The following is a 57,114-nucleotide window of genomic DNA, read 5'->3' as shown; positions in this document are numbered from 1 at the left end:
TCGAGGAGGTGTCATGACCGCCGACCTGTACGGGCGTCCCACGGCCGCCGAACTGGTCGCCGCGGTCGCCGAGTTCCTGGAAACCGAAGTCCGGGAGGCGACCACCGGGTCGGTCAATTTCCACGCACGGGTGGCAGCCAACGCCCTGCGCATGGTCGAACGCCAACTGCTCGAGACCGGAGCGGTCGACATCCGCGCGGCACTGGCCGGGCTGGGATTTGCCGACGAAGCCGCCCTGGCCGCCGCCATCCGGGCCGGCGACCTGGACGCGCCGGACGACGCCGTCGTCCCCGTCCTGCGTGAGCTGGTCCGCCACCGGTTGGCCGTCGCGCATCCCGGATACGAGAACCACGAGGAGCCCGGTTCATGACCGACACCGCGTCCGCAACCATCGTCGAGACGGCCGAGCGGTTGTTCACCGCGATCACCAACGGCGACCACACCGCCGTAGCGAACCTGTGGAGCGACGACATCGCGGTATGGCGGACGGGCGGGCGGCGCGGCCCCACCGCATACGACGACAAGTCCCGGGCGCTGCGGGTGATCAGCTGGTTCCTCTCGATCACCGCCGAGCGCAGCTACGAAGTGCTGGATCGACAGGTCTTCGACGGCGGGTTCGTGCAGCAGCACCTCCTGCATGCCACCGGCCATGCCGGGCAATCCATCGCGATGCGGGTCTGCATAGTCATCAAGGTGGACAGAGCAGGCCTCATCGATCGGATCGAGGAATACTTCGACCCCGGGGACCTCGCACCCTTACTGGATCGGCAGGGGGAATAAGGATGACAACGCTGGAGAGTCTGCTCGCCGACCCGGAGAGCACCGGATCGTGGACTCTGGTGCCGGACCGCTCGTCGGTGGGTTTCCGGATCAGGAACATGTGGGGCGCGCTGCCCGTCAAAGGCAAGTTCACCAAATTCAGCGGCGACGGCCGGCTCGCCGCTGACGGCACCGTTGCGGGACGGTTCACCATCGTGGTCACGTCCCTGCACACCGGCATCGGCCGTCGCGACCGGCACCTGCTGTCCGCTGACTTCTTCGACGCCCAGCGCTTCCCGACAATCACCGTCCTGGTCAACGAACTGCAGCCGGGTCCGGGCAAGAGCGCCGAGCTGCGCACCGATTTCACCATCAAAGGCGTCAGCCAACCGGTGACGCTGCCGGTGACCATCACCGAGCAGGACGACGGTTCGGTGCAGATCCGCGGCGAGACGCAGCTCGACCGGACCCGGTTCAACGTGGACTGGAACAAGATGGGTGTCATGTCCGACACCGTCACCGTGTCAGCAGAAGCCGTCTTCGTGCGATCCTCCGGGACCGCGTGAATTACGATCTGGACCGTGCCTGACTCGAGCAGCCCCCTGAAGATCCTCGTCTACAGCGACAACGTGCAGACCCGCGAGCAGGTGATGCAGGCGCTGGGTAAACGGCTGCACCCGGACCTGCCCGAGTTGAGCTATGTCGAGGTCGCGACCGGCCCGATGGTGATCCGGACGATGGACGAAGGCGGCATCGACCTGGCCATTCTCGACGGCGAAGCGGCACCGACCGGCGGCATGGGCATCGCGAAACAACTCAAGGACGAACTGTCCAGCTGTCCGCCGATCCTGGTCCTGACCGGCCGGCCCGACGATGCATGGCTGGCCAACTGGTCACGCGCCGAGGCCGCAGTGCCTCACCCGCTCGACCCGATCGTGCTGGGCCGCACGGTGCTCAACCTGTTGCGCGCGCCTGCGCACTGATCCGGTACAGCTCAGGCGCCGCGGACCTGAATGCGCTCCGGCTCGGTTGCCCGGGGACGGAACTGGGCCTCCGCCGATTCCGCATCTGCTTCCGGCGCGGCCTCCGATGCCCGGAAAGTCGACACCGGGATGCCGGATCCGCTCGCCGCGGCGGCGCGCGTCGCTTCGCCCGGGGCAGCGGCGACCGCGATACCGGGCGCGGCCGTCGGCAGCACGCTCATCGCCGGAACCTCGGCCTCCGGGGTCACCGACTCCTCCGCCACCGGCGCTTCGTCCTTCTCGGCCTTCTCGGCTTGCTTGTCCTGCTCTGATTCCGCCGACTTCGTCGGAACCGGCACCGACGGCCTGTCGCCGAGCAATCCGGCCATGGCCAACCCGCCGACCGCCATCGGCATCATGGCGAAGCCGCCGAGGCCGGGACTCACCACGCCGGGACTGGCGACGCCGGGGTTGGCGGTCGTGGCGCCTGCGCTGCTCGCCGCGGCAGGCGCGGCCGCCGCACCGCCGTCGCTGTACGCCGACGGGTCACCGGCTGCGGCACCGGCCGACGCCATCCCGGGATCGGTGCCGCCCATGCCACCGGCAGCACCACCGCCGCCCGCCGCGCTGGCAGCGCCGGTGCTGACCGGGCCCGCCCCGCCCTGGGCGCCACCGCCGCCACCGGCGGCCGCACCGTTACCGCTACCCGCACCCGATCCGGCCAGCGCGCTGAGTCCGCCGGCCAAGCCGCCGGTCAGCGCCGGGAAGCTCTCGAGCACGGTCTGCCACGGCACCACCTGCGCGGCGGCCGCCGCGGCACCGGCGTAGTAGCCGGCCATCGCGGTGACGTCCGCGGCCCACATCTCCTCGTAGATGTTCTCGGCCAACGCGATCAATGGCGCATTCTGACCGAACAGGTTCGACATCACGAGCTGGACGAAGGCATTGCGGTTCTGCTCCACAGCTGCTGGATGAACGGTCGCCGCGCGGGCCGCCTCGAACGCGCTCACGACCGCTCTCGCCTGCCCGGCCGCCCCCAAGGACTGAGATGCCGCCGCTGCCAGCCAGCCCGCGTACGGCGCCGCGGCGGCCGCCATCGCCGCCGCCGCCGGGCCCTGCCACGCCTGTCCGGCCAGGTTCGAGATCACCGATCCGAACGATTCGGCAGCCGACCCCAACTCCGCGGCCAGGCCGTCCCACGCGGCGGCCGCCTGCAACATCGGCGCGCTACCCGCGCCGAGGAACATGCGCAAGGAGTTGATCTCCGGCGGTAGTGTGAAAAAGTTCACAGGTCGCGTCCTCCCAGATCGGCCGTCGGCGGCTTTTGCGAACGCCGCAAATCCCGGCAGCAGTCCAGTGGCAAGGGTAACAACAAGCGCTCCGAGACGTCTGCCGGTCGCCGGAATCAACCGCATCTTGCCTGGCTACACGCCTGAATTCGAGCTTTTCGACAGTCCTGTACCACTGGGCGCCGTCCCGGCACGATCCGAGTTGACAGGCAAGGATTTATGACATGTCCAAGAGCTTGACCCCGGACATGTGCCCCGGGCGCCGCGCGACTATGTTGAAGGTCACTGTGACGGTCCACATGCCCGGTCCGTCACACGTGTCATGCGCTGGGCCAGCCCGGATGTCACCGGCGGCCGCTGCGCTGGCGGCCCAAACGACGGATGGCGGAGCGAGTTGAATCCCTACATACCCATTTTCGTGCTCGCGGGCATCGGCGCAGCCTTTGCCATCGGATCGGTATTCCTGGCGAGCATCACCGGTCCGACTCGCTACAACAGGTCGAAGCTGGCAGCCTACGAATGCGGCATCGAGCCCACCGAGACCGGGTTCAGCGGACCGAACGCACCCACCGGTCAGCGCTTCCCGGTGAAGTATTACCTGACCGCGATGTTGTTCATCGTCTTCGACATCGAAATCGTGTTCCTCTATCCGTGGGCGGTCAGTTTCGACTCGCTGGGGACCTTTGCCCTCGTCGAGATGGTCATATTCATGCTCACGGTTTTCGTGGCCTACGCATATGTGTGGCGCCGCGGGGGCCTGACGTGGGATTGAGGTAGGACGTGGGACTCGAAGAACAGCTGCCCGGCGGGATCCTGCTGTCGACGGTCGAGAAGGTCGCGGGCTATGTCCGCAAGAATTCGCTGTGGCCGGCGACGTTCGGATTGGCCTGTTGTGCGATCGAGATGATGGCGACGGCCGGCCCGAGGTTCGACATCGCCCGGTTCGGCATGGAGCGCTTTTCAGCGACGCCGCGCCAAGCCGACCTGATGATCGTCGCGGGCCGGGTCAGCCAGAAGATGGCGCCGGTGCTGCGCCAGATCTACGACCAGATGGCCGAACCCAAGTGGGTCCTGGCGATGGGCGTGTGCGCATCTTCGGGTGGGATGTTCAACAACTACGCCGTGGTGCAGGGCGTGGACCATGTGGTGCCGGTGGACATCTACCTGCCCGGTTGTCCGCCGCGGCCCGAGATGCTGTTGTACGCAATCCTGAAGCTGCACGACAAGATTCAGGAGATGCCGTTGGGCGTCAACCGGGAGCGTGCCATCGCCGAGGCCGAAGAGGCGGCCATGGCGGCCAGGCCCACGATCGAGATGCGCGGAATGCTGCGATGAGCTCACCGGACAAGGATCCGCAGGGCGCAGCGGTCACCCCGGGCGTCCAGGTGCCGGTGGGCGGCGAAGTGATCGACGTCCGCCGCGGCATGTTCGGGGTGTCCGGCACCGGCGACACCTCCGGTTACGGTCGGCTGGTCCGCAAAGTGACACTGCCCGGTGGCAGCCCGCGCCCCTACGGCAGCTACTTCGACGACATCGCCGACCGACTGGGCGAGGCCCTGTCGCGCGACGGCGTCGAGTTCGACGAGGCTATCGAGAAAGTGGTGGTCGACCGCGACGAACTCACGTTGCACGTGCACCGGGACCTGCTGCCGCAGGTGGCTCAGCGCCTGCGCGACGAGCCCGAGCTGCGGTTCGAGCTGTGCCTGGGCGTGAGCGGGGTGCACTACCCCAACGAGACGGGCCGGGAACTGCACGCGGTGTACCCACTCAAATCGATCACGCACAACCGTCGGCTGCGACTGGAAGTGTCTGCGCCAGACAGTGATCCGCACATCCCGTCACTGTTCGGTATCTACCCGACCAACGACTGGCACGAGCGCGAGACCTACGACTTCTTCGGGATCATCTTCGACGGACACCCGTCGCTGACCCGCATCGAGATGCCCGACGACTGGCACGGGCATCCGCAACGCAAGGACTACCCGCTGGGTGGTATCCCGGTCGAGTACAAGGGCGCGCAGATTCCGCCGCCCGACGAGCGCAGGGGTTACAACTGATGAGCACCACGGAAACCCTCGTCGTCGCCGGCGGCCAGGACTGGGACAAGGTCGTCGACGCCGCGCGCAACGCCGATCCCGGGGAGCGCATCGTCGTCAACATGGGCCCCCAGCACCCGTCCACTCACGGCGTGCTGCGGCTGATCCTCGAGATCGAAGGCGAGACGGTGACCGAGGCCCGGTGCGGGATCGGCTACCTGCACACCGGAATCGAGAAGAATCTCGAATACCGGTACTGGACGCAGGGCGTCACCTTTGTGACCCGGATGGATTATCTGGCACCGTTTTTCAACGAGACGGCGTTCTGCCTGGGCGTGGAGAAGCTGCTCGGCATCACCGACGAGATCCCCGAACGGGTCAACGTCATCCGGGTGATGATGATGGAACTGAACCGGATTTCTTCGCACCTGGTCGCGCTGGCCACCGGTGGGATGGAACTGGGCGCCATGACACCGATGTTCGTCGGCTTCCGGGCCCGTGAGATCGTCCTCACCCTGTTCGAGAAGATCACCGGCCTGCGGATGAACAGCGCCTACATCCGGCCGGGCGGACTGGCACAAGACCTGCCGCCCAACGGGATTGACGAGATCGCCGCCGCCCTCAAGGAGCTGCGGGTCCCGCTTCGCCAAATGGGCGAGCTGCTCAACGAGAACGCCATCTGGAAGGCCCGCACCGAGGACATCGGTTACCTGGACCTGACCGGTTGCATGGCACTGGGCATCACGGGTCCGATTCTGCGTGCCACCGGGCTGCCGCACGACTTGCGCAAGAGTGAACCGTATTGCGGATACCAGGACTACGAATTCGACGTCATCACCGAAGACACCTGTGACGCCTACGGGCGCTACATCATCCGCGTCAACGAGATGTGGGAGTCGGTCAAGATCGTCGAGCAGTGTCTGGACAAGCTCAAGCCCGGCCCGACCATGGTCGAGGACCGCAAAATCGCTTGGCCCGCAGACCTTTACGTGGGCCCTGACGGGATGGGCAACTCACCCGAGCACATCGCCAAGATCATGGGCAGCTCGATGGAGGCGCTGATCCATCACTTCAAGCTGGTGACCGAGGGCATCCGGGTGCCAGCCGGCCAGGTGTACGTGGCGGTGGAGTCACCGCGCGGCGAACTCGGCGTGCACATGGTCAGCGACGGCGGTACCCGCCCCTATCGGGTGCACTACCGGGACCCGTCGTTCACCAACCTGCAGTCCGTCGCCGCAATGTGTGAGGGTGGCATGGTCGCCGACCTGATCACCGCCGTCGCCAGCATCGACCCGGTCATGGGCGGAGTGGACCGATGACAGTTCCGAATGTCGGAAGTAACGGTGGCGAAAGGGTTTTCCTCCGGCTCGGACCGCCGCCGGAGGAGCCGAGCCAGTTCGTCGTTGAGGGTGCGCCGCAGTCGTACCCGCCGGAAGTGCACTCGCGCCTGGAGGTCGAGGCCAAGGAGATCATCGCCAAGTACCCGAATAAGCGTTCGGCGTTGCTGCCGTTGCTGCATCTGGTGCAGGGCGAGGACTCCTACCTGACGCCGGCCGGTCTGGAATTCTGTGCGCGGCAACTGGATCTGACCGGTGCCGAGGTTTCGGCGGTGGCCAGCTTCTACACCATGTACCGGCGCGGTCCGACCGGTGACTACCTGGTGGGTGTGTGCACCAACACGCTGTGTGCGGTGATGGGCGGCGACGCGATATTCGACGACCTCAAAGAGCATCTCGGCATCGGCAACGACGAGACCACACCCGACGGCACCGTCACCTTGCAACACATCGAATGCAACGCCGCCTGCGACTTCGCACCGGTGGTGATGGTCAACTGGGAGTTCTACGACAACCAGACTCCGCAGTCCGCGCGCGAACTCGTCGATTCGCTGCGCGCCGGCGAACCGGTCGCGCCCACCCGGGGCGCACCGTTGTGCAAGTTCCGTGAGACGTCACGAATCCTGGCGGGCCTGCCGGATCAGCGTCCGGACGAAGGGCAGGGCGGCGCGGGAGCGGCCACCCTGGCCGGGCTGCGGGTGGCCAAGGAGAACGACATGGAAGCGCCGACCCCTGCGGGAGGCCAGTCATGACCACACCACTGACGCCGGTCATCAGTCGCTACTGGGACGATCCCAAGTCCTGGACCATCGAGACCTACGAACGCCACGACGGATACCGGGCCATGAAGAAGGCCCTGGCCATGGCGCCCGACGACGTGATCGGCGCGGTCAAGGACTCCGGGTTGCGCGGGCGCGGCGGCGCGGGTTTCTCCACCGGGACCAAATGGTCGTTCATCCCGCAGGGCGATTCCGGCGCCGCGGCCAAACCGCACTACCTGGTGGTCAACGCCGACGAGTCCGAACCCGGTACCTGTAAAGACATTCCGCTGATGCTGGCCACCCCGCACGTCCTGGTCGAAGGCGTCATCATCGCCTCGTACGCGATCCGGGCCACCCACGCCTTCATCTACGTGCGCGGCGAAGTGGTGCCGGTGCTCCGACGGCTGCAGAACGCAGTGGCCGAGGCCTACGCCGCCGGCTATCTGGGCCGGGACATCGGCGGCTCGGGATATGACCTGGAGCTGGTGGTGCACGCCGGTGCGGGCGCCTACATCTGCGGCGAGGAAACCGCACTGCTCGACTCGCTGGAAGGGCGCCGCGGCCAGCCTCGGCTGCGTCCGCCGTTCCCGGCTGTGGCGGGTCTCTACGGATGCCCGACCGTGATCAACAATGTCGAGACCATCGCCAGCGTCCCGTCGATCATCCTGAACGGAGTCGAGTGGTTCCGTTCCATGGGTAGCGAGAAATCGCCCGGCTTCACGCTGTATTCGCTGTCCGGACACGTCACCAACCCCGGTCAGTACGAGGCGCCGCTGGGCATCACGCTGCGCGAGTTGCTCGACTACGCCGGCGGGATCCGGGCCGGGCACCGGCTCAAGTTCTGGACCCCGGGTGGGTCGTCGACGCCGCTGCTCACCGACGAACACCTCGACGTGCCGTTGGACTACGAAGGGGTCGGCGCGGCCGGTTCCATGCTCGGCACGAAGGCGCTGGAGATCTTCGACGAAACCACCTGCGTGGTACGGGCGGTGCGGCGCTGGACGGAGTTCTACAAGCACGAATCCTGCGGCAAGTGCACGCCGTGCCGGGAGGGCACCTTCTGGCTGGACAAGATCTACGCCCGCCTGGAAACCGGGCGCGGCACCCGCGAAGACCTGGACAAGCTGCAGGACATCGCGGACGCGATCCTCGGAAAGTCGTTCTGCGCGTTGGGTGACGGCGCCGCCAGTCCGGTGATGTCGTCCCTGAAACTCTTCCGCGACGAATACCTCGCCCACGTCGAGACGGGCGGCTGCCCGTTCGACCCCCGCGATTCGATGCTCACGTTGGATGGAGTAAGCGCGTGACCCAAACTGCCGACACCGAAAACCGCGTCGCTCAGCCGGAGATGGTGTCCCTCACCATCGATGACACCGAAATCAGCGTTCCCAAAGGAACTTTGGTGATCCGGGCGGCCGAGCTGATGGGTATCCAGATTCCCCGGTTCTGTGACCACCCGCTGCTCGACCCGGTCGGTGCCTGCCGGCAGTGCCTGGTCGAGGTGGAGGGTCAGCGCAAACCGCTGGCGTCGTGCACCACCGTGTGCACCGACGACATGGTGGTGCGCACCCAGCTCACCTCGCCGGCGGCCGACAAAGCCCAGCACGGCGTGATGGAACTGCTGCTGATCAACCACCCGCTGGACTGCCCGATGTGCGACAAGGGCGGCGAGTGTCCGCTGCAGAACCAGGCGATGTCCAACGGTCGCGCGGAGTCCCGCTTCACTGACCCCAAGCGCACTTTCGCCAAACCGATCAACATCTCCTCGCAGGTGCTGCTGGACCGCGAGCGCTGCATCCTGTGCGCCCGCTGCACCCGGTTCTCCGAACAGATCGCCGGCGACCCGTTCATCGACATGCAGGAGCGCGGCGCCCTTCAGCAGGTCGGCATCTACGCCAACGAACCGTTCGACTCCTACTTCTCCGGCAACACGGTGCAGATCTGCCCGGTGGGCGCGCTGACCGGGATGTCCTACCGGTTCCGGGCCCGCCCGTTCGACCTGGTGTCCAGCCCGAGCGTCTGCGAGCACTGCGCGGGCGGCTGCGCGACGCGCACCGACCACCGCCGCGGCAAGGTGATGCGTCGACTGGCCGGCGACGACCCGGAAGTCAACGAGGAGTGGGTCTGCGACAAGGGCCGCTGGGCCTTCACGTACGCGACCCAGCCCGACGTGCTGACCACTCCCCTACTGCGGGACGCCGACGGCACCCTGCAACCCGCGTCCTGGTCGCACGCGATCGTGGCCGCGGTCCAGGGACTGACTGCTGCCCGCGGCCGGACCGGAGTGCTGGTCGGCGGCCGGGGCACCTGGGAAGACGCCTACGCGTATGCCAAGTTTGCGCGAATCGTGTTGAACACCAACGACATCGACTTCCGCGCCCGACCGTACTCCGCCGAGGAGGCGGACTTCCTGGTGGCACGGGTGGCGGGCCGGCCGGTCACCGTCAGCTACTCGGATCTGGAGACCGCACCGGTGGTGGTGCTGGTGGGCTTCGAACCCGAGGACGAAGCGCCGGGAGTGTTCCTGCGGTTGCGTAAGGCGGCGCGCAAGAACGGCGTCCCGGTGTACGCGATCGCCCCGTTCGCCACCCGAGCGCTGAAGAAGATGTCGGGTCGGCTGGTGCAGACCGCGCCCGGGGATGAGCCGTCGGCGCTGGACGGTCTGGCCACCGGCGAGGTGGGCGACCTGCTCAGCACCCCCGGCGCAGTGATCCTGGTCGGTGAACGCCTGGCCACCGTGCCTGGCGGGTTCTCCGCCGTGGCGCGGCTGGCCGACTCGACCGGGGCGCGGGTGGCGTGGGTGCCGCGGCGGGCCGGTGAGCGCGGAGCGTTGGAAGCCGGGGCGCTGCCCGGGCTGTTGCCCGGTGGCCGTCCGGTGTCCGACGACGCCGCCCGCGCGCAGGTGGCCGCTGCCTGGCATGTCAACGAATTGCCTGCCGAGACAGGACGTGACGCCGACGGCATTCTGGCCGCCGCGACCGACGGGACGTTGGGTGCGCTGCTCGTCGGCGGGATCGAACCCGGCGACTTCGCCGATCCCGACGCGGTGCTGGCCGCGCTGGACGCGGCGCCGTTCGTAGTCAGCCTGGAACTGCGGCACAGCGCCGTCACCGAACGAGCCGATGTGGTGTTCCCGGTCGCGCCCACCACGCAGAAGTCGGGCGCCTTCGTCAACTGGGAAGGCCGCTACCGCGGTTTCGAACCGGCGTTCCGCGGCACCTCGCTGCAGGCCCGCCAGTCCGACCACCGGGTGCTCGACACGCTGGCCGACGAGTTGGGCATCCACCTGAACTGCTCGACGGTGGAATCGGCTCGCGAGGAACTGTCCGCGCTGGGTACCTGGGACGGCAAGCGCGCGGCCGGCCCGCAGGTCGAGGCCGCGCCGCCCGGTCAGCCCGGCTCGGGTGAAGCGGTGCTGACCGGTTGGCGGTTGCTGCTGGACGCCGGTCGCGGGCAGGACGGCGAACCGCATCTGGCCGGGACCGCACGCAAACCGGCGGTTCGGCTGTCGGCCGGCACCGCTGCCGAAATCGGGGCGGTCGACGGTGCCGACGTCACCGTGAGCACGGACCGCGGCTCAATCACGTTGCCGCTCAACATCACCGACATGCCCGACCGGGTGGCCTGGCTGCCACTCAATTCGCCGGGTTCGGCGGTGCACCAGCAACTGGGCGTGACGACCGGCGCCGTCGTGCAGCTATCAGTGCAGGTTGCGGCGGGCAGCGATGTGCAGGAGCTGAGCGTATGAACGGTCTGACCGCCTTCGGACACGACCCGCTGTGGCTGGTGCTCATCAAGGCCGTCGGGATCTTCGGCTACCTGGTGCTGACGGTCCTGGTGGGAATCCTGGCCGAACGCAAGATCCTGGGTTACATGCAGCTGCGGCCGGGCCCGAACCGCACCGGGCCGTGGGGCACGCTGCAGAGTCTGGCCGACGGCGTCAAGCTGGCATTGAAGGAAAGCATCACCCCCAAGGGCGTCGACTGGTTCGTGTACTTCGCGGCACCGGCCATCTCGGCGATTCCCGCATTCACCGCCTTCGCCTTCATCCCGATGGGCCCGGAGGTGTCGATCTTCGGTCATTGGACGCCGCTGCAGCTGACCGACCTCCCGGTCGCGGTGCTGTTCATCCTGGGTTTGTCGGCCATCGGCGTCTACGGCATCGTGCTCGGCGGCTGGGCGTCGGGGTCCACCTACCCACTGCTGGGTGGGGTGCGCTCGACCGCCCAGGTGATCTCCTACGAGGTCGCGATGGGGTTGTCCTTCGCGGCGGTGTTCCTGTTCGCCGGCTCGATGTCGACATCGCAGATCGTGGCCGCGCAAGACCGCGTCTGGTACATCTTCCTGCTGCTGCCGTCCTTCGTGACCTACCTGATCTCGATGGTCGGCGAGACCAACCGGGCGCCGTTCGACCTGCCCGAGGCCGAAGGCGAGCTGGTCGCCGGTTTCCACACCGAGTACTCGTCACTGAAGTTCGCGATCTTCATGCTTGCCGAATACGTCAACATGACCACCGTTTCGGCGCTGGCGGCGACGATGTTCCTGGGCGGCTGGCACGCGCCGTGGCCGTTGAACCTGTGGGAAGGCGCCAATCACGGCTGGTGGCCGCTGCTGTGGTTCACCGCCAAGGTGTGGACGTTCCTGTTCATCTACTTCTGGCTGCGCGCCACGCTGCCCCGGTTCCGCTACGACCAGTTCATGTCGTTGGGCTGGAAGCTGCTGATCCCAGCTTCGCTGGTGTGGATCATGATCGCGGCCGTCATCCGCACCCTGAAGAACCAGGGCTATCAGCACTGGACCACGGTGCTCGTGATCAGCAGCCTGGTCGTGGCCGGGGTACTGATCGCCACCCTGCGAAAACCGTTCAGTGCGCCCAGCGCACGGGCACGGGCCCGCCAGCGCAGCAAACAACAGCAGGAAGCGGGCAGTGTCGAACCGGCATTCCCCGTCCCGCCGCTGCCCATGAAGAAGCTCGACCAACCCGTCGGCGCGGTAAAGGAGAAGGCGCGTGGCTAAATTCTTGGACGCCCTGGCCGGCTTCGGGGTGACATTCGGGTCGATGTTCAAAAAGAACATCACCGAGGAGTACCCGGAGAAGCCGGGGCCGGTGGCGCCCCGCTACCACGGCCGTCACCAGCTCAACCGCTATCCCGACGGGCTGGAGAAGTGCATCGGCTGCGAGTTGTGCGCCTGGTCCTGCCCGGCCGACGCGATCTACGTCGAAGGCGCGGACAACACCGAGGAGGCACGGTATTCGCCGGGTGAACGGTACGGCCGCGTGTACCAGATCAACTATCTGCGCTGCATCGGCTGCGGTCTGTGCATCGAGGCCTGCCCGACACGGGCGTTGACCATGACCAACGACTACGAGTTGGCCGACGACAATCGCGCCGACCTGATCTACGAGAAGGACCGGTTGCTGGCCCCGTTGCTGCAGGACATGCTGGCACCCCCGCACCCCCGCGCCGAGGGCGCCACCGACAAGGACTACTACCTGGGCAACATCACCCCCACCGGCCTGCGCAAGTCCCAGGAAGCCGGGGATCGGCGATGATTGCCAATCTGGCGGCGGACGTGCTGGTGCGCACCTCCACCGGCGAGGCCGTGATGTTCTGGGTGCTCGGCATCGCGGCGCTGATCGGCGCCCTCGGAGTGGTGCTGGCCGTCAACGCCGTCTACTCGGCGATGTACCTGGCAATGACCATGCTCATTCTCGCGGTCTTCTACATGGCCCAGGACGCGCTCTTCCTGGGTGTCGTCCAGGTGGTGGTCTACACCGGCGCGGTGATGATGCTGTTCCTGTTCGTGCTGATGCTGATCGGCGTCGACTCGGCGGAATCGCTGAAGGAGACGCTGCGCGGTCAGCGCGTCGCCGCTGTCGCCACCGGCATCGGGTTCGGCATCCTGCTGATCGCCGCCATCGGCAACGTAGCGACCGGCGGCTTCTCCGGCCTGAGTGCGGCCAACGGCAACGGGAACGTCGAAGGCCTTGCGGCGCTCATCTTCTCCCGCTACCTGTGGGCCTTCGAACTCACCAGTGCGCTGCTGATCACCGCAGCGGTCGGGGCGATGATCCTGGCGCACCGCGAGCGCTTCGAGCGCCGCAAGACCCAACGCGAGCTCGCCGAGGAACGCTTCCGTCCGGGTGGACACCCCACCCCCCTGCCCAACCCCGGTGTCTACGCGCGGCACAACGCCGTCGACGTGGCCGCGTTGCTCCCCGACGGCTCCTATTCGGAGCTGTCGGTCTCCAGGATCTTGCGCACGCGCGGGGCCGACGGTCTCGAAACCCCGTCCGCGGAAGCGGTTTCGGGTGGCCGCAAAGGGGACCGGTCATGAATCCGGCCAATTACCTGTACCTGTCGGCGCTGCTGTTCACCATCGGGGCCGCCGGAGTGCTGCTGCGGCGCAACGCCATCGTCATGTTCATGTGCGTCGAGCTGATGCTGAACGCGGTCAACCTGGCGTTCGTCACCTTCGCGCGCATGCACGGCAGGCTCGACGGACAGATGATCGCGTTCTTCACCATGGTGGTGGCCGCGTGTGAGGTCGTGATCGGCCTGGCCATCATCATGACCATTTTCCGGGCCCGCAAATCGGCGTCGGTCGACGACGCAAATCTACTCAAGGGTTAACGACGCCAACATGATTCACTACACCTGGCTGCTGGTGGCACTGCCTCTGGCGGGTGCCGCAATCCTGTTGTTCGGCGGCAGGCGCACCGACGCGTGGGGGCACTGGCTAGGCACCCTGGCCGCGCTCTCGGCATTCGGCGTGGGTGCGACGCTGCTCGCCGAGATGCTCGGCAGCGCCGAGGGCGACCGCACCATTCGCCAGACCCTGTTCAGCTGGATCCCGGTCGGCGGGCTGCAGGTCGACTTCGGGTTGCAGATCGACCAGCTGTCCATGTGTTTCGTGCTGCTGATCTCCGGCGTGGGATCGTTGATTCACATCTACTCGATCGCCTACATGGCCGAAGACGAGGACCGCCGCAGGTTTTTCGGGTATCTCAACCTGTTTTTGGCCTCCATGCTGCTGCTGGTGGTCGCTGACAACTACGTGCTGCTCTACGTCGGCTGGGAAGGCGTGGGCCTGGCGTCCTACCTGCTGATCGGCTTCTGGTACCACAAACCCACGGCGGCGACGGCGGCCAAGAAGGCGTTCGTGATGAACCGGGTCGGGGACGCCGGGCTGGCGCTGGCCATGTTCTTGATGTTCGCCACCTTCGGCACCGTCTCCTACAGCGGCGTCTTCGCCGGTGCGCCCGCCGCCAGCACCGGCGTGCTGAACGCGATAGGCCTGTTGCTGCTGATGGGGGCATGCGCCAAGTCGGCCCAGGTTCCGCTGCAAGCCTGGCTGGGCGACGCCATGGAGGGCCCGACCCCGGTGTCGGCGCTGATCCACGCCGCGACCATGGTGACCGCCGGTGTGTACCTCATCGTGCGGTCCAACCCGGTGTTCAACCTGGCGCCCGACGCGCGCCTGGCCGTCGTCATCGTCGGCGCGGTGACCCTGATGCTGGGGGCCTTCATCGGCTGCGCCAAAGACGACATCAAGCGCGCCCTGGCCGCATCGACAATGAGCCAGATCGGCTACATGGTGCTGGCCGCCGGCCTCGGCCCGGCCGGCTACCCGTTCGCGATCATGCACCTGCTCACCCACGGCTTCTTCAAAGCCGGCCTGTTCCTCGGCTCCGGGTCGATCATCCACGCCATGCACGAAGAACAGGACATGCGCCGCTACGGTGCGCTGCGCAAAGCCCTGCCGATCACGTTCGCCACGTTCGGGCTCGGCTACCTGGCGATCATCGGGGTCTGGCCCTTTGCCGGGTTCTTCTCCAAGGACGCGATCATCGAGGCGGCGCTGGGTTCCGGCGGCATCCGTGGCTACGTGCTGGGCGGGGCCGCGCTGCTGGGTGCGGGAATCACCGCGTTCTACATGACCCGCGTGATGCTGATGACGTTCTTCGGCAAGAAACGCTGGGCGCCCGGCTCGCATCCGCACGAGTCACCCGCGTTGATGACGGCGCCGATGATCCTGCTGGCGTTCGGCTCGGTGTTCTCCGGCTTCCTGTTCACCTATGGCGACTCCCTGCGGCGCTGGCTCGAACCGGTTGTCGGAGTGCACGAGGAGTCCGCGCACGGCATCCCGGCGTGGGCGGTCAGTGCCGCGGCCTTGAGTGTCGTCGTCGTCGGCATCGCGGTCGCCTACCGGATGTACGGCGGCAAGGCCGAGATCCCACGGGTGGCCCCGGCTCGGGTCTCGGTGCTGACCACCGCTGCACGCGCCGACGGTTACGGCGACGCCTTCAACGAGGAGGTCTTCATGCGCCCCGGTGCGCAACTGACACACGCGCTGGTCGAGGTCGACGACGCCGGCGTGGACGGCTCGGTCAACGGGCTCGCCGCGCTGGTGGGCCGGACGTCGAATCGGTTGCGCAGCCTGCAGACCGGCTTCGCCCGCAACTACGCGTTGTCGATGCTGCTCGGTGCCGCCGTGCTGGCCGGTGCGCTGCTGGCGGTGAACCTGTGGTGAACTTCCCCTGGTTGAGCGTGCTGTGGCTGCTGCCGCTGGCCGGCTCGGTGCTCATCATCCTGCTGCCGCCGGGGTTGCGCAGGGTGGCCAAGTGGACCGGCTTGGTGGTCAGCATCCTGACGCTGGCGGTTTCCCTGGTGGTCACGGTCGGATTCAAGGCCGGCGGAGATACCTACCAGTTCGTCGAAAAGCGCACCTGGATACCGGCTTTCGGGGCCGGTTACACGCTGGGCGTGGACGGTATCGCGCTGATCCTGGTGTTGCTGACCACGGTGCTGGTCCCGCTGCTGCTGGTGGCGGGCTGGAACGATGGGAAAGAAAGCAGCCCCCGGGGCGTGCACGCCTACGTCGCCCTGACGCTCGCGATCGAATCGATGGTGCTGATCTCGGTGGTCGCCCTCGACGTGCTGCTGTTCTACGTCTTCTTCGAAGCCATGCTCATCCCGATGTACTTCCTGATCGGCGGCTTCGGCCACGGGGCCGGGCGGTCGAAGGCAGCGGTGAAGTTCTTGCTGTACAACCTGTTCGGCGGGTTGATCATGCTCGCGGCGGTGATCGGGCTGTACGTGGTGACCGCCCAGCACTCGGTAGGTGGTGGGGCCGGCACCTTCGACTTCCGCGAGATCGTGACCGGCGTGCAGTGGGGCCGTTACAGCGACGTCGATCCCGCCGTCTTCAAGGCGCTGTTCCTGGGCTTCATGTTCGCGTTCGCCGTCAAGGCACCGCTGTGGCCGTTCCACCGCTGGCTGCCCGACGCTGCGGTGGAGTCGACCCCGGCCACCGCCGTGTTGATCACCGCGGTGATGGACAAGGTCGGTACCTTCGGCATGCTGCGCTACTGCCTGCAGCTGTTCCCGGACGCCTCAACCTATTTTCGTCCGGTGATCGTGACGCTGGCCATCATCGGGGTGATCTACGGCGCCATTGTGGCAATCGGACAGGCCGACATGATGCGTTTGATCGCCTATACCTCGATCTCGCACTTCGGGTTCATCATCGCGGGCATCTTCGTGATGACCACCCAGGGTCAGAGCGGCTCCACGCTCTACATGCTCAACCACGGCATCTCCACCGCGGCGGTGTTCCTGATCGCCGGTTTCCTGGTCTCCCGGCGCGGCAGCAGGTTGATCGCCGATTACGGCGGGGTGCAGAAGGTGGCCCCGGTCCTGGCCGGCACCTTCCTGGTGTCCTGTATGGCCACCCTGTCGCTGCCCGGGCTGGCACCGTTCGTCAGCGAATTCCTGGTGCTGCTGGGCACTTTCAACCGGTACTGGCTGGCCGCGGCGTTCGGAGTCACCGCGCTGGTGCTGGCGGCCATCTACATGCTGTGGCTGTACCAGCGCGTGATGACCGGACCGGTGGCCGCCGGCAACGACAAGATCCGTGATCTCGCCGGCCGCGAAATGATCGTCGTCGCACCGCTCATCGCATTGCTGCTGGTACTCGGGGTCTACCCGAAACCGATACTGGACGTAGTCAATCCGGCCGTCGCCAACACGATGCGCACGATCGGGCAGCACGATCCCAAGCCCGTCGTGCCGATGAACGGCGTACCCCGTAGAGCCGAAGGACCGCACCGATGAACCTGTCCACCATCAGCGTCGAATACTTCCTGCTGTCGCCGATGTTCATCGTGTTCGGCGTCGCGGTGGTCGGCGTGCTGGTCGAAGCGTTCGTACCGCGCCGGAGTCGCTATGGCGCGCAGGTGATCTTGACTCTCGGCGGCTTCGTCGCCGCGTTCGTCGCGGTCGTACTGGTGGCGCGGTCGGTACCCGCAGATGGTCAGCGCGCGGTGCTCGGCGCGATGGCGGTGGACCGTCCGGCGCTGTTCCTGCAGGGCACCGTGCTGCTGGTGGCGGTACTGGCCACCATCTTCGTCGCCGAGCGCAGCCATGTCGTGACGAAGACGAAGGTCTTCGCGGGCCTGGATTCCTTTACCCCGCAAGCCTCCTCGGTGCCCGGTAGCGACATCGAGCAGGAGGCGCAGCGCGCCGGAGCCGCCCAAACCGAGCTGTTTCCGCTGCTGACGCTGTCGGTCGGCGGCATGCTGGTGTTCCCCGCGTCCAACGACCTGCTGACCATGTTCGTCGCGCTGGAAGTGCTGTCGCTGCCGTTGTATCTGCTGTGCGGACTGGCCCGGCACCGCCGGCTGCTGTCGCAGGAGTCGGCGCTGAAATACTTTCTGTTGGGCGCGTTCTCGTCGGCGTTCTTCCTCTACGGTGTGGCGTTGCTGTACGGGGCGACCGGCACCCTGAACCTGAACGGTATCCGCGATTCGCTTGCGGCCCAGAACGATACGACGATGGCTCTGGCTGGTGTGGCCCTGCTGTCGGTGGGCCTGCTGTTCAAGGTCGGCGCCGTCCCCTTCCATTCCTGGATTCCCGACGTGTATCAGGGCGCACCCACGCCCATCACTGGCTTCATGGCGGCGGCCACCAAGGTTGCGGCCTTCGGGGCGGTGCTGCGGGTGATCTACGTTGCGCTGCCGCCCTTGCATGCTGATTGGCGTCCGGTGCTGTGGGGGGTCGCGATCCTGACCATGGCCGTCGGCACCATCACCGCCATCAACCAGACCGACGTCAAGCGGATGCTGGCCTATTCGTCGGTGGCACACGTCGGCTTCATCTTCACGGGCGTGATCGCCGACAATTCCGCCGGCCTGTCAGCAACGTTGTTCTACCTGGTCGCCTATAGCTTCAGCACGGTGGGCGCGTTCGCGATCGTCGGCCTGATCCGCGACGCCGACGGTGTGGAAGAGGCGTCTTTAGCGCGCTGGGCCGGCCTGGGCCAGCGCTCCCCCATTGTCGGCGTGATGCTGTCGATGTTCCTGTTGGCGTTTGCCGGCATTCCGCTGACGAGCGGCTTCATCAGCAAGTTCGCGGTGTTCCGGGCGGCCGCCCAGGGCGGTGCGGTTCCGCTGGTGATCATCGGTGTGACGTTCAGCGCGATCGCGGCCTACTTCTACGTGCGGGTGATCGTGTCGATGTTCTTCACCGAGCCCACCGAAGACACGCCGCGGGTGGTGGAGCCCGGCGTACTGAGCAAAGCCGCAATTGCGGTGTGCGCGTTGGTGACTGTGGGGTTGGGGATCTTCCCGCAGCCGGTATTGGACCTGGCCGACCAGGCCGGGCAGTTGCTGCATTAAGAGGAGCTAACTCCGGCCGAGTACCCCTCGGAAGAACCCGGCCTGGAAGTCGCCGATAATGAAAAATCCCGAGCTGAACATGCCCAGATTGCCGACGCCGGTGTTGCCGTAGCCAGGGTTGAAAGCGCCGATATTCGCCCCTCCGGTGTTCCAGATTCCGACGGCGCTGCCGCCGGAGTTGAAGAGCCCCGTGGTGAACGGTGCGGTGTTACCCACGCCGGAGCTGGGGCCGTTGAACCACGACGGGTCGGAGTTGCCATAGCCGGACGAATTATGGGTCGAGTTGAAAAACCCGGAGGTATTGGGTGCGGTGTTACCGAAACCCGACGTCGTCGCTCCGACCGGAGTGGTTGAGCTGCCGATCCCCGTGTTCAGGCCGCCCGCGTTGAACAATCCCGTATTGGTACCACCCGAACTGCCCCAACCGGTGTTCCGGTCACCGGCATTCGAGAAGCCGGTGTTGTATTCACCGGTGTTGGCCGACCCGGTGTTGTTGTCGCCGGCGTTGCCGAAGCCGAAGTTCAACAAGCCGGCGTTTCCGGAGCCGAAGTTGAGGCTGCCCGCGTTGCCGATGCCGAAATTGCTGGTACCGAAGTTGCCGATACCGACATTGTCACTTCCTGAGTTCCAGAACCCGGTATTCAAGTTTCCGGAATTGCCGAAGCCGAAGGAGCCGTTACCGGAGTTGAAGAAGCCGACGTTGCCGTCGCCGGAGTTGCCGAACCCGATGTTGCCGTTGCCGGAGTTGCCGAAGCCGATGTTGCCGATCCCGGTGTTCAGCGCACCGATGCCGATCTGATTGTCGCCGGTGAGCCCGAAGCCGATGTTGTTGTTCCCGGTGTTGCCGAACCCGAAGTTCCTGTTCCCGAAGTTGCCGAAACCGACGTTGTCTGAGCCGATGTTGGCGGCACCCAAGTTGGTGGCTCCCCGGTTCGCACTGCCGATGTTGTTACCGAAGTTCCCTTCGGTCGGATGAGAACTGTTGGCGCTGCCGAGGTTTCCGTTGACGTTGTTGCCGATGCCGAAGTTGCCTTGGCCGTGGTTGCCCAAGCCGATATTCAGCTGGCCGTCGTTGCCGAAACCGATATTGATGGCCCCGTAGTTGCCGAACCCGACGTGGTAATCACCCCGGTTTCCGCCGCCGAAGTTCAGGTTTCCCTGGTTGCCACCGCCGAAGTTGCGGCTACCGACGTTGCCGCTGCCCAGGTTCAGGTCCCCGAGATTTCCGCCGCCCAGATTCCAGTTCCCGATGTTTCCCAGGCCGGTGTTGAGGGCGGGAAACGTTTCCAGCATGGCAGTCCAGGGCGACAATGCGGCCGCCGCTGCCGAGGCGCCGCCGTGATAACCGACCATCGCTGCCACATCGGCAGCCCAGAACTCTTCATAAACACTCTCCGCCGCCGCGATCGCGGGCGCGTTCTGCCCGAACACATTGGATAACACCAACTGCACGAACGCGTTTCGGTTAGCTGCCACGGCCACCGGGTGCACAATTGCCGCGCGGGCCGCTTCGAACGCGCTGACAACACCCTGAGCCGAAGCCGACATGCTTGACGCCTGAGTAGCGGCCGCCGAAAGCCAGCTCGCATACGGCGTCGCTGCGGCGACCATCGCCTGCGCCGCCGCACCCTGCCACGCTTGACCCGTCAGATCCGAGACCACGGTCGCGAAAGACTGTGCGGGATCCCGCTAATTCGACGGCCAGCCCGTCCCAGGCCGCGGCCGCGGCCAACATCGGCACCGAACCCGCACCGGCCAGCATTCGCAACGAGTTGACCTCGGGCGGTAGCGTGAAAAAACTCAAGGTGGTATCCCCTTCGAGGGTTCCAGTCGGGCCGTGGTCCGCCCTCTCGGGCCACCCGCGAATCTAGGCGACTTCGCAGCCGGATTCCGGGAAATCACCAGATTGGCTTGTCACCAAACAGAATTCAGATCAACCGGGCATGGGCCCGGTCCGGGTCAGCGGAAGATTCCGGCCACGTCGTCGCTCCGGTTGAACGCGCCCGCACTGCCGTTGCCCCAGTTCGACACGCCACTGCTCTGGCTGCCAACGTTTCCGATGCCGGTGCTGGCGCTTCCGGAGTTCCAGACGCCAACCGAGCCCTCTGCGGCATTGAACCAACCCACCAGTCCTGATCCGTTGTTGCTGATCCCGACGTTGCCGCCACCCACATTGTTGAATCCGGACATGTAGAGGCTCGCCCCGACCTCGGTGTTCTGGAATCCCGACGTGTGGTCGCCGGTGTTGAAGAACCCCGAGGTGCCTATTCCGCTGTTGCCGAATCCCGACCACGTCACGCCCACCGGGGTCGTGGAGCTGCCTATACCGGTGTTCAGATCGCCCGAGTTCATCACGCCGGTATTGGAGTCACCCGAGTTGCCGTAGCCGGTGTTGAAGTAACCCGAGTTGAAGTCACCGGTATTGGCGTTGCCGGCGTTGAAACTGCCGGTATTGGACGAACCGGCGTTACCGAGCCCCATGTTGCCGTAGCCGCCGTTACCGATACCCATGTTGAAGTCGCCCGCATTGCCGACGCCGAAGTTGGCGTAACCCGCATTTCCGACTCCGGTGCCGAACGAGCCTGCGTTCCAAAAGCCGGTGTCCGTATTACCGGCATTACTGAAGCCGAAGTTCCCGTCGCCGGAGTTGAAGAACCCGACGTTTCCGTTGCCGGAGTTGAAGAACCCGATGTTGTTGTTGCCGGAATTCCCGAAACCGAGGTTTCCGATGCCACCGTTCAGAGCACCGATGCCGAATTGGTTGTCGCCGCTGAGTCCGAATCCGATGTTGTTGTTACCGCTGTTGCCGAATCCGAAGTTGTAGCTCCCGTTGTTGCCGAACCCGACGTTGTTCCAGCCATTGTTGCCGCTACCGAGATTGAACCAACCGAGATTGCCGCTGCCGACGTTGCGGTCACCGATGTTGCCACCACCCAGGTTCCCGTCGCCGCTGTTACCCAACCCGAAGTTGCTGTTGCCGAAGTTGCCGCTGCCCAGGTTGAGGCTGCCGATGTTTCCGCTGCCGAGGTTGGTGTGTCCGAGGTTGCCACTGCCCAGGTTGAAGAAGCCCTCGTTTCCGCTGCCGATATTCAGGTTGCCGACGTTGCCGCCACCGAAGTTCACGTTTCCGGCATTGCCGCTGCCCAGGTTCAGGTCGCCGAAGTTGCCGCCGCCGAGGTTCCAGGCACCGATGTTGCCCAGGCCGGTGTTGATATCCGGGAATGTGATTGCCGCTGGCGCAGACACTGTGCCGACGATCGGAGCCAAGGGGCCCAGGTCGAGCAGGAACGCCGGGGTAGCGGCGGGGCCGAAGATGCCGGACTGGTTGTCGCCCTGGTTGAAGAGGCCGGCGCTGAACTGGCCCGCGTTGCCGACTCCCGAACTGTTGTTACCGCTGATGCCGATGCCTGATGCGAACAGCGCGGAATTGAAGAAGCCGACGCCGGAGTCACCCGTATTGCCAATCCCTACGCTGGCAAAGCCCGAGTTGTTGAAACCTGACGTGTAGGCGTTGTTGTTGTTGAAGCCAGACACTTGACCCCACCCCATGATGGGGTCGGAATTGTTGAAGCCGGAGGAGTTATTCGCCGAGTTGTAGAACCCGGAGCTGCCGGTGCCGGTATTGCCGATCCCAGACGAGGTCGCCCCGAGCGGCGTCGTGGAACCACCGATTCCGGTGTTGAAGTCGCCTGAATTGAGCAGACCCGTGTTGGTGTCGCCTGCGTTGCAGATTCCGGTATTGATTGAACCCGAATTCGAGAAGCCCGTGTTGTACTGCCCGGAATTGAAGAATCCGGAGTTGTTGAATCCCGAATTGCCGGACCCGGCATTATCGAAACCGGCATTCGCCGATCCAAAATTGGAGCTACCGGCATTGCCGAAGCCCATGTTGAGGCTGCCCGCGTTGCCGAAGCCGGTGTTCGTGCTTGCCGCGTTCCAGAACTCGGTGTTGGTGCTTCCGCCATTCGAGAACCCAAAGTTTCCGTTTCCGGAGTTGAAGAGGCCGACGTTCCCGTCGCCGGAGTTGAAGAACCCGATGTTGTTGTTACCTGAGTTCCCGAAACCGATGTTCCCGAGGCCGGAGTTCAGCGCGCCGATACCGAACTGATTGTCGCCGGTGAGACCGAAGCCGATATTGTTATTGCCGGAGTTGCCGAAACCGAAGTTGAAATTGCCGTTGTTTCCGAAGCCGACGTTGTGCAAGCCGAGGTTGCCGCTGCCCAGATTGAAGGCGCCAGCGTTGCCACTGCCGAAGTTCGTGCCACCGACGAAGGTGGACGGATGGAAGGTGTTTCCGAAACCCAGATTCCCACTGCCGAGGTTGCCCAGACCGAAGTTGCCGCTACCTCTGTTGCCGAGCCCGATATTCACGTTACCGGAATTGCCGAGTCCCAAATTGGTGGAACCGATGTTCCCAAATCCGAAATTGCTGTAACCGAGATTTCCGAAGCCGAAGTTCGTGGCACCGGTGTTCCCGCTACCGACATTCGCATTCCCGGAGTTACCGCCGCCCAGGTTGAAGTCACCGATATTGCCGCCGCCGAGGTTCCAGGACCCGATATTTCCCAGACCGGTGTTGAACTCCGGGATCGTGGCCGCCGCCGCGCTCGCCGCCACCTGGCCGAGGCCAGTCAATCCAGCCAACGACGAACCCCACGACGCGAGCGCAGACACAGCCGCCGATGCCCCGCTGTAGTAGCCGACCATTGCCGCCACGTCGGCAGCCCAGAACTCCTCGTAGATACTCTCGGCGGCCGCGATAGCCGGCGCATTCTGGCCGAAGATATTCGACATCACCAACTGCACGAACGCATTTCGGTTCGCTGCCACCGCCAGGGGGTGTATGGTCGCGGCCCGCGCCGCCTCGAACGCACTCACCGCCGCCTGCGCCGATCCGGCGGCGCCCACCGCCCGCGCCGCCGCCGCACTCAACCACGCCGCATACGGCGCCGCCGCAGCCGCCATCGCCTCCGCCGCGGCGCCCTGCCACGCTTGAGCCGCCAACCCAGACGTCACCGACGAGAACGACTGCGCCGCCGTCGACAATTCGTCGGCCAAACCATTCCAGGCCGCCGCTGCCTGCAATAGCGGAGCCGGGCCTGCGCCGGAAAGTAGCCGCACGGAGTTGATTTCCGGCGGTAGTCCGAAGAAACTCATCAGACGCTCCCCTTCGTTGAGTCACAGGCCGCAACCGACCCACCGGACACACACTGTATGACTTTTCCTCGTGGCTATCCGGCAAATGCACAAACCTCATGCAATAGCGACTCGCCTGAACGGAACACGCGCTCCGATCAATTCAGAAAGGGCCGGGTGGCCAGTACATAAATGGCCACCACCGCGAACGGGGCCAACAGCGGCAGCCACGGCACCTGCAGCGGGAACGACGTCGCAACCAACCCGACGAAGGTAAACCCCACAGCACCAACAACCGTCGTCCAGGATTGAGCGAGGTGTCGGCTCGTCAGGTAGCCCACCGCGCAGAGCCCGGACAGCGCAGCAAGTACCGGTGAGCTATCCGCGACGACGATCGCCGCGACCGCCGACAACACGGCAACCGTTGCCGCGGCGCGTATGACGAGTCCCGCTCCCACCGCCAGCACCGCGATCGCCGGAAATGCCAACGCAGGCCCGTGCGTGTCGATGGCGGCCAGTCCAACCATCAGCAGCCCAAGAACTGTCGGCATCTCAACGCCTGCCCTGTCCCCGGACCCGACGCCGGCGGTCCGGCAGTCCACCCAGCGAATGTTCCAGTGAGCGATCCCCCGGCCAGGACAGCACATCCACGCCCACCGTCGCCATGTCGCGGTACATGGCAGACCGTTGCAACGTCCACATACGGATGATCAGCGGATCATGCTCGCCTTCGAATGGGGAGTTGTCGAGGACGTCGACAGCTACCACCACATGGCCGCGCCTGCGCAAGTCGATCAGTGCCAGGGCGAATTCGGTGTCGAGCAGGGTGGAGAACGCAAAGACGATCGCACCCGCCGGTACCGCGGCACGGGGTGCCAGCGTGCCGGTGGCATTGTCGAACTGCTCGCCGGCACCCAGCACGGTGTCGAGCACCCGGTAGAACTGACGTTGGCCGATGTCGGCGCCCAGCCAGCGCGGCCGGTTGCCGCCCAGCGCGACGATGCCGGCGCGATCTCCGTTGCGCAACGCGGTTTGTACCACCTGCGCGGCGCCCCGCACTACGCGTTCGGTGGCGGCGGTCGCCGGACCCGCGGGCTGACGGTACGTGTCGATCAGCACCACCACGTCGGCCGCGCGGTCGGTCAGCCGTTGCGTGACGTGCAATCGTCCCCGCCGCGCGCTCACCGCCCAGTTCACCGCGCGCAGTTGGTCGCCGGGGACGTAGGGCCGAATATCGGCATATTCGACACCCGGGCCGATGTGCCGGGTCAGGTGGGCACCCAACCGGTCGAGCAACTCGGTCTGCGGAATGGACGTGGACTGTGGTGGCGTCAAAGGGAATACGATGACGTTGGATACATCGGCGGTCCCCTTGCCCTGCACCAGACCGCCGCGGGCGAGGACGTCGACGCGGGCCGTGATCGGATAGCGGCCCCAACGTTGCGCCACCGCGGTCACCGCTTTTCCCTTACCGGCATCCGCAACCTCGAGTTCCATGCCGGGAAGCGCGGATACCGCCAGCTCGACCGTCGCCTCCACGGAATCCGTTGTTGTCCAGACCTTTATCCGTGCCTCTTCGAGCTCGAAACATCGCTGGGCATCTGGCTCACCATGCACCTGCACGGTCGGGACTGGGTGTTGCCAACCCAGCGAGCACAAGACCCCGAGCAGCGGCGCCGCGAAGGCGATGAGCTGCCAGCGTCCACTGATGACCGCAGCGACCAGCGCGACGCCCGCACAGGTGGCGATTGCCAGCGTCAATGGCGATGCGCGCCAGCGCAACTCGACTTCCCGAGTCTGGATCACGCCGATCCGCCGTTAGCCCGCGGCACAGGCAGGCGTCGCAACAATTCCCCGACCACGTCAGCACCCTGGATCTTGCGCACCCACATCTCGGGTCGCAACGTAATACGGTGTGCGACAGCGGCTGTGGCAAGCGCCTTCACGTCCTCGGGAATCACGAAGTCGCGGCCGAGCAACAGCGCCCGGGCGCGCGCGAGTTGAACGAGGTCGAGTTCCGCACGCGGACTGGCCCCGACCGCAACCTGCGGATGATGCCGGGTGGCGGTGGCCAGCGACACCACATAGTGCAGGACATCCTCGTGCACCGTGACCTGCTCGACCGATTCGCGCATTGTCAGCAGATCGTGCACGTCGACAACCTGGTTCACCGTCGGTTGGGCCGAGCCACGGTCCAGCCGTCGGCGCAGCATCGCCGCCTCGTCCTGCTCGGACAGATAGCGCAGTTCCAGGCGGATCGCGAACCGGTCCAGTTGTGCCTCCGGCAGCGGATAGGTGCCTTCGTACTCGATCGGATTGTCGGTAGCCAGGACGATGAACGGCGTTGGCAGGCGGTGGGTTTGACCGTCGATGCTGACCTGACCCTCGGCCATCGCCTCGAGCAGGGCGGCCTGCGTCTTGGGCGGCGTGCGGTTGATCTCGTCGGCGAGCAGGAGGTTGGTGAAGATCGGTCCGCGCCGGAAATCGAAACGGCCGGACTGCATGTCATAGATCGTCGAACCGAGCAGATCGGCCGGCAGCAGGTCCGGAGTGAATTGCACCCGGGTGAATTCCAGTCCCAGTGCCGAGGCGAACGAACGTGCGATCAGAGTCTTGCCGAGACCGGGCAGGTCTTCGATCAGCACATGGCCGCCCGCGAGGACGGCGGTCAAGATCAGCGTCAGAGCCGAACGCTTCCCGACCACGACGCGTTCGATTTCATCTAGTACTGCTTCACAATTGGCGGTGGTCTTCTCGGCCGGCATCGTCATACCTGTTCCAACTTTCGCAGAATCTCTTCCAGCGCCGCCCGTCCGGGACCCGATTGCCGGTGGCTATCGGTATTCCCGACGTTATTTGGATTAACCCATTCCCATAGCTGAGCTCCGAACAGCATCTCGCCGGTCGCGTTGTAAGCCGCCGGATCCTTCGCCTGCCGTTGGCCGGTGGCCATCTGGTAGCGCCGCGCCAACATCGGGCGCAAGTGACGATCCCAGTCCGCGCGGGTCGATTCCGACCATCGGATCGTGGTCTCGGTCGTGGCCAGCCAACGGCGCAATCCCTCGCCGGGATCGTCGGAGTCCGGTTCGGCGACCGATTCGTTCGGGTGTCCCAGGACACGGCGAACATTGAGCAGCACCAATGCCAGACCCACCCCGGCCGCGGCGAGCACGAACCGCCGGTCCTGCAGGATCAGTGCCAGGGCCTCGGTGCCGAGGATGAGCAAAATGCCAAGCACGATAAGCTTTTTCATGGTCGCGCACCTGACCGCGGTGTGATTTCTTCGAGGACGAGTTCGAGCACACGAACCGCGGTCTCCCGGTGGACCTCGTTCATCACGTGGGGGCTGAACCGCGCTTCCTCGAACAAATTGACCAGCTGGACGGCGTTTTCGGCATGCAGCGCATGGTGTTCGACGGCGCGGGCCAGCACTTCGGTCGGCGTGTCGAAATCCTGGGGGACCGCGCCGGGGACGTTGGCCAGCTCACGTTCCATCGCTGCGTAGCACGCGATGATCGCCTCGCGGGGTTCGCGGCTGAGGTCGGTCATTTCGGCGAGACCGACTTCGGCTGCGCGCACCAGCGTTTCGGACGCGGTCTGGGGCGGCGGCGCATCGCTGTCACCATCGCGGGTGGTTTTCGTGGTCGGCGTGGGTCGTCGACGTCGCGACGCGATGGCACCGCCGATGAACAACATCAGCAGCACAGGCGCACTCGCGAGCAGGATTCCGAGCGTGTCGGTGGAGTCTTTGTGCTGCGGCGGTTGTTTCGGTGGCTGTCCGGTGCCCGAACCGGTTGACGGCGTTGTGGTCGAGTTCTGTTGCGCCGCATCGAGTCCCAGATCAGGTGGGACGAACAGCCGGGAGAGCAGGATTGCGGTCAACAGCCACGCGACGATCACCCCCAGTCCGATCAGGACGACGCGCCAACTAGGTCGAGCACTGCCACGGCCAAGCAATTGGGACAACTCACCGGCACTGGGCGCTGCGGCACGCGGGTCGCGTAGCCGGGCGACGATCGAAAACGCCACCAGCACGAGCGTGCCCGCGAGCGCCGCGGTCAGGAACATCAGTGCCGCCGGACTGCCGCCCGATTCCCGCACGCTGGAACCGTGATGAGCGGGTAGGTAACCGCGCAAAGCCGCGGCGACCACGATCAGCAGGGCGATCATCAGGACAACGCGTGCGGTGGGCTTGTCGACTCGCCCCATAGCCGAAGGCTAGCCGTGGCGGCGTGCCGCGGTCCAGAACGGTGGTGCTCCACAACTCGCGACCGTGCCAGAGCACCGGCCAGCAATACGGGGTATAGTCGAACATATGTTCGAGTCACACGATATTCCCGCTGCTCAACGGGCCATGGAAGCTGAACTGATCGCCCGGATCACCGCCTGCGAACACGCCAAGAGCGTCGCAGCCGCCGAACAGGCCCGCGCCACCGCCGCCCTGGCTGTGGTGCGGTGCAGCGCCGAAGCCGCCACCGGAGTACCCGCCCGCAAACAGGGACGCGGATTGGCCAGCGAGATCGCCCTGGCCCGGCACGATTCCCCCGCCCGCGGCGGCCGCCACCTCGGCTTCGCCAACGCCCTGGTCCACGAAATGCCGCACACCCTGGCCGCACTGGAATCCGGTGCGTTGTCCGAATGGCGCGCCACCCTGATCGTGCGCGAATCAGCCTGCCTGGACCTTCAGGACCGCCAAACGCTGGACCGCGAACTGTGTGCAGATGTCACGGCACTGCACGGGATGGGTGATCAACGGGTGACCGCAGCGGCCAAGGCCATCGCCTACCGTCTCGACCCGCATGCCGTCGTCGAGCGCGCCGGGAAAGCCGAGCATGAGCGCACCGTGACCATCCGGCCCGCTCCCGACACCATGACCTGGGTCAGCGCCCTGCTTCCGGTGGCCAAAGGTGTCGGCGTCTACGCTGCGCTGCGCCGCGCCGCCGACACCACGTTCGACGGCCGCTCCCGCGGCCAAGTCATGGCCGACACCCTGTTCGAATGCATCACCGGCACCCCCGCCGACGTACCTGCCCCTGTCGACGTCAATGTGGTCATCTCCGACGAGACACTGCTCGGCGACGGCAACGAACCAGCCGTACTCGACGGCTACGGACCCATCCCCGCCGCGGTTGCCCGCAATCTGATCGGCAGCGCCCTGGCCGACGCCCGCTCGCGGGCCACCTTGCGCCGCCTCTACACCCACCCCAAAACCGGTGCCCTGCTCGCCATGGAGTCCCGCTCCCGCACCTTCCCCCGCGGGCTGGCCCACTTCATCGGGCTACGCGACCAAACCTGCCGCACCCCCTACTGCGACGCCCCCATCCGCCACCGCGACCACGCCCAACCCCATCACTGCGGCGGACCCACCACCGCGCATAACGGCCTGGGCACCTGCGAACACTGCAACTACGCCAAGGAAGCACCTGGCTGGAGCGTCGAAACCAGCACCAACACCGGTACCCACACCGCCACTTACACCACCCCCACCGGTGCCCGCTACCAATCCACCGCCCCGCCGCCGGTCGGCCGCCCACGAATCGAGCTCAGCGAAATCGAAGCAGCTGTCAAGATCACGCTGATCGACCGACATGCCGCCTGAGTGGATTCAGACTGTGAACGGTGTGAAGCTGCCATCGAGCACCTGGTGGTGACCGATGGTGCGGCCGGTGACCTCGCCGGGGTCGACGTGCGTCAGTTGCACAGCGGCCTGGGCGAATTCCTCGGCGGAACTCACGTCGTCGAAACCGCGCGCGTAATAAGACAGCCCCGGCGTCATGATCGGCTTGGACGGCGCCAGGGCGTTGACCGCAATGTGGTAGTCGGCCAGGTCGAACGCCGCGCACTGGGTCAGGTGTTCGAGGGCGGCTTTGGAGCCGCCATATCCCGGCAGCACCCCGGCGCCACGGTCGGCGTAGGGTCCGTCGCCGGGCAGCCGCGAGGCGATCGAGGTGATGTTGACGATCGATCCGCCGCCAGCCTCGATCATGTCCGGGCAGACCAGTTGCATGAGTTCGTATGCGGCGAAGATCGAGATCTCGAAGTGCCGGCGATAGGCAGCCAGCGGAACGCTGACGAAGCCCGGCCAATCGGGCTTGGGCGCTGTGTTGGCCGCTTTGGCGCGACGCTGCGCTCCCGGCCGGCCGGGAGCGGTGAAGGCGGCGTTATTGATCAGGGTCGTGATGGGCCCCAGGGCGTCCCGCGCCTCGGCGACCACCCGGCCGATGTCGTCACGGTCGGTCAGATCGGCCCGCACCGCCACCGCCCGGCCCCCGGCCGATTCGATCTCGGCCACCGTCTCGCCGATGGTGCCGGGCAGCCGCTCGTCCCAAACCGCCTCGGTGCGCCCGACGACGGCCACCGGGGCGCCGTCGGCGGCCAGCGCCAGCGCGATTGCCCGTCCCAGCCCGCGACTGGCACCCGTGACGATCGCGGTCACCGGTTGACCCCGTGCACGACGATGGCGGTGGTCTGGTCGACCCAGGCGTCGTCCAACTCCGGATACAGCAGCACCCTCAGCATGGTGGCTCCCCCTATCAACTCGATGAGCCGGCCCGGATCGACGTCGGGATGGGCTTCGCCGCGTTCGATGGCCTCGCGCAGTCGCACCCGGACCGCCTCGAAAAGGCCGGCGAACCGGGCCATCACCCGTGCGTTGAGTTCCGGGTCCGCGGTCATGTCCGCCATGAGCCCGGGCAGCGCAGCGCGCACCACGGGTGTGGTGAAGATGTCGCGCGTGGCTTCGAACATCATCCGAATGTCGGCGGCGAAGTCCCCCGCCGGCGTTTCCAGGGCAGTCGGCGCAACCGGAAAGGCAGCCTCGTGAACCAGCTCGGCCTTGCTCGACCACCTTCGGTACAGTGCCGACTTAGTGGTTCCCGCCCGTTCGGCGACCGCGGCCAGGCTCAGATTCGAATACCCGATCTGCACAAGCAGTTCCGAGGTCGCCGACAAGATGGCCGAGTCGATGCGCGGATCGCGCGGCCGCCCGGCGCCCGAGGCCTTGTCAAGGGATGGCAGGTCTGCTTTCATAACGCTACCTACCGTATCGTAATTATCTCACGAAGGAAGCCTCGTGGCCAATGAACCGGCGGTCGAAGATGTCGGCCGCATGCAACGCTCGAGCCGCGACACCACCACCGTCCCGCAACTGATCTCGCAGTGGCTGTCGACCGTGTTGCCGGTGGCACCGGACATCACCGTGGAGAGCGGCGTCGACTCCACCGGCATGTCCTCGGAGACCATCATCTTGACCGCGCGATGGGCGGACCAAGAGCAGAAGCTGGTGGCCCGGGTCGCACCCACCAACCAAGACGTCCCGGTGTTTCCGACCTATCGCCTCGACCACCAATTCGACGTGATCCGCAAAGTCGGCGAACTGACCGACGTCCCGGTTCCGCGGATGCGCTGGATCGAGAACACCGGGGAGGTGTTGGGAGCACCCTTCTTCCTGATGGACTACGTCGAGGGCGAGGTGCCGCCCGACGTCATGCCTTACACGTTCGGCGGCAACTGGTTCGCTGACGCGCCGGCCGAGCAGCAACGCAAACTGCAGGATGCGTCGGTCGGGATTCTGGCAACGCTGCACTCGATCCCGGAGGCGGACAAGACGTTTGGCTTCCTGACGGAGGGTCTCACCGGCGATACCGCTCTGCGCAAACATTTCAGCTGGGTCAGGTCCTGGTATGAGTTCGCTGTCCCCGATATCGGCCGCTCGCCCTTGGTGGAGCGCAGTTTCGAATGGCTGCAAGACAATTGGCCGGAACAGGCCGACACGCGTGAGCCGGTCTTGCTGTGGGGCGACGCCCGGGTGGGCAACGTCTTGTACCGGGACTTCACTCCGGTGGCGGTGCTGGACTGGGAGATGGTGACGCTGGGCCCGCGGGAACTGGATGTCGCCTGGATGATCTTCGCGCACAAGGTTTTCGAGGAACTCGCCGGCCTGGCCACGCTGCCGGGACTACCGCAGGTGATGCGCGAGGAAGACGTCCGCGACACCTATGGTCGGCTCACCGGCGTACACCTCGACGACCTGCACTGGTTCTACGTGTATTCCGGCATCATGTGGGCCTGTGTCTTCATGCGCACCGGAGCCCGGCGCATTCACTTCGGCGAGGCCGAAAGGCCCGATGATGTCGAATCGCTGTTCTACCACGCCGGATTGATGAAACGCCTTATCGGAGAGGACAACTGATGCTCGGCCCGCTCGACGAGTACCCGGTACACCAGATTCCCCAGCCGATCGCCTGGCCGGGCTCCTCGGACCGCAACTTCTACGATCGCTCCTACTTCAACGCCCACGACCGGACCGGTGACATCTTCGTGATCACCGGCATCGGCTACTACCCCAACCTCGGTGTCAAAGACGCGTTCCTGCTCATCCGGCGCGGCGACATCCAGACGGCGGTGCACGTGTCCGACGCCATCGACCAGGACAGGCTGCATCAGCATGTCAACGGCTACCGGGTAGAGGTCGTCGAACCGCTGCGCAAGATCCGGATCGTGCTCGACGAAACCGAAGGCGTCGCAGCCGATCTCACCTGGGAAGGCCTGTTCGACGTCGTACAGGAGCAGCCGCACATTCTGCGGACGGGTAACCGCGTCACGCTCAACGCACAGCGCTTCGCCCAGCTGGGCAGTTGGAGCGGACAGCTGTCGATCGACGGCGACGAGATCACCGTCGACCCCTCGGTGTGGATCGGCAGCCGAGACCGGTCCTGGGGTATCCGGCCGATCGGCGAGGCCGAACCGGCGGGGCGCCCTGCCGACCCGCCGTTCGAAGGCATGTGGTGGCTCTACGTTCCGATCGCGTTCGAGGACTTCGCGATCGTGCTGATCATCCAGGAGGAGCCCAACGGGTTCCGTTCGCTCAACGACTGCACCCGGGTATGGCGCGACGGGCGGGTCGAGCAGCTGGGCTGGCCGCGGGTGAAAATTCACTACCGCTCCGGCACCCGGATCCCGACTGGCGCGTCCATCGACGCGACCGCCCCGGACGGCACCCCGGTCCACGTCGACGTGGAGTCCAAACTCCCGGTACCGATCCACGTCGGCGGCGGCTACGGGGGCGACTCGGACTGGCTGCACGGGACGTGGAAAGGCGAGAAGTTCGTCGAGCGACTGACCTACGACATGACCGACCCCGCCATCATCGCCCGGTCCGGTTTCGGTGTCATCGACCACGTCGGGCGCGCGGTGTGCCGCGACGGTGACGGAGATCCGGTGGAAGGGTGGGGCCTCTACGAGCACGGCGCGCTCGGACGCCATGACCCGTCGGGATTCGCCGACTGGTTGACGGTTGCCCCCTAGCGTGCGGTTCACTGGACAACGTGACAAACCCACCGTGGAATGTCGACGTTGTGGTGGTGGGCGCCGGCTTTGCCGGACTGGCTGCTGCCCGTGACCTGACCCAGCAGGGCCACGATGTGCTGGTATTCGAAGGCAGAGACCGTGTCGGGGGCCGCTCCTTCACCGGCAACGTCGCGGGTCTGCCCGTCGATATGGGCGGCTCGTTCGTCGGCCCCACCCAGGACGCGGTGCTCGGATTGGTCGCCGAACTCGGGCTGCCGACCATCCCGACCTTCCACGAAGGCAAGAACGTCATCCACTGGCGCGGCGCAGCGCGCGCCTACAGCGGCACCATCCCGCGGCTGTCGTTGCTCGGCCTGCTCGACATCGGCCGCCTGCAATGGCAGTTCGGGAGACTTTCCCGTACCGTCCCGGTTTCCCGGCCGTGGGAGGCCAAGCGGGCACGCCAACTGGACAGCGTGTCCCTGGGCCAATGGTTGCGCATGGTGCACGCCACCGAATCTTCGCGCGACCTGATGGCGATCATGTCCCGGGTGACCTGGGGGTGCGAACCCGACGACGTCTCGATGCTGCACGCCACCCGGTACGTGCGGGCCGCCGGCGGACTGAACCGGCTGCTCGACACCGAGAACGGTGCGCAGCAGGACCGGTTTCCCGGCGGCACCCAGCAGGTCGCGGAATTCGCAGCGGCCGAATTGGGCTCGCGCGTCGTCCTGGACGCACCCGTCCGGCGCATCGAACGACACGGGTCGGGGGTCACCGTCACCTCCGATCAGGGCCAGGCCGAGGCCGGTTTCGTCATCGTGGCGATCCCGCCGGCGCACCGCAACCACATCGAATTCACCCCGCCGCTGCCGCCCGACTACGCCGAACTCGCCCAGCACTGGCCGCAGGGCCGCCTGAGCAAGGCTTATGCGGCGTATGAGACGCCATTCTGGCGGGCGCAGGGTTTCTCCGGCTCAGCGCTGCTCGACACGGGTCCGGTGTTCATCACATTCGACGTCAGCCCGCACGAAGACGGACCGGGCATTCTGATGGGTTTCGTCGACGCCCGCGCCTTCGACTCCCTGACCACCGACCAGCGCCGCCGCGACACCCTGCGCTGCTTCGCCTCGCTCTACGGCGACGAAGCGCTCAAGCCGCTGGATTATGCCGACTACCGTTGGGGCACAGAAGAATTCGCGCCAGGCGGTCCTACCGCCGCGGTGCCGCCGGGGTCGTGGACGAAGTACGGCCGGTTGCTGCGGGAACCGGTCGGCCCCATTCACTGGGCCGGTACCGAGACCGCCGACGCATGGACCGGATACTTCGACGGCGCTGTCAGCTCCGGCCAGCGGGCCGCCGCAGCGGTCGCCGCGCTGTTATGAGCTGATCAGTCGAATTCGATCGTGCCGCGCCCGCACCGATTCGGCGAGTCCGCGCAACTGCCGGTTCAACTCGTCGGGCTGTTCGAGCATCGAGCAGTGACCGCCGGGCAGTTCCACGAGACCGACGACATTCGGGGCGGTGGCCGCGAGCAACCGGGACTGGCTGATCGGCGTCAACCGGTCCCGCTTGCTGCCGACGACCAGCGTCGGCACCGTCAGGCCGTCCAGGCTGAGGTGGCGAGAACCCATCTCGTGCATGAGCATTCGCGCGCAGCCGCCGCGACCGGCGGGCGTGGTCTGGGCGAACAGTTCGTAGACCAGCTTGACGATCCCGGGGTCGGCGTCGGCGCCGGTGGCCATCATCGCGACCATGTATTGGCTGGGAATCCGGACCGCATTCGGCAGCGGCAAGCCGCCGATGGCGTTGATCAGCGTCCGGCCGGCGATCACCCGGGCAGGTGAGAGACCCGCAGGCACCGACAGCAACCTGATCTTGGACAACAGATCACCGCTGGCCGTATTGATCAGCGCGACGGCGTCGGCACGCCGGGTGACCTTGTGGCGGTACCGCTGCGACCACGCCTGAATGGTCATACCACCCATCGAGTGCCCGGCGATCAACGCACGCTCGTGCGGAGCCAGGGTTGCTTCCAGCACGCAGTCGAGGTCGGACGCCAGGTGTTTGAGGCTGTACCCGCCGCGGCGGGGCACGCCGCTGCGGCCGTGACCGCGGTGGTCGAAGGCGATCACACGGTATTCGCCCGCCAGGTCGGCGATCTGGTAAGTCCAGGCGCGGATGGCACACACGAATCCGTGCGTCAGCACGATCGGATAGCCGTCCTCGGGCCCGAACACCTCAGCGTGCAACCGGGTTCCGTCTGCCGCGCGGACCGTCAGGGGACGGCCCGGCGGCATCGCATCAGCTACGGACTGGGTGTTCCTTCGAGCACTCATCGCAGCTCCCCCCTTGGCAGCGGCACCGTTGCCGCCCTCCGGTCCTGGCGAGTTTACCTGACCGTAATGTGCGCTCTGTCACATTCGCAGAACACAATCGGGTAACGGCGTGAGACCCTCACAGTCGTGTCCCGGATGTCCCGGCGGGAGTTCTTGGCGGCGACGGCGCTGGTAGCGGCGGGTTGCGCGCCGCATCGGCACCCGACTTCCCCCGACTCCAAGTCAGTGCTGGTCGTCGGCGCCGGGATGGCCGGCCTGGCTGCGGCGCGCACCCTGCAAGACGCCGACTGGCCGGTCCGGGTCATCGAAGCCCGTAACCGGATCGGCGGGCGGGTCAGCACCATTCGCCACTGGAGTGTGCCGCTGGAAATGGGGGCTTCGTGGATCCACGGGACCACCAACAACCCGTTGGTTGAACTGGCCCAGCAGGCCCACGCGCACGTCGTGCCGACCGACTACGACCACGCTTCGAAGCTGACCATCGATCCCCGATTGCCGCCGTTGACGTACGACGCGACGACCTGGCGCACGCTGGTCTCCGACGCCCGCGAGGACGCCGACGGGGGCAGCCTGGGCGCCGCGATCAGCACTGCGGCCCACGGACTCTCCGACGTCGAGCGCGCCGAGTTGGCGTACTACGTCACCACCGACATCGAAGACGAGTACGCCGCCGACGCCGACCAGCTCTCGGCGGCGACGTTCGACCTGGGCAGTTACACACGCGGTCCGCAGTCGGTGATCACCACCGGCTACGACGCCCTGCCCCGGCAACTGGCCGACGGACTCCACATCACCTTGCGGTCGCCAGTGAAATCTGTTACCCGACAGGGTAATTCGGTGACGATACATGCCGCCGGCCAGACGTTCGAGGGGCCGGCCGCAATCGTCACCGTTCCGCTCGGCGTCCTGAAAGCCGGGAGCATCACCTTCGAGCCGCCCCTGCCCGACGGACACGCCCACGCGGTGAGCGCCTTGGGATTCGGCGTCTTGTCCAAGAGCTATTTCCTTTTCTCACAACGCAATTGGGATCAGGAGAACGCCTTCTTTCAGTATCTGGGTTCCGAGCAGGGAATGTGGGCACAGTGGTTCACGCTGCCGGCCAGCGCCGGCCCGGTGGTGTTGGCCTTCAACCCAGGTGAGCGCGGCCGCCGGGTGGAGTCCGCCTCCCCCACCGAGTTGCTGGCCGGAGCAATGCCCATCGGACGCCGGCTGTTCGGCGCCGACGTGACCGAGGTCCGCTGCTCAGGCTGGACGCGTGATCCCTACGCCCTGGGTTCATACTCCTACCACGCACCCGGGTCCGGGCCCGATGACCGCCGCCGACTGCAGGAGCCCGTCAGCGACCGGATCTACCTGGCCGGTGAGGCGATCGGGGTGGACAACCCCGGCACGGTGCACGGGGCGCTGCAAAGCGGGCGCCGGGCGGCCACCGAATTGCTGCGCCGGCTGGGCTGAACACTCAGCTGAAAAGTTCGAACGCATTGTCGTGCAGCACTTTTCGGCACCACTGGTCACCCAGACCCAGCCTGGTGATCGACTCGATGGAGTGGTGGTACGGGTAGGGGATGTTGGGAAAATCGCTACCGAAGAGCACCTTGTCGCCCAGTTCCTCCAGCCGTGGCAGCTCCCGGCGCGGAAACGGGTGCAGCTGCTCGGTGAAGTCGGTGAACACCATCGTCGTGTCGAGATAGACCCCGGAGAACCGCTGGGCAAGGTCAAGGAACTCCCGATATTCGGGCATGCCCAGGTGGGCGATGATCAACCGCAACGACGGGTGGCGCTCCAACACCTCGGCCACCGGGCCCGGACCGGTGAAAGTGCCTGGCGCCGGGCCGGATCCGGCGTGGATCACCGTCGGGATCCCCGCTTGCTCCAACGCCGCCCAGACCGGCGCCAACAGCGGATCGGTCGGCGCATAGTCACCGACCTGCACATGGGCCTTGAACACCCGCGCTCCGTCACCGATCGCGCGTGTCACGTACTCGGCGGCGGTGGGTTCGGGGTAGAAAGTCGCGGTGTGCAGGCAATCCGGTGTGACGGCGGCGAATTGGGCCGACCAGGCGTTGAGCCACGCGGCCATGTCCGGCTTGTGCGGGTACACCAGCGAGGAGAACGCCGCTACCCCGAAGTCCCGCAACGTCGCCACCCGCGCTTGCTCGTCGAGGCGATAGGCGACCGGCCACGGCCGGCCGGTCAACGGGCCGACTCCGTCGAAGTACGCCCACACTTTGTCGAGCACCCGCTTCGGCATGAAATGGGTGTGGACGTCGATGATGGCGTCCAGGCCGACGTCGTCGAGCAACCGGCGCACGACGGCGCGCTCGGTATCCACGGACGCTCAGTACCCTTCCAGCGCGGCGACGCCACGCCAGCTCGGCCAGGTGGTCTCCCAGACCCGGTGGATGCGCCCGTCGAGATAGGCCGCGATCAGCACCACCTCGATGCGGGTCGGCCGCTCGCCCGGACGCGACGTGGTGATCCACACCCGGCCGGCGACCCGGTCGGGCGCTTCCACCCAGGCTTGCTCGTCATACTCGACCGCGTAGCTGATGGCGGTCTGGTAGAGCTGCCGGTGGCTTTCGTGGAACTCGGCGTAACCCTGGGTCATCCCGTCCGAGCACATCACGAAGTCGGGGTGATAGTAGCGCTCGACCAGGTCGGCGTTCTTGGCGACGACCATGCGCTCGAACATCTCACGCAGCGCGGCAACGGACATCGGGGGTCCTCACCAGGCGTCGTGACGCATCGGCATCCGCGGTGACGGCTTGATCCTGTTGACGGCGGCCCACAGGGCACGTTCCCGGGCGTTGTCGGCGATGAACAACAATTCGTCGCCCCCCTCCAGCACGTCGTCAGGACCGGGTGCGATGACCTGATCGCCGCGGACCACGGTGACCAGGGCGGTGTTGTGCGGCAGGTCCAGCTCCTCGACCCGCTGGCCCACGGTGGGGTTGTCGTCAGGCAACGTCAGCTTCGTCAGGGCGGTCCGGCCTTCCCGCAGTCCCATCAGCCGCACCAGGTGTCCGACGTCGATGGCACCCTCGATGCCGGCGACCATGGCGCCCGGCGTCGAGACCGCGACGTCGATCCCCCAGGCCTGGCCGAACAGCCATTCGTTGCGAACGTCGTTGATCCGCGCCACCACCCGGGGCACGCCGAACTCGGACTTGGCCAGCAGGCCCACCACCAGGTTGGCTTTGTCGTCGCCGGTGGCGGCGATCACCACGTCGCACAGGTGCACCCCCGCCTCCTCCAGCGAGGCCATTTCACAGGCGTCGGCGTTCAGCCAGTCCGCATCCGGGACCTTGTGCGGCTCGAAGGCCCGCCGCTGGCGTTCGATCAGCAAGACCTTCTGGCCGGCGTCGAGCAGCTCCTGTGCGACCGAACGGCCGACATTGCCCGCCCCGGCAATACCGATCCGCAGTTTCCGTGTCGTCACGCAATCATCTTTGCGTATGGCGTGAGGGTGAGCACGTCCCGCGGCGAGGTGAGCGACGAACGGCCTCGGACTGATTTACTGACATGACGCCGGAATCGGCATCCTCGTCGTACCAACCGCGGTAAGCGCCGGTCGTGTTGAACGGGAAAGAATGACTCTGGAACAGCTGTACCTGACGGTGTCGGTTGGCGGCCTGGTGCTGCTGGCCAGCATTGTCGGCACCCGGGTGGCCACCGTCGTGGGCTTCCCCAGCCTGCTGCTCTACCTGCTGGTCGGTGTCGCGATCGGCGAGGACGGGTTGGGGCTGGAGTTCGACAACGTGGTGCTGGCCCGCAACGTGGGGACTGCGGCGCTGGCAGTGATCCTGGTCGAAGGCGGTCTGACCACCAGATTCAGCGACATCCGCAAGGTACTGGCGCCGGCGGGCACCCTGGCCAGCCTCGGCGTGGTGATCAGCACGCTGGTGACCGCGGTGGGCGCGCATCTGCTGCTGGACATCGACTGGCAACTGGCGCTGCTGCTCGGCGCCATCGTGTCCTCCACCGACGCCGCGGCGGTGTTCTCCGTACTGCGAGTGCTGCCGCTGCCGCGGCGCATTGCCGGGCTGCTCGAAGCCGAGTCGGGATTCAACGACGCGCCCGGCGTGATCCTGGTGCTGATGTTCAGCGTGGTGCCCTTCGTGTTCGAACCGGAGGGCGCGCTGAGCCACCTGGTCTACGAACTGCTCGGCGGATCGGCGATCGGGGTGGTCGTCGGTTACCTGGGGGCCTTGGGGCTGCGCCGCATCGCGCTGCCCGCATCGGGCCTGTATCCGATCGCGACGTTCGGACTGGGCATGGTCGCATTCGCCGCCGCCGGCGACGCCCACGCCAGCGGATTCATCGCCGCCTACCTGGCCGCCGTGGTGTTGGCGAACTCGGGACTGCCGCACCGCTCGGCGACCCGGTCGTTCGCCGAAGGCGTGGGCTGGCTGGCGCAGATCGGGCTGTTCGTGCTGCTCGGGTTGCTGGTGGACCCCAGTGAACTGGCGGTGGACGTGGTGCCGGCGATCGTCATCGGACTGGTGCTGCTGCTGGTGGCGCGGCCGCTGTCGGTGGTGGGGTCGCTGGTCTGGTTCCGGGTGCCGTGGCGCGACCAGGTTTTCCTGTCCTGGGCGGGGCTGCGCGGCGCCGTGCCGATCGTGCTGGCGACGTTCCCGATCGTGGCCGGGGTCCAGGGCAGTCAGCGCCTACTCAACGTTGTCTTCGTGCTGGTCGTGGTCTTCACCCTGATCCAGGGTCCCAGCTTGCGCCCCATCGCCCGCATCCTGGGTCTGATCTCGCGGGAGGCCACCCGGGAAATCCAGGTCGAGGCCGCCCCGCTGGACATGCTGGACGCCGAGCTGCTGACCATGACCGTGCAGCGGCCCTCGCGGCTGCACAACGTGACCATCCTGGAGCTGCGCCTGCCCGACCCGGCGGTGATCACACTGATCATCCGCAACGGCCACACCTTCGTCCCGGAGCCCGATACCCGGATCGCGGCCGGCGACGAACTGATGATCGTCACCACCAGCAAGACCAGGGCGGCCGCCGAAGCACGGCTGCGCGCGGTCAGCCGCCGCGGCAAACTCGCGCACTGGTTCGACGAGTACGGCGAGATCGACTAGAAGCGTGGCTCGCCGAGGGTGAAGGTGGCGTCGTGGATGTAGACGCCGGCATGCAGACCGGGGCGCAGCCAGGTCGGTAGCGGTCCGGCCGAGGAGACGCCGACCGTCACCAACGCGGGCCGTACCCGGCCGGCGAAGATCAGCTCCGAGTCACCGACCCGGCCGTCGGCGAACTGCTGGCGCGCCGACGCCTTGAGCTTCAGAGGTATCGCCGGACCCTTCACCCGCGGCTTGGCGCTGACCGACCAGGACACCTCGTCGCTGCCCTCGCCGGTGATGAGCTCGCCGTCGGCCAGCTCGCCGTTGAAGCGTGCCAGCGTCTTGGGCATCGCCCAGTTGGTGCGGCCCCCGACCAGGCTGGACTCCGAATCCACCGACATGAAGGCCACGTTGCCCCACGGCCGCAGGCCGGTGCGGGAGGCGACCATGCCGAGCACCTCGTCGTACGCGCCGACGGGGGTGTCGGTGTAACGGACGAAGGCTCCCACCGTGGCCAGCGCCGGGCTACCGGCCATGGCCGGCGGCAGAGCCGCCGCTGCGGCGCGCCCTCCGCGTCCCAGCCACAGCAACGCCGAGCAGCGACACTCCCAGGGGGCCGGCGCCGCGTTGTCCGGCAACGTCGCCACCAGCGCCGCACTGAGCGCGGTCTCCGGCACGCCGCGCAGTCCGGTCAATTCGATACGGCTCATTCCTGCTCCTTCTCCGGTCGCCCTTCGAGTTTTGCCTGGTAGGCCGCCCGTTTTTGGCGATCCAACCCCGAGGTGACCTTGTTGCCGCCGGACAGCCGGAAGGCCGTGTCGACGATGGCGCTGGGCATCGAGGCCGTTCCGCGGGAGACCAGACCGACCAGCTTGGGGACGAACACCGTCCGGGACGCGCCCTTGCGAAGTTCGTCGACCACGGCCGTCGCGACGTCCTCCGGGTCGACCACCAGGAACCGCTCCAGCAATCCCGGGGCGGCCATCCCCGCGATCAGCTCGGTGCGCACGAAGCCCGGGCAGATCGCCGAGATGTTGACCCCGCTGCCACGCCACTCCTGCCGCAGCGCCTCGCTGAAACCGACCACCGCGTACTTGGCCGCGCAATAGGTCGCCGCGTTCGGCGACGCCAGCGTGCCCATCACCGACGCGATGTTGACGATGTGGCCCGATCCGCGCTGCGCGAAGCGGGTACCCGCCAGCCGGGTTCCGGTCAGCACACCAAGGACGTCGATCTCGATGGTTCGCCGGGTGACCCCGGGGCTCTCCTGCAGAAACGGCCCGATCGGCATGATGCCCGCGTTGTTGACCAACACGTCGAGGCCGCCGAGCTGCTCGGTCGCCCGATCCAGAAACGTCTCGAACGCGGCCTCGTCCATCACGTCGAGGTGGTAACCCGTTGCCGCGCTGCCGAGTTCGGTTGCGGTTGCCTGCACGGCGGCCTCCTGCACATCGCCGAGCACCACCCGGGCGCCGGCGGCGATCAGCGCCTCACCGATAGCCCGTCCGATGCCCTGCGCGCCACCGGTGATGGCAACCCGTCGTCCCTGCAGTCGAGCCATGGGGTTCAGCCTGTCATATCGCCGACGGCCGGCACCGCTCACCTCCCGGGCGTGAGCGCTGAATGAACGAGATCGACTGCCCGAGCAGCACTTTGAGCCGCACCCTCCATGGTGGTCGGCCAGTCGTTGTGCGTCCAGTCCCCCGCCAGCGCGAGGTTGGGCAGCGCGGTGCGGTTTCCCGGGCGGATGGTGGACATCCCGACCCGTGAGGAGAAGGTGGCCTTGGGCCACGGCACCACGGTCACGTCCAGCACCCGGGCGTCCCGGGCGGCCGGATAGCTGGCTTTGAGCGCCTCCACCAGGCGGTCAGCCACCTCGCGGTTCTTCAGGGGCATCAGGTCGTAGGCGGCACAGGTGGTCAGCGCGTAGAGGTGGTTGCCGTCTTCGCGCGGACCGTGCATGCGGTCCCGGTCGAAGACCCAGCCGATATCGCTGTCGAGCAACGACTCCCACGGAGCGACGGTTTCCAACGGACGGTCGAGCAGCACGTAGGCGTTCATGATCGGGATCGGCTCGAGTTGCTTGGCCGCCAGTCGGGCATCCTCCGAACCCGGCACCTCGTCCAGCAACGAACGCAGGTTCCAGGAGGGCACGGCGAGCACCACCGCGTCGGCGTCGATCGTCGAACCGTCGGACACCTGCACCCCGTCGGCTCGACCGTCGGTGACGGTGACCGACACCGCCCGGGTGCGCAGCCGCACGTCCACCCCCCGTTCGGCCATCACCCGCCGCGCACCCTCGAGGTACAGCGTCTCCAGATCGACTGTCGGATAACCGATTCGCGCTGCGGCGCTGCCACCCCGACGGACGCGGTCGGCGCCGGTGCGCAGCAGTGCCGCGAACGCGTGCGCGGAGGCCAGCTGCGGCTGTTCGTTCAACAGCCCGATCACCATGGAGTTGAGCATGATTCGCCGTACCGCGGCCGGGAAGCCGAGGCGGTCGAACCACTCCTCGACGGTGATGTCGTCCAGGGCGTCGTCGAACCGGATGACCTCGCGAACCAGTCGGCCCCACGCCGGTGCTGTCTTGAGCAGGGTGGGGATGCCCAGCCCGCGGACCCGGCCGAGCAGCATGCGTCGCGCGTGGGCCGGGCGCAGGCCGAACGTCTCGACATGCCCGCCCGGGTAACGTACGCCGAACTCGTCGGGAAACGTCAAAAACTGCCGGGTGCCAATGGATTCCAGGTAGCGGAAGATGCAGTCGTACGAGCCGGCCAGGACATGCTGGCCGTTTTCGATGGCATCGCCGTGGCCCGACGTCAGACCAATGGTGCGACCACCCAACGAACCGTTGCTCTCCAGCAGCGTCACCGCGTAGCCCAGTTCGGCCAGCCACACCGTCGCCGCCAGGCCGGCCAGACCACCGCCGACGACGACCACGTGTTGGTTCGCGGAATCACCCATCACCGAACCATAACCTGCGCAACTCAGGCTTCCCGCCGGTAGTCAGCGGGCGCCGTCCACACCGGCCGACTCGACGGTCGCGATCTTGCTGAAACCACTGACGGTGAGCACCCGGACGAGCAGCGGATGGACGATCACATGCAGATCGTCGACAGCGTCGGCGTGATCGAAGAGCGCGTTGATGCCGGCGCTGTCCACATACCTGACCGCGCTGAGATCGATCGTGATGGGCCCGCGGGTGCCGCCGTTGGCGGCGGTGAGCGCCCGTTTGAACACCACGATGTTGCTGAGGTCGATCTCACCCGTCGCCACCACCCGGGGCGTCCCGTCTGCGGCACGGTCTGTGTTGAGGCTGAGCGGTGTAGCCATTACGCGATCCTCGAGTACAGGTGAACGGTCGTGCCGGCGTCGGTGGAGTGAATGCTGAAGTCTTCCATCAGGACTCGCATCAGGGAGATTCCGCGACCACGGCTCATCCCTGGGGTGGCCGTCGGAGTTTTCCACACTCCGGTATCGGTGACCGTGACCTGCAGGCGGTCGACCACTGCGCTCGCGCGCAGCGAGACGGTGCCCTCGGGACGGTCGCGGTGACCGTGCTCGATCGCATTCGCGACGGCCTCTCCGGTGGCGGTGAGCACGTCCTGAATCTGGTGCGGGTCGACGCCGACCTGGGTCAGCCAGCCGCGCAGGGCAGCTCGGCTGCCGGCCAGGTGGTTGGCGTTGGCGGTGAATTCCATTGTCAGCGGGGCAGGTTGGCGATAAAGCAGCACCGCCACGTCGTCGGGATAACCACCGGTGGGTTCCAGGCCGGCCATCAGGTGGTCGGCTACCTCGTCGAGCTCCTGCGAGCGACTGTCCTGCACCAGATCGGCAGCGCGGGCCATCCCGTCGTCGAGCGATGCGCCGCGGCGTTCAACCAGCCCGTCGGTGTAGAGCAACAACGTCGCCCGCGGCGGCATCGTGATCTGCGTTTCCGGCCGCAGCCACTGCGGCCGCAGCGCCAGCGGCAGGCCGTGTTCACCGTCCAGCAACACTTTGGTGCCGTCGGCATGCACCAGGATGGGCGGCGGATGACCTGCGTTGGCGTACAACAGTTCTCCGGTGTCGAGCGTGAGTACCGCGCAGAACGCGGTGGTGCACCGGGCGCCGGGCAACTGTGCGGCGAACCTGTCCAGACCCGCGAGAGCCGCACTGGGACTTGATTGTTCGAGCAGCAGCGCGCGACATGCGCTACGCAGCTGGCCCATCACCGTGGCGGCCGCCAACCCGTGCCCGACGCAGTCACCCACAATGAGGGCGACCCGCCCGTCGTCGAGGTCGACGACGTCGTACCAGTCGCCACCGACCTGAAGCGGACGACTCGCGGGGTGGTAGCGCACGGCGATGCCGCCGGGCGGGTGCGCCGGACCGAGCATGGCGTGCTGCAGCGCCACCGCTGTTTCGCGCTGCTCGTCCAATTGGTAGACCCGCTGCAGCCCTTGTCCGAGCCGCCCGGCCAGCACCGTGAGCAACGTGTGGTCGGCGGGGGTGAACTCCCGGTTCTCGGCCAGCTGAATCCAGACGACCAGGATCCCGCGGGGCTGCTGCAGCGCGATACCCGCGCTGCCCGCCTCGTCGCTGACGGTGGTGAGCAGGTCGGCGCCGCGCAGTGACTCGATCAGTTCGCGCCGGGCCGGTGGCAGATCGGTCCACTTGACCGCGTCGCCGGCGCACACGAGCTGGGGGGCACTCCCGCGCGGGGCGTCGCTGGGGAACGTCACCGCCAGCACAGTGCGGGCCTGCCACACCCGGCGCAACTCCTCGGCCGCGCCACGCAGCGCCTCATCCAACGTATCAGCTTGCGCCAGTTGCTGATTGAGCGCAGCGAGCGCCGTCTGCCGTTGCACGAAATAGTGCTCGGCGGTGACGTCACGCATCGTGCCCACCATGACCTGGCGCCCGGTGTCCGGATCGGCGGCATGGTTGAAGCTGACCGCCACCCACACCCGGTGCCCGGCCCGGTGCACGACCGGGATGGTGTAGCCACCCTGGTTCTGGCTCAGTAGCGCCGCGAACGCCTCTCCGGCCAGTCGGTGACCCTCGGGGTCGGCCTCGGCGTCCGGCCACCACGGGTGCAGGGGCTCATATGGCAGGTCCTCGGGGCCGAAGCCGAGAATCTCGGTGAAGGCGCTGTTGATCTCGATGACCGCGCCATGCTCGTCGCAGACGAAGAACGCTTCCTGCAGTGAGTCCACCAGGGCGGTGCGCCACCGGGCGTGATGGGTCCGCAGGCGCGCGAGATCGACGTTGGTACGCACCCGGGCCAGCAGATCCGCGGCGACGAAGGGCTTGACCAGGTAGTCGTCCGCACCGGCCAGCAGACCCTCGACAGAAGCCTCCTCACCGGCGCGCGCGGACAGCAGCAGGACAGGCAGCGCCGCGGTACGTGGATCGTTGCGCAACGCGGCCAGCAGCTGCAGACCATCCAGGCCCGGCATCATCACGTCGCTGATCACCAGATCCGGAAGCTGGGTGCGGATGGCTTCCAGCGCCGTCACGCCGTCACTGAATGTGCTGATCGCATAGCCCGCCGCGCCCAGCAGATTGGCCAGGTATTCACGCATGTCGGCGTTGTCGTCGGCGACCAGGACGCGGGCCCGGGCCCCCGCCACCGGAGCGGCGTCGGGCTGGTCCGGCGGGCCGGGCAGCCAGCGCAACGCTTCCTGCACAAACGGTGCGGCCACCGCGCCGGTGGCCGGGGGCGCGGCGGGTGCCGTGCTCAATTCGTCGGTGCGCAGATGACTCGCGCCGAACGGCAACCGTACGCGGAACGACGTGCCCACGCCCTCCTTGCTCTCCGCGGTGATCGTGCCCTCGTGCAATCCGACGAGTTCCTTGACCAGCGCCAAGCCGATACCGCTGCCCTCGGTGGACCGGGCGCGGGCCGTTTCGATCCGGTGGAAGCGTTCGAAGAGCCGGGGCATCTCCGCTGCCGGCACGCCGATCCCGGTGTCGGTCACCGTGACGACGGCGTGGTCGTCCTCCCGGGCCACCCGGACGGTGATGGAGCCCTCGAAGGTGAACTTCAGCGCATTGGAGAGCAGGTTCAGGATCACCTTCTCCCACATCTCACGGTCCAGGTACACCGGTTCGGGCAGCGGCGGGCAGTCCACCACGAACGTCAGACCGGCCTGGCTGATCGCCGAGCGGAACACGCTGGCCAGTTCGGCGGTGGCCGTGGCGAGGTCGACGGGTTCGAACCGGGCGCGCATCCGGCCCGCCTCAATGCGCGAGAAGTCCAGCAGCGTGTTGACCAGCTTGGCCAGCCGCAGGACATTGCGGTGCACCAGCTCCAGTTCCTGGCGCGCATAGTCGTCGACGCCGACCGCTCGGCCGCTCAGCTCTTCGACGGGCCCGAGGATCAGGGTGAGCGGAGTGCGGAATTCGTGGCTGATGTTGGAGAAGAACGTGGTCTTGGCGCGGTCGAGCTCGGCGAGTGCCTCGGCGCGCTGTTGCTGCGCCTCATAGCTGCGGGCATCGCTCACGCCGGTAGCCAGGTAGCCGGCGACCAACTCCACGAAACCGCGGTAACCGTCGTCGAACTCACGGTGCCGGTTCAGCGCCGCGACCAGGAATCCGACCGGTGGGCCACCCTGTTGCAGCAGCGGCACCAGCAGTGCGCGGGTGGGCGGTTCGCGCCAGGCGCCGGACGGCAGCTGCAGTGCGGCGCCGTCCAGTTCGACGAGTTCGGATTCACCGTGCGATACCCGTTCCACGGGCCACACCGACGTACCGGACCGCGGCAGGATCTCCGGTGCCGCCGGGTGCCCGGCAGTGATCCCACTGACACCGGCGAGCTGCGCGTCACCCTGGTCGTCGAACAGATAGGTGATGGTGAAGGGCAGGTCGTAGGGGTTGAGACTGAGTTGCTGAGCGGCGAAATCCAGCATCTGCCGCTCCGTGCGTCCCACGCTGGGATCGGAACCCAGGTCGCGCATCGTCGCCATACGACGCTGCGCAATCACCCGGCCGGTGTCCTCGCTGACGACACACAGCAAACCGACCACGCGCGCGTCGTCGTCACGCAGCGGGCTGTAGGAGAACGTGTGGTAGGTCTCCTCGGGGTAGCCGGACCGCTCCAGGATGAGCAGCAACGCCTCGTCCCAGGTCGACTCCTCGGCATCCAGCACGCGCTCCACGCGCGGCGAGATATCCGGCCAGATTTCGGCCCACACCTCACTGGCCGGTCGGCCCAAAGCCCACGGATATTTGCGTCCCAGGGTGTCGCGGCGGTACGCGGCGTTGCAGAAGAAAGTGAGCTCGGGTCCCCACCCCATCCACATCGAAAACTGGGACGACAAAAGGATACTGACCGCCGTACGCAGACTTTGCGGCCACTCGTCGACGGGCCCTAGTGGGGTGGAGGACCAATCGACAGCGGCGAGATCTCTGCCGATCTCCTGGTCTGCACGGAAGACCACTGGTATCCCTCTCGAGCTCTGTCCGGCCCCACCGAGCGATCGCTCATCATCTGACATTATCCGCAGCAAACCCGCACTAGCTGCTTAATGCGGTCGAAGACATACATACACCTCATTCGGTGGCAGCTGCCAGTGGGGTGGCGATGTCTTCCAGCGATTTACCCTCGGCGTCAACGGCCAGGAACCAGGCGATCAACCCGCCGGCGATCATCACCCCCGCGCCCAGCAGGTAGCCCAGGAACAGCGGCATCGACTCAGAGCCGTCGCCGATCAGCGCACCGTAGATGACCGGGCCCAGGGCGCCGAAACACTGGGCGATGGCGAAGAACACCGCAATCGCCTTCGCCCGGACCTCCAGCGGGAAGATCTCGCTGACCGTCAGATAGGCCGCACTCGCCCCGGCCGACGCGACATAGAAAATTGCGCACCAGGCCACGGTCTGAGTCAGCGCACTGAGCACGCCCGCCTTGAACAGGACAGCGCTCACCGCCAGCAGCAATCCGGACAGCAGGTAGGTGCCGGCGATCATCTTGCGCCGGCCGATCGTGTCGAAAAAATGTCCGAGTGTCAACGGTCCCAACAGGTTTCCCACCGCGAACGCGATCAGATACAACGGCGTCGACTGCGCCGGAACGTCGTAGAACTTGCCCAGCACCAGCGTGTAGGTGAAGAAAATGGCGTTGTACAGGAACGACTGGCTGATCATCAACGAGGCGCCCAGCACGGCCCGGCTCGGATAGAGCCGGAACAGCACCCGGGTCAGCGTCAGATATCCGATCTTCTCGGCGGGGAGCAGGTCGATCGCCTTCGCCGGATCGACGGGGGGCAGCGAGACGCCGGTGGATTTGAGGGCGTGCTCGATGAGGGTGATGGTTTGCTCGGCCTCCTCGGCGCGGCCGTTCATCACCTGCCAACGGGGGCTTTCCGGCAGGTTCCGCCGGACGAACACGATGACCAGGCCGAGCACCGGCCCGATCAGAAAAGCTAGCCGCCAGCCCAGGCTGAGGTCGATCATCTTGAGGAAGACGAAGGTGCCCAGTGTGCCGAGGATGGCCCCGGCCCAATAGGTGCCGTTGACCGCGATGTCGACCCGGCCGCGGTAACGGGCCGGGATCAGTTCGTCGATCGCCGAGTTGATGGCGGCGTATTCGCCGCCGATGCCCATTCCGGCGATGAACCGGGTGACGTAGAGGAACAGCAGCCAGCCGAAGTTGTTGCCCAGCGTGAACGCAGTCAGAGCGCTGCCGATCAGGTACACACCCAAGGTGATGGTGAACAGATTGCGTCGGCCCAGTTTGTCGGACAGGTGGCCGAAGAACAGCGCGCCGAACACCTCTCCGGCCAGATAGACCGTCGCCAGGAAACCGACCGACGCCGGCGACAGGTGCAGCGTCGCAGGTTCGGTGAGGGTCTCGGCCACCGCGCTGGCCACGGTGATCTCCAGGCCGTCCAGGATCCAGGCCACCCCGAGCGCCACCACCATGCGAGTGTGGAACGGAGACCAGGGCAGGCGGTCGATGCGGGCGGGAATAAGGCTGCGGACCGATTCCGTCACCTCACCGGGCATAGCTGTGATCGGCTCCTCGCGATTCGGCACACGTTGAGGTTCCCGTCACCGGGTGGACGAAAACATCTGTGGGCGGCCGGGGCGGAATCATTCCGCACCGAGTGGACAGCTGGCATAGACCCGCTCGCCGGTGATCAGGTCCGCGTCGTCGAAATCGAAGACCGCCCACAACCGCACCTCGAACGGTTCACCCGTCGCCGACGGGGTGCCACGCAGCCAGAACTCGATCAGGACCCGGTCATCGTCCAAGTGAGTCAGTTCGATCAGTTCGTTGCGCTGATCGGGCACCATGGAGCGGCCATCTATCCAGTACCGCATCACCTCGTCGGCGCCGTCGAACACCGTCCCGTCCGGCAACTCGTAGCGGGGGTGGCTGAACGTCGCCATCGTCCGGTCCCACTCCTGGACGTTCTCGCTCTGCATGTGCTCGATGACGGTCGCCTTGCGGCGTGCCAGCCTACCGGGGTCCGTCATGGCGTCCTTTCATGAGTCACTCAGTGCGACAATGATATTGAGGGTAACGCTGAAATCCCGGCGTTCACCCGGCCGCCGGCACCGCCGTGGCCACCGGCAGCGCCGTGCCCACCGGCGTCAGACTATCGGAAAGTCCTGCAGCACTACGCATTTCGGTGAACGAATCGATCAACGCATCGGTGGCCTCGTGCGGATCGGTCAGCGTCACATCGTCGGTCAGCACCGAGATGGCCAGCTGATCAACGTAGCTCCACACCGTGATGTTCATGCCGCTGCCAGCGACAATCGGTCCGACAGAGTAGATCTCGCTGACAACGGCGCCCTGGATGTGTCCCCGTTCCCGCGGGCCGGGCACATTCGACACGGTCAGGTTCATCACACTGGCCGACTCCACGCGGCGGGCCTGCGTCCGAAACAACCTTGGCGCCAACGATGGCGGCAGATAGGACAACCACGCCGGCAGCACCGTGGGGCCGAGCAGCTGGTGGTTCTCCTTGGCGATCTTGGTCGCGACCGACGTCAACCTCACCCGCTCCAGCGGATCGTCGACATGGACCGGCAACGACGGCGTCATGTAGGTGAACTCGTTGCCCGCCAAGCGTTCCGGCGAGGTGTTGAAGCTCACCGGAACGCCGGCGATCAACGGGGCGTCGGCCAGCCCGTCGTAGCGCAGCAACAGTCGGCGCAACGCACCGGCCACGGTGGCCAGCACGACGTCGTTGAGCGTGACGCCGAGATGCCGACCCGTCTCCTTCACATCGGCCAACGCCAGCGGCGCGGTTGCAAACCGGCGCCCGGGAGTCACCCGGTGATTGATGAAACTCTGCGGCGGCGCGAAATTGCGGGCCAGGTCGGGGTGGGTGCCTCGCTCTTTGGCTCGGCGTCGCACCCGTTGCACGCCGCCGGCCGTCTCACTGACCAGCCGGGGCAGCTTGCGGATCAACCCGGCGTGGTCCCGTGCGGCCGTGCCGAGCAGGTGTGTGCGCGTCGGCAGGTGGCCGGTGCCGGTGCGGTGCACGGCGTCCGGGTGCTCGGTCGCCATCGCCTGGGCCATCTGGTTGGCCGAGGCGACGCCGTCGGCCAGCACATGGTGAACCTTGTGGATGATCGCGATGCGGCCCTGTTCGAGGCCGTCAGCAACGTACATCTCCCACAGCGGACGAGAGCGGTCCAGCGGTGTGGCCGCGATGTGACCGATCAGTTCGTCGAGTTCACGTCGGCCGCCCGGCGCCGGTACGCGGGCCCGGCGCAGGTGGTAGTCCACGTCGATGTCCTCGTTGGTCCGCCACATCGGGTGGTGCAGCTGGAGCGGAATGTCCACCAACTGATAGCGCAGCGGCTCCAGCGCCATCAGCCGCGGATAGGCGATCTGCCGGAATGCCTCGAAACTGAAGTCCTGCTCGAAATTCGAGATGTCGAGCACGCCGATCTTCAACGTGTGCATGTGGATCTCCGGTGTCTCGCTGTACAGCATCAAGGCGTCCACACCGTTGAGTCGCTTCACATCCACTCCTATACCCCGTCGACCGCCGGAGTGGCACTCGCCGGGCACGTGATCAGGCCGCGCCGAACACCACGGCGACGTTGTTCCCGCCCAGCCCGAACGACTCCGAGACGGCATAACGGTAATTACCCCGACGCGGCTCGCCGGTGACGATGTCGAGGTCGATCTCAGGGTCGACGGTGTCGAGGTTCAACGTGGGCGGCACGATCCCGTCGCGCAGCGCCTGTACGGTCAGCACCGCCTCGATGGCACCCGCCGCGCCGAGCGAGTGCCCCAGCGCCGCTTTGGCCGAGTACACCGCGGGCGCGTGACCGCCCAGCGCTCGGCGGATCGCGCGCGCTTCGGCGACGTCGCCGAACGTCGTGCCGGCGGCGTGCGCGTTGATGTGATCGATGTCCGCCGGCTCCAGCCCGGCGACGTCAATCGCGCGGGCGATGGCGTCGCCAGCCCGCTCGCCACTGGGATCCGGGCGCACCAGATCGCATCCGTCCGAGGTAGTGGCCGCGCCCATCAACCGGGCCAGGATCGTTGCCCCGCGGGCTTTGGCGTGCTCCTCGGTTTCGATCAGCAGCAGTGCGCCTCCTTCGCCGAACACCATGCCTTCCCGGGTCACGTCGAAGGGGCGGCAGGCGCCGGCAGGATCGTCATTGCTGGTGGAAAGCATGCCGAGCTGCCAGAAGGTGGCAACGGGCACCGCTTCGATCACTGTCTCGACGCCGCCGGCAATCGCGACGTCGGCCTCTCCGAGCACGATGTTCTGCCAGGCATGCGCAATGGCCGCGGTGCCGGACGCGTCGGCCATCACCGGCGTCATCACGCCTGCCTTGGCCTTCATGTCGAGCCCGATCACGGCGGCCGGCGCGTTCGGCATGTGCTTCTGCACCGATATCGGCGTCACCGCGCGCAGCCCCTTGACCTTCCAGACGTTGTGCCAGAGCGGGATGTCCTCGGTACTGCCCAGGCCGAGACCGACCGCCACCATCAGCCGATCGGTGTCGACCTCCGGGGATCCGGCCTGCTCCCACAGCCGTCGGCTCAGCACCGCCGCCATCTTCTGCATGAAGGCGAACCGACGCAGTTCGACGCGGTTGAGATGCTCATCGAAGTCCTCGCGCAACGTCCCACCGATGCGGACCGGGGAGTCGAATTCTGAGACGAACGGTTTGTCCAGTTCCCGGATGCCGCTGTGGCCCCCGAGCAGTCGCTGCCACGTTTCTTCGGCGTCCGCCGCGAGCGCGGTCGTGGACGCCACTGCCGTCACGACTACGTTGGGGTACCCCGCACCGGTTCTCAACATGGTGACAACCACCTGACCTGGGCGGATTGCTCCTCGACCTGTCTGGTGATCCGCTTCGACGCCATATCCCCTCCAAGAACCAAGCTCGGCACTGATTTTGCCGCGAGGCCCGAATACCGGTAGCCCTAGTTTGTGAAGGCACCTACGATTTTACCCATTTGCGCAGGTCTGAATCCATATCGCGGCTGGGCGGCGGGGGCGGTTGACCGCGGCGAAGCTCTGGCTCGAGCTCGTCGATGGCGGCCAGGGCTTCGGTAGTCAGTTCCGCGCGGATGCCGCTTTCGGCGTGCGCGAACGGAACGTACGCCCGCAGCAGATCCGGCAGATTTTGCACCGTGCCGGACCGACCGCAGGGATAGTCGTCGAGGTCCGGCAGTCGCTCCGGTAGGCCACGTAGGCGTCCGGCACTCCAGCGCAACGGATCCCCGGTGCCGTCTTTGATGCACGCGCGCAACAACTCCCGGTCGTAGTCGTCGAACCCCCGGCCCGGCACGGTGGCGAAGAACCTGTCCAACAACTCGTTGACCTGTGCCGCGCTGTAAAACGGCGGTTGATAGTCACTGCCTCCCTCCGGTAGCCGCCGGACCAGCCACCGGAGCAGCGGACGACTTGCCGGCCACGTGTCCGACTCGTCGGACATCGACGTCACGCCCTCTACCTCGACACCCCGTCGCAACCAGGCGCGGGCGTCGGCCAGGCTCATCTCGACGAACGTGCTGTCGGTATCGGTGCGGCTGCGCGTCGCGACGTCGAGAACTTCCTGCAGCGACGAGGGAACGAAGAACGCGTCCGTCACCTCGGTCGAACTGGCGTGATCGACGTAGGCCGCGCAGGCAATCTCGTGTCCGGAGGGCAGGCGCACACCAAGCATCACCTCGTCACCGTCACCGAGCACGTGCGTCATCCGCACCGCCCGATCGACCTGCGTGTCAGGTAGCTCGGTGATCCACGGAGGCAGGTCGTGGTCGCGCGCGGTGACTTCTCGTTGGCAACGCGTCCGCTGCTCCTCGTCATCGAGCAGCGCGGCCAGCACCGCTAGGAGCGCCGTCGTTTCGCGAAGCTCGGTAGCGATGAAGCTGTCGATGAGTTCGTCGAGGCCGACCACCTCTTCATCGGCTTCATCGGCTTCATCGGCGCAATATCGAGGCAACGTCGCCTGGATGAGGAAACTCACCGTGTGCAGCAGGGCCAACGGATGTTCGTCGGCGAGCGCCTCCCGCACCGCGTCAACAAGCGAGAACTCTTCTTCCTGCTGCTGCTCGCGACGCTTCCGGCGCGCAGCGCGCCGCGCCTGCTTGGCCTTCCTGCGCTTTCTACTGTCCGACATGGACCGGACCCTACCGCGCTCTGCCGACAACGCCGTTCATTCGAGTGGGGTCGCGTGAAAGCTGGTCTGATGTATCTGGACTCGGTTGTGCCGCAGTCATTTCCGGTTGCCGATGGTCTTTGCAGGCAGGGGGCGAGATGCCGATTCGCCGGTGTCGATTCGCTGGTGTGAAAGCAAAGCCCTGCGGGTAGTCGGTTGCTACACACGAGACGATTGCCCGCATCGACGCGGACCGAGGGACAGGACGAACATGGGCGTCATCGGCGAGGTCATGGACTGGACCCGCAAGCAAGTGGCGTCCCGGGCCCCAAAGCCGATCTCGACCAACGCGACCCGGACTACATCCGCGATCAACTGCCGGGAACGTGGCTCATCGCGTCGCTCTACTTCCGGGCCGACGTACGCGGGCTGGACCGCATTCCCGCCGACGGGCCGGTGCTGCTGGTCGGCAACCACAGCGGCGGGAATGTCCCGCCCGACACGTTCGTCTTCACCCTTGCGTTCTGCTCGTACTTCGGTGTCGAGCGGCCCTTCTACCAATTGGCGCACAATCTTGTCGTCTCCGCGCCGCCGCTGGGCTGGCTACGCAAGTTCGGCACCGTCGCCGCAAACCACGAAAATGCCCGTCTGGCACTGGAATCCGGAGCCGCGCTGCTGGTTTACCCCGGTGGCGACTACGAGGTGTTCCGGCCATCATGGGAACGGCACAAGGTCGACTTCGGCGGCCGGATGGGATACGTGCGACTGGCCCGCGATGCCGGCGTGCCGATCGTTCCGGTCGCCAGCGTCGGCGGCCAGGAAAGTGCGCTGTTCCTCAACCGCGGCCAATGGCTGGCCAAGCTGCTCATGGCGGATAAGTTGTTGCGGCTCAAGAGTATTCCGATATCGCTGGCGTTCCCCTGGGGATTGAACATCAGCGACCTCGCGGGCCACATCCCGCTGCCCAGCAAGATCGTAATCGAGGTGCAGGAACCGATCGAGGTCGACGGGGACGATCAGGCGGTGCACGACAAGGTCATAGAAAGTCTGCAGGGCGGCGTCGATCGATTGGCCGCCGAACGTCGATTCCCGGTGCTGGGCTGATGCGCGTCGAACGGCAGTGCGTGATCGACGCGGACCGGGATGCGGTGTGGAAGCTGGTCGGCGACCCGGACAGCTACCCGTCTTTCATGAGCAACCTCGAGCGCTGGGAGACGGCCAGCGAACAGGCCGCCGGCGTGGGTGCGCGGTACATCGTGCACTGGAAGATCGGCTCGGTCCCCATCGGCGGGTTGATCGAGGTGGTGGAATTCGACGAGGGCCGCGATGTGGCTTTCGTGGGGATCACGGGTATCACACTGCGCGGCCGGATCCGGCTGCGCGACGCCGGCGACGGCGAGACCAAAGTGACGTTCCGGCTGTCATACCAAGCACCCGGGGGGTTGCTGGGCTATATCGCGGACCGGATTGCGGTGCGGCAGGTGGGGCGCACCCTGGCGGATACGTTGAAGCGGTTGAAGGGGCTCGCGGAGGGCCATTCACGCTCGTAGCGGGGACAGGAGAACCTGTCGGTAATCCTTCCGTTGATTGACTCGACTCCCGACGGAAGCAAGCCGGCCATTCCGGTCATGGGGACCTTCGTCGTCGACGGCGAGGGGCGGATTGCTCGCTGGACCACCTATTTTGACCTGAACCTGATCATGAAGCTCATGCAAGGTGACGACATCAGCGCGCTGGTGCCCATGCCGGCATGAGTAGGGACATTGCCACCGATTTGGGATCAGCGGCGCAGGAACGCCTGGCGCGACACAGCGGCCGAGATCGACGACGTACTGGGAGCAGACGCGGATGTAACGGCCGACATCAAGAACCACGATGCCAGCGCTACGGCGTCAATGATGTCGCGCCTCGGTGGGCCCATCGCACCGGACCTCCGCGACATGGCACCAGCTAACTCCCTAGTAACGGCGATCCGCTACGGGCCGTAGCGTTCCCACAGATACTGATCATTTCAAGCTCGGATAGGAACGGGGAGGGTCCATGCGGGTGCCAAGGGCCGTGGCAAAGTTCAATAGTCGAGTCACCAACCCAACGGCTCGGTCGATCACGCCGTGGCTTCCAGGTCAAGGAACACTCGAACATGTCGGACGCAAGTCAGGCAAGCGTTATCGAACGCCGCTGTTGGTTTTTCCCATCCGCGACGGCTTCGTCGTTCTCGTCGGGTACGGGCTGAAATCGGACTGGCTGAAGAATGTGTTCGCTGCTGGACAGGCGGTGCTTCACAAGCGCGGCAAGAGTATCGCGCTCGCTGATCCCCGCCTCGTCAGCAAGGCTGAGGCGGCAGCCCTCGTTACCGGCGCCTCTCGCGTGTTCTACCGCCTGTTTCCGTACAACGAAGCGGCGCTGGTGTTGACCGAAGTCAACGCCACGCAGTGACGAGGGCAGCAGAACGGGTTCGGGCGGTAGGCAACTAGAGTTCGAGACCGTCTTCATTGCGTTTGCGGTGACGACGCTGGTGGGTGGTGGCGGTGATGCGTGGTAGGCGATTTCACTTGCGGGGGGCTGGGCCTCGCGCCGGCGCCAAGCCTGCAACTGAGGGCAGGAGCTGCTGGGGGGCTGCGTATTTGATGCCCAGGCCATCTCGCGGATGCCTGCGCCGGCTTCGTGGTGTTGGTGGGCTGCGATGGTGACAACGGGGTAGATGGCGAGATGTTTGCGTCGCGGCCGCGGGTCAGGCCGACGTAGGCCAGAGCGCGACTGGCTTGATCGGACCGAACGGTCCAGGGCCACCATATAAACCAGATATTGCTAGCCTCGGGCTTTCACGCCGGTTGATCTTGATGGTGTGTCTTGAACGAAGAATGGTGCTCTGACCAGGGATAATTCGGT

50 protein-coding genes and 3 pseudogenes (1 of these 53 only partly in view) are annotated in these 57,114 nt (G+C 66.3%); 29 read left to right on the top strand and 24 right to left on the bottom strand.

Translation table 11 applies throughout. The annotated features are described in order from the left end of the window. The 5 genes in view from ACZYZ9_RS17630 to ACZYZ9_RS17610 are tightly spaced (at most 15 nt apart) and all read left to right on the top strand, a layout consistent with a single transcriptional unit that may run on beyond the window. Nucleotides 1-17, top strand: partial view of a phosphotransferase family protein gene (locus ACZYZ9_RS17630; protein ID WP_463827779.1) — the final stretch only. Its footprint begins 934 nt before the window's first position; the window shows 17 of its 951 coding nt (coding positions 935-951); its start codon lies beyond the left edge, outside the window; its stop codon occupies nt 15-17. Next, entirely contained in the window at nt 14-370 is a 357-nt protein-coding gene (locus ACZYZ9_RS17625) for a DUF6285 domain-containing protein (protein WP_463827561.1), read from the top strand. Before ACZYZ9_RS17630 ends, ACZYZ9_RS17625 begins: the two co-directional genes overlap by 4 nt. Beyond that, nucleotides 367-780, top strand: a complete 414-nt coding sequence (locus ACZYZ9_RS17620) for a nuclear transport factor 2 family protein (protein ID WP_463827560.1) — start codon at nt 367-369, stop codon at nt 778-780. Before ACZYZ9_RS17625 ends, ACZYZ9_RS17620 begins: the two co-directional genes overlap by 4 nt. 2 nt (nt 781-782) lie before the next feature. After that, the gene (locus tag ACZYZ9_RS17615; protein ID WP_463827559.1) at nt 783-1,325 is read left to right on the top strand and encodes a YceI family protein; all 543 of its coding nucleotides are present in this window, start codon (nt 783-785) and stop codon (nt 1,323-1,325) included. Nucleotides 1,326-1,340: 15 nt separating this feature from the next. Then, nucleotides 1,341-1,742 (top strand): Rv3143 family two-component system response regulator, encoded by a 402-nt coding sequence (locus tag ACZYZ9_RS17610; RefSeq protein WP_463827558.1) that lies wholly within the window; start codon nt 1,341-1,343, stop codon nt 1,740-1,742. A gap of 769 nt (nt 1,743-2,511) precedes the next feature. On the opposite strand, the pseudogene ACZYZ9_RS17605 reads toward ACZYZ9_RS17610, so the two are convergent. Then, nucleotides 2,512-3,010: pseudogene (locus ACZYZ9_RS17605) on the bottom strand (PPE family protein); the annotation flags it as partial. Nucleotides 3,011-3,404: 394 nt separating this feature from the next. On the opposite strand from ACZYZ9_RS17605, the gene ACZYZ9_RS17600 reads away from it, so the two are divergent. From ACZYZ9_RS17600 to nuoN, 14 genes are read left to right on the top strand one after another with little or no spacing between them, the layout of a single operon-like run. After that, nucleotides 3,405-3,782, top strand: a complete 378-nt coding sequence (locus ACZYZ9_RS17600; RefSeq protein WP_463827557.1) for an NADH-quinone oxidoreductase subunit A — start codon at nt 3,405-3,407, stop codon at nt 3,780-3,782. An 8-nt stretch (nt 3,783-3,790) separates the two neighbouring features. Next, complete coding sequence (locus ACZYZ9_RS17595) at nt 3,791-4,345, top strand: NuoB/complex I 20 kDa subunit family protein (RefSeq protein WP_463827556.1); 555 nt, start codon at nt 3,791-3,793, stop codon at nt 4,343-4,345. Then, on the top strand, nt 4,342-5,067 hold the full coding sequence (locus ACZYZ9_RS17590) for an NADH-quinone oxidoreductase subunit C (RefSeq protein WP_463827555.1): 726 nt from the start codon (nt 4,342-4,344) through the stop codon (nt 5,065-5,067). Before ACZYZ9_RS17595 ends, ACZYZ9_RS17590 begins: the two co-directional genes overlap by 4 nt. Further along, nucleotides 5,067-6,365 carry an NADH dehydrogenase (quinone) subunit D gene (nuoD, locus tag ACZYZ9_RS17585; RefSeq protein ID WP_463827554.1) on the top strand — a complete coding sequence of 433 codons (1,299 nt, stop codon included), beginning with the start codon at nt 5,067-5,069 and terminating at the stop codon, nt 6,363-6,365. Before ACZYZ9_RS17590 ends, nuoD begins: the two co-directional genes overlap by 1 nt. After that, nucleotides 6,362-7,135, top strand: a complete 774-nt coding sequence (gene nuoE, locus ACZYZ9_RS17580) for an NADH-quinone oxidoreductase subunit NuoE (RefSeq protein WP_463827553.1) — start codon at nt 6,362-6,364, stop codon at nt 7,133-7,135. Before nuoD ends, nuoE begins: the two co-directional genes overlap by 4 nt. After that, a complete protein-coding gene (gene nuoF, locus ACZYZ9_RS17575) occupies nt 7,132-8,451 on the top strand; it encodes an NADH-quinone oxidoreductase subunit NuoF (protein ID WP_463827552.1) in 1,320 nt (439 codons plus the stop codon). Before nuoE ends, nuoF begins: the two co-directional genes overlap by 4 nt. After that, entirely contained in the window at nt 8,448-10,892 is a 2,445-nt protein-coding gene (locus tag ACZYZ9_RS17570) for an NADH-quinone oxidoreductase subunit G (protein ID WP_463827551.1), read from the top strand. Before nuoF ends, ACZYZ9_RS17570 begins: the two co-directional genes overlap by 4 nt. A 5-nt stretch (nt 10,893-10,897) precedes the next feature. Continuing rightward, a complete protein-coding gene (nuoH, locus tag ACZYZ9_RS17565) occupies nt 10,898-12,160 on the top strand; it encodes an NADH-quinone oxidoreductase subunit NuoH (protein WP_463827778.1) in 1,263 nt (420 codons plus the stop codon). Further along, entirely contained in the window at nt 12,153-12,698 is a 546-nt protein-coding gene (nuoI, locus tag ACZYZ9_RS17560; RefSeq protein WP_463827550.1) for an NADH-quinone oxidoreductase subunit NuoI, read from the top strand. The genes nuoH and nuoI overlap by 8 nt, the downstream gene beginning before the upstream one ends. Further along, complete coding sequence (locus ACZYZ9_RS17555; protein WP_463827549.1) at nt 12,695-13,483, top strand: NADH-quinone oxidoreductase subunit J; 789 nt, start codon at nt 12,695-12,697, stop codon at nt 13,481-13,483. The genes nuoI and ACZYZ9_RS17555 overlap by 4 nt, the downstream gene beginning before the upstream one ends. Continuing rightward, nucleotides 13,480-13,779: an NADH-quinone oxidoreductase subunit NuoK gene (nuoK, locus tag ACZYZ9_RS17550; protein WP_067408785.1), complete on the top strand. Its 300-nt coding sequence runs from the start codon at nt 13,480-13,482 to the stop codon at nt 13,777-13,779. The genes ACZYZ9_RS17555 and nuoK overlap by 4 nt, the downstream gene beginning before the upstream one ends. A gap of 10 nt (nt 13,780-13,789) precedes the next feature. After that, complete coding sequence (gene nuoL, locus ACZYZ9_RS17545) at nt 13,790-15,679, top strand: NADH-quinone oxidoreductase subunit L (RefSeq protein ID WP_463827548.1); 1,890 nt, start codon at nt 13,790-13,792, stop codon at nt 15,677-15,679. Next, entirely contained in the window at nt 15,673-17,262 is a 1,590-nt protein-coding gene (locus ACZYZ9_RS17540) for an NADH-quinone oxidoreductase subunit M (protein ID WP_463827547.1), read from the top strand. Before nuoL ends, ACZYZ9_RS17540 begins: the two co-directional genes overlap by 7 nt. After that, entirely contained in the window at nt 17,259-18,824 is a 1,566-nt protein-coding gene (nuoN, locus tag ACZYZ9_RS17535) for an NADH-quinone oxidoreductase subunit NuoN (protein ID WP_463827546.1), read from the top strand. Before ACZYZ9_RS17540 ends, nuoN begins: the two co-directional genes overlap by 4 nt. 6 nt (nt 18,825-18,830) lie before the next feature. Here the strand turns inward: nuoN and ACZYZ9_RS17530 are convergent. The 7 genes and pseudogenes from ACZYZ9_RS17530 to ACZYZ9_RS17500 form a co-directional block, all read right to left on the bottom strand. Continuing rightward, nucleotides 18,831-20,628: pseudogene (locus ACZYZ9_RS17530) on the bottom strand (PPE domain-containing protein). A gap of 155 nt (nt 20,629-20,783) precedes the next feature. After that, nucleotides 20,784-23,981 (bottom strand): PPE domain-containing protein, encoded by a 3,198-nt coding sequence (locus ACZYZ9_RS17525; protein ID WP_463827545.1) that lies wholly within the window; start codon nt 23,979-23,981, stop codon nt 20,784-20,786. 137 nt (nt 23,982-24,118) lie between these two features. Next, a complete protein-coding gene (locus tag ACZYZ9_RS17520; protein ID WP_463827544.1) occupies nt 24,119-24,511 on the bottom strand; it encodes a hypothetical protein in 393 nt (130 codons plus the stop codon). A gap of 1 nt (nt 24,512) precedes the next feature. Beyond that, nucleotides 24,513-25,766 carry a DUF58 domain-containing protein gene (locus ACZYZ9_RS17515; protein ID WP_463827543.1) on the bottom strand — a complete coding sequence of 418 codons (1,254 nt, stop codon included), beginning with the start codon at nt 25,764-25,766 and terminating at the stop codon, nt 24,513-24,515. Beyond that, nucleotides 25,763-26,731: an AAA family ATPase gene (locus ACZYZ9_RS17510; RefSeq protein WP_463827542.1), complete on the bottom strand. Its 969-nt coding sequence runs from the start codon at nt 26,729-26,731 to the stop codon at nt 25,763-25,765. The genes ACZYZ9_RS17515 and ACZYZ9_RS17510 overlap by 4 nt, the downstream gene beginning before the upstream one ends. Beyond that, nucleotides 26,728-27,213, bottom strand: coding sequence for a hypothetical protein (locus tag ACZYZ9_RS17505; RefSeq protein WP_463827541.1), 486 nt, complete (start codon nt 27,211-27,213; stop codon nt 26,728-26,730). Before ACZYZ9_RS17505 ends, ACZYZ9_RS17510 begins: the two co-directional genes overlap by 4 nt. Next, nucleotides 27,210-28,169, bottom strand: a complete 960-nt coding sequence (locus ACZYZ9_RS17500) for a DUF4129 domain-containing protein (protein ID WP_463827540.1) — start codon at nt 28,167-28,169, stop codon at nt 27,210-27,212. Before ACZYZ9_RS17500 ends, ACZYZ9_RS17505 begins: the two co-directional genes overlap by 4 nt. A 106-nt stretch (nt 28,170-28,275) precedes the next feature. Here ACZYZ9_RS17500 and ACZYZ9_RS17495 point away from each other — a divergent pair, with 106 nt between their 5' ends. Continuing rightward, entirely contained in the window at nt 28,276-29,559 is a 1,284-nt protein-coding gene (locus ACZYZ9_RS17495; protein WP_463827539.1) for an HNH endonuclease, read from the top strand. 6 nt (nt 29,560-29,565) lie between these two features. On the opposite strand, the gene ACZYZ9_RS17490 is transcribed toward ACZYZ9_RS17495, so the two are convergent. Together ACZYZ9_RS17490 and ACZYZ9_RS17485 are read right to left on the bottom strand one after the other, a co-directional pair. Continuing rightward, nucleotides 29,566-30,396, bottom strand: a complete 831-nt coding sequence (locus ACZYZ9_RS17490; RefSeq protein WP_463827538.1) for an SDR family NAD(P)-dependent oxidoreductase — start codon at nt 30,394-30,396, stop codon at nt 29,566-29,568. Then, complete coding sequence (locus ACZYZ9_RS17485) at nt 30,393-30,989, bottom strand: TetR/AcrR family transcriptional regulator (RefSeq protein ID WP_463827537.1); 597 nt, start codon at nt 30,987-30,989, stop codon at nt 30,393-30,395. Before ACZYZ9_RS17485 ends, ACZYZ9_RS17490 begins: the two co-directional genes overlap by 4 nt. A 43-nt stretch (nt 30,990-31,032) precedes the next feature. Between ACZYZ9_RS17485 and ACZYZ9_RS17480 the strand changes: the two genes are divergently transcribed. The 3 genes from ACZYZ9_RS17480 to ACZYZ9_RS17470 are packed head-to-tail and all read left to right on the top strand — an operon-like array spanning nt 31,033 to nt 34,633. Further along, the gene (locus ACZYZ9_RS17480; protein WP_463827536.1) at nt 31,033-32,151 is read left to right on the top strand and encodes a phosphotransferase family protein; all 1,119 of its coding nucleotides are present in this window, start codon (nt 31,033-31,035) and stop codon (nt 32,149-32,151) included. Further along, the gene (locus tag ACZYZ9_RS17475; protein ID WP_463827535.1) at nt 32,151-33,266 is read left to right on the top strand and encodes an Rv3169 family protein; all 1,116 of its coding nucleotides are present in this window, start codon (nt 32,151-32,153) and stop codon (nt 33,264-33,266) included. The genes ACZYZ9_RS17480 and ACZYZ9_RS17475 overlap by 1 nt, the downstream gene beginning before the upstream one ends. A gap of 20 nt (nt 33,267-33,286) precedes the next feature. Continuing rightward, nucleotides 33,287-34,633, top strand: a complete 1,347-nt coding sequence (locus ACZYZ9_RS17470; RefSeq protein ID WP_463827534.1) for a flavin monoamine oxidase family protein — start codon at nt 33,287-33,289, stop codon at nt 34,631-34,633. Here the strand turns inward: ACZYZ9_RS17470 and ACZYZ9_RS17465 are convergent. Next, nucleotides 34,628-35,587, bottom strand: a complete 960-nt coding sequence (locus tag ACZYZ9_RS17465; protein WP_463827533.1) for an alpha/beta fold hydrolase — start codon at nt 35,585-35,587, stop codon at nt 34,628-34,630. The genes ACZYZ9_RS17470 and ACZYZ9_RS17465 overlap by 6 nt on opposite strands. A gap of 135 nt (nt 35,588-35,722) precedes the next feature. Here ACZYZ9_RS17465 and ACZYZ9_RS17460 point away from each other — a divergent pair, with 135 nt between their 5' ends. Beyond that, on the top strand, nt 35,723-37,042 hold the full coding sequence (locus ACZYZ9_RS17460; protein WP_463827777.1) for a flavin monoamine oxidase family protein: 1,320 nt from the start codon (nt 35,723-35,725) through the stop codon (nt 37,040-37,042). 4 nt (nt 37,043-37,046) lie between these two features. Here ACZYZ9_RS17460 and ACZYZ9_RS17455 read toward each other — a convergent pair whose 3' ends face one another. Genes ACZYZ9_RS17455 through ACZYZ9_RS17445 form a run of 3 tightly spaced genes read right to left on the bottom strand, consistent with a single transcriptional unit; the run spans nt 37,047 to nt 39,011 of the window. Continuing rightward, a complete protein-coding gene (locus tag ACZYZ9_RS17455; RefSeq protein WP_463827532.1) occupies nt 37,047-37,919 on the bottom strand; it encodes an amidohydrolase family protein in 873 nt (290 codons plus the stop codon). Between the two features lie 6 nt (nt 37,920-37,925). Next, on the bottom strand, nt 37,926-38,303 hold the full coding sequence (locus tag ACZYZ9_RS17450) for a nuclear transport factor 2 family protein (RefSeq protein ID WP_463827531.1): 378 nt from the start codon (nt 38,301-38,303) through the stop codon (nt 37,926-37,928). 9 nt (nt 38,304-38,312) lie between these two features. Continuing rightward, nucleotides 38,313-39,011: a potassium channel family protein gene (locus ACZYZ9_RS17445; RefSeq protein ID WP_463827776.1), complete on the bottom strand. Its 699-nt coding sequence runs from the start codon at nt 39,009-39,011 to the stop codon at nt 38,313-38,315. 166 nt (nt 39,012-39,177) lie between these two features. Between ACZYZ9_RS17445 and ACZYZ9_RS17440 the strand changes: the two genes are divergently transcribed. Beyond that, complete coding sequence (locus ACZYZ9_RS17440; RefSeq protein WP_463827530.1) at nt 39,178-40,674, top strand: potassium/proton antiporter; 1,497 nt, start codon at nt 39,178-39,180, stop codon at nt 40,672-40,674. On the opposite strand, the gene ACZYZ9_RS17435 is transcribed toward ACZYZ9_RS17440, so the two are convergent. The 10 genes from ACZYZ9_RS17435 to ACZYZ9_RS17390 all read right to left on the bottom strand — a co-directional run bounded on the left by ACZYZ9_RS17435 (nt 40,671) and on the right by ACZYZ9_RS17390 (nt 54,246). Next, complete coding sequence (locus ACZYZ9_RS17435; RefSeq protein ID WP_463827529.1) at nt 40,671-41,363, bottom strand: acetoacetate decarboxylase family protein; 693 nt, start codon at nt 41,361-41,363, stop codon at nt 40,671-40,673. The two genes, ACZYZ9_RS17440 and ACZYZ9_RS17435, sit on opposite strands and share 4 nt — an antisense overlap. Then, nucleotides 41,360-42,214, bottom strand: a complete 855-nt coding sequence (locus ACZYZ9_RS17430; protein ID WP_463827528.1) for an SDR family oxidoreductase — start codon at nt 42,212-42,214, stop codon at nt 41,360-41,362. The genes ACZYZ9_RS17435 and ACZYZ9_RS17430 overlap by 4 nt, the downstream gene beginning before the upstream one ends. A 38-nt stretch (nt 42,215-42,252) precedes the next feature. Beyond that, on the bottom strand, nt 42,253-43,617 hold the full coding sequence (gene hpnE / locus ACZYZ9_RS17425; RefSeq protein WP_463827527.1) for a hydroxysqualene dehydroxylase HpnE: 1,365 nt from the start codon (nt 43,615-43,617) through the stop codon (nt 42,253-42,255). A gap of 42 nt (nt 43,618-43,659) precedes the next feature. Continuing rightward, complete coding sequence (locus ACZYZ9_RS17420; protein WP_463827526.1) at nt 43,660-43,986, bottom strand: STAS domain-containing protein; 327 nt, start codon at nt 43,984-43,986, stop codon at nt 43,660-43,662. Beyond that, nucleotides 43,986-48,134: a SpoIIE family protein phosphatase gene (locus ACZYZ9_RS17415; protein ID WP_463827525.1), complete on the bottom strand. Its 4,149-nt coding sequence runs from the start codon at nt 48,132-48,134 to the stop codon at nt 43,986-43,988. Before ACZYZ9_RS17415 ends, ACZYZ9_RS17420 begins: the two co-directional genes overlap by 1 nt. 55 nt (nt 48,135-48,189) lie before the next feature. After that, entirely contained in the window at nt 48,190-49,632 is a 1,443-nt protein-coding gene (locus ACZYZ9_RS17410) for an MFS transporter (RefSeq protein WP_463827524.1), read from the bottom strand. A gap of 99 nt (nt 49,633-49,731) precedes the next feature. Continuing rightward, nucleotides 49,732-50,118 (bottom strand): nuclear transport factor 2 family protein, encoded by a 387-nt coding sequence (locus ACZYZ9_RS17405; RefSeq protein WP_463827523.1) that lies wholly within the window; start codon nt 50,116-50,118, stop codon nt 49,732-49,734. Nucleotides 50,119-50,182: 64 nt separating this feature from the next. Next, nucleotides 50,183-51,622 carry a WS/DGAT/MGAT family O-acyltransferase gene (locus tag ACZYZ9_RS17400; protein ID WP_463827522.1) on the bottom strand — a complete coding sequence of 480 codons (1,440 nt, stop codon included), beginning with the start codon at nt 51,620-51,622 and terminating at the stop codon, nt 50,183-50,185. Nucleotides 51,623-51,674: 52 nt separating this feature from the next. Next, nucleotides 51,675-52,919, bottom strand: a complete 1,245-nt coding sequence (locus ACZYZ9_RS17395; RefSeq protein WP_463827521.1) for a KasA/KasB family beta-ketoacyl-ACP synthase — start codon at nt 52,917-52,919, stop codon at nt 51,675-51,677. A 142-nt stretch (nt 52,920-53,061) separates the two neighbouring features. Beyond that, the gene (locus ACZYZ9_RS17390) at nt 53,062-54,246 is read right to left on the bottom strand and encodes a hypothetical protein (protein WP_463827520.1); all 1,185 of its coding nucleotides are present in this window, start codon (nt 54,244-54,246) and stop codon (nt 53,062-53,064) included. Nucleotides 54,247-54,496: 250 nt separating this feature from the next. Between ACZYZ9_RS17390 and ACZYZ9_RS17385 the strand changes: the two are divergent. The 4 genes and pseudogenes from ACZYZ9_RS17385 to ACZYZ9_RS17370 all read left to right on the top strand — a co-directional run bounded on the left by ACZYZ9_RS17385 (nt 54,497) and on the right by ACZYZ9_RS17370 (nt 56,661). Beyond that, nucleotides 54,497-55,329: pseudogene (locus tag ACZYZ9_RS17385) on the top strand (lysophospholipid acyltransferase family protein). Next, nucleotides 55,329-55,775, top strand: coding sequence for an SRPBCC family protein (locus ACZYZ9_RS17380; RefSeq protein WP_463827519.1), 447 nt, complete (start codon nt 55,329-55,331; stop codon nt 55,773-55,775). Before ACZYZ9_RS17385 ends, ACZYZ9_RS17380 begins: the two are co-directional and overlap by 1 nt. Nucleotides 55,776-55,808: 33 nt before the next feature. Then, nucleotides 55,809-55,979, top strand: a complete 171-nt coding sequence (locus ACZYZ9_RS17375) for a hypothetical protein (protein WP_463827518.1) — start codon at nt 55,809-55,811, stop codon at nt 55,977-55,979. A gap of 286 nt (nt 55,980-56,265) precedes the next feature. Further along, nucleotides 56,266-56,661 (top strand): nitroreductase family deazaflavin-dependent oxidoreductase, encoded by a 396-nt coding sequence (locus tag ACZYZ9_RS17370; RefSeq protein WP_463827517.1) that lies wholly within the window; start codon nt 56,266-56,268, stop codon nt 56,659-56,661. Nucleotides 56,662-57,114 lie beyond the last annotated feature (453 nt).

It is taken from the genome of Mycobacterium sp. IDUB_28 (genome assembly GCF_055419285.1).
This window is presented reverse-complemented; position numbering and strand designations above follow the sequence as displayed.

What these genes read in the sequence shown, in the direction of transcription:
- ACZYZ9_RS17625 (WP_463827561.1), top strand. Translation starts at nt 14, where the DNA reads ATGACCGCCGACCTGTACGGGCGTCCCACGGCCGCCGAACTGGTCGCC.
- ACZYZ9_RS17620 (WP_463827560.1), top strand. Translation starts at nt 367, where the DNA reads ATGACCGACACCGCGTCCGCAACCATCGTCGAGACGGCCGAGCGGTTG.
- ACZYZ9_RS17615 (WP_463827559.1), top strand. Translation starts at nt 783, where the DNA reads ATGACAACGCTGGAGAGTCTGCTCGCCGACCCGGAGAGCACCGGATCG.
- ACZYZ9_RS17590 (WP_463827555.1), top strand. Translation starts at nt 4,342, where the DNA reads ATGAGCTCACCGGACAAGGATCCGCAGGGCGCAGCGGTCACCCCGGGC.
- nuoD (WP_463827554.1), top strand. Translation starts at nt 5,067, where the DNA reads ATGAGCACCACGGAAACCCTCGTCGTCGCCGGCGGCCAGGACTGGGAC.
- nuoE (WP_463827553.1), top strand. Translation starts at nt 6,362, where the DNA reads ATGACAGTTCCGAATGTCGGAAGTAACGGTGGCGAAAGGGTTTTCCTC.
- nuoF (WP_463827552.1), top strand. Translation starts at nt 7,132, where the DNA reads ATGACCACACCACTGACGCCGGTCATCAGTCGCTACTGGGACGATCCC.
- ACZYZ9_RS17555 (WP_463827549.1), top strand. Translation starts at nt 12,695, where the DNA reads ATGATTGCCAATCTGGCGGCGGACGTGCTGGTGCGCACCTCCACCGGC.
- nuoK (WP_067408785.1), top strand. Translation starts at nt 13,480, where the DNA reads ATGAATCCGGCCAATTACCTGTACCTGTCGGCGCTGCTGTTCACCATC.
- nuoL (WP_463827548.1), top strand. Translation starts at nt 13,790, where the DNA reads ATGATTCACTACACCTGGCTGCTGGTGGCACTGCCTCTGGCGGGTGCC.
- nuoN (WP_463827546.1), top strand. Translation starts at nt 17,259, where the DNA reads ATGAACCTGTCCACCATCAGCGTCGAATACTTCCTGCTGTCGCCGATG.
- ACZYZ9_RS17525 (WP_463827545.1), bottom strand. Translation starts at nt 23,981, where the DNA reads ATGAGTTTCTTCGGACTACCGCCGGAAATCAACTCCGTGCGGCTACTT.
- ACZYZ9_RS17520 (WP_463827544.1), bottom strand. Translation starts at nt 24,511, where the DNA reads ATGCCGACAGTTCTTGGGCTGCTGATGGTTGGACTGGCCGCCATCGAC.
- ACZYZ9_RS17510 (WP_463827542.1), bottom strand. Translation starts at nt 26,731, where the DNA reads ATGACGATGCCGGCCGAGAAGACCACCGCCAATTGTGAAGCAGTACTA.
- ACZYZ9_RS17505 (WP_463827541.1), bottom strand. Translation starts at nt 27,213, where the DNA reads ATGAAAAAGCTTATCGTGCTTGGCATTTTGCTCATCCTCGGCACCGAG.
- ACZYZ9_RS17500 (WP_463827540.1), bottom strand. Translation starts at nt 28,169, where the DNA reads ATGGGGCGAGTCGACAAGCCCACCGCACGCGTTGTCCTGATGATCGCC.
- ACZYZ9_RS17495 (WP_463827539.1), top strand. Translation starts at nt 28,276, where the DNA reads ATGTTCGAGTCACACGATATTCCCGCTGCTCAACGGGCCATGGAAGCT.
- ACZYZ9_RS17485 (WP_463827537.1), bottom strand. Translation starts at nt 30,989, where the DNA reads ATGAAAGCAGACCTGCCATCCCTTGACAAGGCCTCGGGCGCCGGGCGG.
- ACZYZ9_RS17475 (WP_463827535.1), top strand. Translation starts at nt 32,151, where the DNA reads ATGCTCGGCCCGCTCGACGAGTACCCGGTACACCAGATTCCCCAGCCG.
- ACZYZ9_RS17465 (WP_463827533.1), bottom strand. Translation starts at nt 35,587, where the DNA reads ATGAGTGCTCGAAGGAACACCCAGTCCGTAGCTGATGCGATGCCGCCG.
- ACZYZ9_RS17460 (WP_463827777.1), top strand. Translation starts at nt 35,723, where the DNA reads ATGTCCCGGCGGGAGTTCTTGGCGGCGACGGCGCTGGTAGCGGCGGGT.
- ACZYZ9_RS17450 (WP_463827531.1), bottom strand. Translation starts at nt 38,303, where the DNA reads ATGTCCGTTGCCGCGCTGCGTGAGATGTTCGAGCGCATGGTCGTCGCC.
- ACZYZ9_RS17440 (WP_463827530.1), top strand. Translation starts at nt 39,178, where the DNA reads ATGACTCTGGAACAGCTGTACCTGACGGTGTCGGTTGGCGGCCTGGTG.
- ACZYZ9_RS17435 (WP_463827529.1), bottom strand. Translation starts at nt 41,363, where the DNA reads ATGAGCCGTATCGAATTGACCGGACTGCGCGGCGTGCCGGAGACCGCG.
- ACZYZ9_RS17430 (WP_463827528.1), bottom strand. Translation starts at nt 42,214, where the DNA reads ATGGCTCGACTGCAGGGACGACGGGTTGCCATCACCGGTGGCGCGCAG.
- hpnE (WP_463827527.1), bottom strand. Translation starts at nt 43,617, where the DNA reads ATGGGTGATTCCGCGAACCAACACGTGGTCGTCGTCGGCGGTGGTCTG.
- ACZYZ9_RS17420 (WP_463827526.1), bottom strand. Translation starts at nt 43,986, where the DNA reads ATGGCTACACCGCTCAGCCTCAACACAGACCGTGCCGCAGACGGGACG.
- ACZYZ9_RS17415 (WP_463827525.1), bottom strand. Translation starts at nt 48,134, where the DNA reads ATGTCAGATGATGAGCGATCGCTCGGTGGGGCCGGACAGAGCTCGAGA.
- ACZYZ9_RS17405 (WP_463827523.1), bottom strand. Translation starts at nt 50,118, where the DNA reads ATGACGGACCCCGGTAGGCTGGCACGCCGCAAGGCGACCGTCATCGAG.
- ACZYZ9_RS17395 (WP_463827521.1), bottom strand. Translation starts at nt 52,919, where the DNA reads ATGTTGAGAACCGGTGCGGGGTACCCCAACGTAGTCGTGACGGCAGTG.
- ACZYZ9_RS17390 (WP_463827520.1), bottom strand. Translation starts at nt 54,246, where the DNA reads ATGTCGGACAGTAGAAAGCGCAGGAAGGCCAAGCAGGCGCGGCGCGCT.
- ACZYZ9_RS17380 (WP_463827519.1), top strand. Translation starts at nt 55,329, where the DNA reads ATGCGCGTCGAACGGCAGTGCGTGATCGACGCGGACCGGGATGCGGTG.
- ACZYZ9_RS17370 (WP_463827517.1), top strand. Translation starts at nt 56,266, where the DNA reads ATGCGGGTGCCAAGGGCCGTGGCAAAGTTCAATAGTCGAGTCACCAAC.